The sequence below is a fragment of the Streptomyces sp. NBC_01268 genome (assembly GCF_036240795.1).
Lineage (GTDB): Bacteria > Actinomycetota > Actinomycetes > Streptomycetales > Streptomycetaceae > Streptomyces.
Map to the genome: position 1 here is coordinate 5,559,730 of NZ_CP108454.1, position 53,216 is coordinate 5,612,945.

At 71.0% G+C, this 53,216-nt stretch carries 72 protein-coding genes and 1 pseudogene (2 of these 73 only partly in view); 10 read left to right on the forward strand and 63 right to left on the reverse strand.

All coding sequences use genetic code 11. The features are described 5' to 3' along the window. Positions 1-167, forward strand: partial view of a LysR family transcriptional regulator gene (locus OG309_RS25170; RefSeq protein ID WP_329423955.1) — the final stretch only. Its footprint begins 787 nt before the window's first position; 167 of the gene's 954 nt are visible here — the last part of the coding sequence; its start codon lies off the left edge, out of view; its stop codon occupies positions 165-167. After that, a complete protein-coding gene (locus OG309_RS25175) occupies positions 164-655 on the forward strand; it encodes a GNAT family N-acetyltransferase (protein ID WP_329423957.1) in 492 nt (163 codons plus the stop codon). The genes OG309_RS25170 and OG309_RS25175 overlap by 4 nt, the downstream gene beginning before the upstream one ends. Before the next feature lie 36 nt (positions 656-691). Here OG309_RS25175 and OG309_RS25180 read toward each other — a convergent pair whose 3' ends face one another. Together OG309_RS25180 and OG309_RS25185 are read right to left on the reverse strand one after the other, a co-directional pair. After that, on the reverse strand, positions 692-826 hold the full coding sequence (locus tag OG309_RS25180; RefSeq protein ID WP_329423958.1) for a hypothetical protein: 135 nt from the start codon (positions 824-826) through the stop codon (positions 692-694). A 147-nt stretch (positions 827-973) separates the two neighbouring features. Further along, positions 974-3,883, reverse strand: a complete 2,910-nt coding sequence (locus tag OG309_RS25185) for an AfsR/SARP family transcriptional regulator (RefSeq protein WP_329423960.1) — start codon at positions 3,881-3,883, stop codon at positions 974-976. A 292-nt stretch (positions 3,884-4,175) separates the two neighbouring features. Here OG309_RS25185 and OG309_RS25190 point away from each other — a divergent pair, with 292 nt between their 5' ends. Then, the gene (locus OG309_RS25190; protein ID WP_329423961.1) at positions 4,176-6,749 is read left to right on the forward strand and encodes an ATP-binding protein; all 2,574 of its coding nucleotides are present in this window, start codon (positions 4,176-4,178) and stop codon (positions 6,747-6,749) included. Here OG309_RS25190 and OG309_RS25195 read toward each other — a convergent pair. Both OG309_RS25195 and OG309_RS25200 read right to left on the reverse strand, forming a co-directional pair. After that, positions 6,724-7,008 (reverse strand): hypothetical protein, encoded by a 285-nt coding sequence (locus OG309_RS25195; RefSeq protein WP_329423963.1) that lies wholly within the window; start codon positions 7,006-7,008, stop codon positions 6,724-6,726. The two genes, OG309_RS25190 and OG309_RS25195, sit on opposite strands and share 26 nt — an antisense overlap. Next, positions 7,005-8,183 (reverse strand): hypothetical protein, encoded by a 1,179-nt coding sequence (locus tag OG309_RS25200; RefSeq protein WP_329423965.1) that lies wholly within the window; start codon positions 8,181-8,183, stop codon positions 7,005-7,007. Before OG309_RS25200 ends, OG309_RS25195 begins: the two co-directional genes overlap by 4 nt. 613 nt (positions 8,184-8,796) lie before the next feature. Here OG309_RS25200 and OG309_RS25205 point away from each other — a divergent pair. Further along, positions 8,797-9,027 carry a helix-turn-helix domain-containing protein gene (locus OG309_RS25205; protein WP_329423966.1) on the forward strand — a complete coding sequence of 77 codons (231 nt, stop codon included), beginning with the start codon at positions 8,797-8,799 and terminating at the stop codon, positions 9,025-9,027. Between the two features lie 277 nt (positions 9,028-9,304). On the opposite strand, the gene OG309_RS25210 is transcribed toward OG309_RS25205, so the two are convergent. The 32 genes from OG309_RS25210 to OG309_RS25365 form a co-directional block, all read right to left on the reverse strand. Further along, complete coding sequence (locus OG309_RS25210) at positions 9,305-9,709, reverse strand: hypothetical protein (protein ID WP_329423968.1); 405 nt, start codon at positions 9,707-9,709, stop codon at positions 9,305-9,307. Positions 9,710-9,854: 145 nt separating this feature from the next. Beyond that, the gene (locus OG309_RS25215; protein ID WP_329423969.1) at positions 9,855-10,313 is read right to left on the reverse strand and encodes a DUF6415 family natural product biosynthesis protein; all 459 of its coding nucleotides are present in this window, start codon (positions 10,311-10,313) and stop codon (positions 9,855-9,857) included. Positions 10,314-10,421: 108 nt separating this feature from the next. Further along, positions 10,422-11,606 carry a helix-turn-helix domain-containing protein gene (locus OG309_RS25220; RefSeq protein ID WP_329423970.1) on the reverse strand — a complete coding sequence of 395 codons (1,185 nt, stop codon included), beginning with the start codon at positions 11,604-11,606 and terminating at the stop codon, positions 10,422-10,424. 707 nt (positions 11,607-12,313) lie between these two features. Continuing rightward, positions 12,314-12,610 (reverse strand): hypothetical protein, encoded by a 297-nt coding sequence (locus OG309_RS25225; RefSeq protein ID WP_329423973.1) that lies wholly within the window; start codon positions 12,608-12,610, stop codon positions 12,314-12,316. Positions 12,611-12,624: 14 nt separating this feature from the next. After that, positions 12,625-12,846, reverse strand: coding sequence for a holin (locus tag OG309_RS25230; protein WP_329423974.1), 222 nt, complete (start codon positions 12,844-12,846; stop codon positions 12,625-12,627). Positions 12,847-12,859: 13 nt separating this feature from the next. Continuing rightward, positions 12,860-13,804 carry an N-acetylmuramoyl-L-alanine amidase gene (locus OG309_RS25235; RefSeq protein ID WP_329423975.1) on the reverse strand — a complete coding sequence of 315 codons (945 nt, stop codon included), beginning with the start codon at positions 13,802-13,804 and terminating at the stop codon, positions 12,860-12,862. Between the two features lie 61 nt (positions 13,805-13,865). After that, complete coding sequence (locus OG309_RS25240; RefSeq protein WP_329423977.1) at positions 13,866-14,123, reverse strand: hypothetical protein; 258 nt, start codon at positions 14,121-14,123, stop codon at positions 13,866-13,868. 14 nt (positions 14,124-14,137) lie between these two features. Beyond that, positions 14,138-14,587: a hypothetical protein gene (locus OG309_RS25245; protein ID WP_329423979.1), complete on the reverse strand. Its 450-nt coding sequence runs from the start codon at positions 14,585-14,587 to the stop codon at positions 14,138-14,140. 9 nt (positions 14,588-14,596) lie between these two features. Further along, positions 14,597-17,311: a hypothetical protein gene (locus OG309_RS25250; protein ID WP_329423981.1), complete on the reverse strand. Its 2,715-nt coding sequence runs from the start codon at positions 17,309-17,311 to the stop codon at positions 14,597-14,599. 9 nt (positions 17,312-17,320) lie between these two features. After that, complete coding sequence (locus OG309_RS25255; protein WP_329423982.1) at positions 17,321-19,951, reverse strand: phage tail protein; 2,631 nt, start codon at positions 19,949-19,951, stop codon at positions 17,321-17,323. Between the two features lie 147 nt (positions 19,952-20,098). After that, entirely contained in the window at positions 20,099-20,551 is a 453-nt protein-coding gene (locus OG309_RS25260; protein ID WP_329423984.1) for a hypothetical protein, read from the reverse strand. Then, entirely contained in the window at positions 20,548-21,027 is a 480-nt protein-coding gene (locus OG309_RS25265) for a phage tail tube protein (protein ID WP_329423986.1), read from the reverse strand. Before OG309_RS25265 ends, OG309_RS25260 begins: the two co-directional genes overlap by 4 nt. A gap of 63 nt (positions 21,028-21,090) precedes the next feature. Next, positions 21,091-21,528: a minor capsid protein gene (locus OG309_RS25270; RefSeq protein ID WP_329423987.1), complete on the reverse strand. Its 438-nt coding sequence runs from the start codon at positions 21,526-21,528 to the stop codon at positions 21,091-21,093. Beyond that, entirely contained in the window at positions 21,518-21,877 is a 360-nt protein-coding gene (locus tag OG309_RS25275; RefSeq protein ID WP_329423989.1) for a hypothetical protein, read from the reverse strand. Before OG309_RS25275 ends, OG309_RS25270 begins: the two co-directional genes overlap by 11 nt. Further along, a complete protein-coding gene (locus OG309_RS25280) occupies positions 21,874-22,194 on the reverse strand; it encodes a hypothetical protein (protein WP_329423990.1) in 321 nt (106 codons plus the stop codon). Before OG309_RS25280 ends, OG309_RS25275 begins: the two co-directional genes overlap by 4 nt. Further along, entirely contained in the window at positions 22,188-22,607 is a 420-nt protein-coding gene (locus tag OG309_RS25285; protein ID WP_329423993.1) for a hypothetical protein, read from the reverse strand. Before OG309_RS25285 ends, OG309_RS25280 begins: the two co-directional genes overlap by 7 nt. Positions 22,608-22,621: 14 nt before the next feature. Further along, entirely contained in the window at positions 22,622-23,131 is a 510-nt protein-coding gene (locus OG309_RS25290) for a hypothetical protein (RefSeq protein ID WP_329423994.1), read from the reverse strand. Then, the gene (locus OG309_RS25295) at positions 23,115-23,408 is read right to left on the reverse strand and encodes a hypothetical protein (RefSeq protein WP_329423996.1); all 294 of its coding nucleotides are present in this window, start codon (positions 23,406-23,408) and stop codon (positions 23,115-23,117) included. The genes OG309_RS25290 and OG309_RS25295 overlap by 17 nt, the downstream gene beginning before the upstream one ends. Beyond that, positions 23,405-24,613, reverse strand: a complete 1,209-nt coding sequence (locus OG309_RS25300) for an SU10 major capsid protein (RefSeq protein WP_329423998.1) — start codon at positions 24,611-24,613, stop codon at positions 23,405-23,407. Before OG309_RS25300 ends, OG309_RS25295 begins: the two co-directional genes overlap by 4 nt. A gap of 9 nt (positions 24,614-24,622) precedes the next feature. Next, entirely contained in the window at positions 24,623-25,339 is a 717-nt protein-coding gene (locus tag OG309_RS25305; protein ID WP_329424000.1) for a hypothetical protein, read from the reverse strand. A 55-nt stretch (positions 25,340-25,394) separates the two neighbouring features. Then, positions 25,395-26,513: a phage minor capsid protein gene (locus OG309_RS25310; RefSeq protein WP_329424002.1), complete on the reverse strand. Its 1,119-nt coding sequence runs from the start codon at positions 26,511-26,513 to the stop codon at positions 25,395-25,397. Beyond that, complete coding sequence (locus OG309_RS25315; protein WP_329424004.1) at positions 26,473-28,062, reverse strand: capsid protein; 1,590 nt, start codon at positions 28,060-28,062, stop codon at positions 26,473-26,475. Before OG309_RS25315 ends, OG309_RS25310 begins: the two co-directional genes overlap by 41 nt. Then, positions 28,062-28,211 carry a hypothetical protein gene (locus tag OG309_RS25320; RefSeq protein WP_329424005.1) on the reverse strand — a complete coding sequence of 50 codons (150 nt, stop codon included), beginning with the start codon at positions 28,209-28,211 and terminating at the stop codon, positions 28,062-28,064. The genes OG309_RS25315 and OG309_RS25320 overlap by 1 nt, the downstream gene beginning before the upstream one ends. Then, positions 28,208-29,482 (reverse strand): PBSX family phage terminase large subunit, encoded by a 1,275-nt coding sequence (locus tag OG309_RS25325; RefSeq protein ID WP_329424007.1) that lies wholly within the window; start codon positions 29,480-29,482, stop codon positions 28,208-28,210. The genes OG309_RS25320 and OG309_RS25325 overlap by 4 nt, the downstream gene beginning before the upstream one ends. Further along, on the reverse strand, positions 29,469-30,011 hold the full coding sequence (locus tag OG309_RS25330; protein WP_329424008.1) for a hypothetical protein: 543 nt from the start codon (positions 30,009-30,011) through the stop codon (positions 29,469-29,471). Before OG309_RS25330 ends, OG309_RS25325 begins: the two co-directional genes overlap by 14 nt. Positions 30,012-30,021: 10 nt before the next feature. After that, positions 30,022-30,183, reverse strand: a complete 162-nt coding sequence (locus tag OG309_RS25335; protein WP_329424010.1) for a hypothetical protein — start codon at positions 30,181-30,183, stop codon at positions 30,022-30,024. A gap of 248 nt (positions 30,184-30,431) precedes the next feature. After that, a complete protein-coding gene (locus tag OG309_RS25340; RefSeq protein WP_329424011.1) occupies positions 30,432-31,067 on the reverse strand; it encodes a DUF4352 domain-containing protein in 636 nt (211 codons plus the stop codon). A 141-nt stretch (positions 31,068-31,208) separates the two neighbouring features. Then, positions 31,209-31,508: a hypothetical protein gene (locus OG309_RS25345; protein ID WP_329424013.1), complete on the reverse strand. Its 300-nt coding sequence runs from the start codon at positions 31,506-31,508 to the stop codon at positions 31,209-31,211. Positions 31,509-31,598: 90 nt separating this feature from the next. Next, positions 31,599-32,222: a hypothetical protein gene (locus OG309_RS25350; protein WP_329424015.1), complete on the reverse strand. Its 624-nt coding sequence runs from the start codon at positions 32,220-32,222 to the stop codon at positions 31,599-31,601. Further along, a complete protein-coding gene (locus tag OG309_RS25355; RefSeq protein WP_329424017.1) occupies positions 32,219-32,725 on the reverse strand; it encodes a hypothetical protein in 507 nt (168 codons plus the stop codon). The genes OG309_RS25350 and OG309_RS25355 overlap by 4 nt, the downstream gene beginning before the upstream one ends. Further along, complete coding sequence (locus OG309_RS25360; protein WP_329424019.1) at positions 32,725-33,690, reverse strand: DUF2637 domain-containing protein; 966 nt, start codon at positions 33,688-33,690, stop codon at positions 32,725-32,727. Before OG309_RS25360 ends, OG309_RS25355 begins: the two co-directional genes overlap by 1 nt. After that, positions 33,690-33,980 carry a hypothetical protein gene (locus tag OG309_RS25365; protein WP_329424021.1) on the reverse strand — a complete coding sequence of 97 codons (291 nt, stop codon included), beginning with the start codon at positions 33,978-33,980 and terminating at the stop codon, positions 33,690-33,692. Before OG309_RS25365 ends, OG309_RS25360 begins: the two co-directional genes overlap by 1 nt. Before the next feature lie 176 nt (positions 33,981-34,156). Between OG309_RS25365 and OG309_RS25370 the strand changes: the two genes are divergently transcribed. Together OG309_RS25370 and OG309_RS25375 are read left to right on the forward strand one after the other, a co-directional pair. Further along, a complete protein-coding gene (locus OG309_RS25370) occupies positions 34,157-34,369 on the forward strand; it encodes a hypothetical protein (RefSeq protein ID WP_329424022.1) in 213 nt (70 codons plus the stop codon). Positions 34,370-34,374: 5 nt separating this feature from the next. Further along, positions 34,375-34,644 (forward strand): DUF6221 family protein, encoded by a 270-nt coding sequence (locus tag OG309_RS25375; protein WP_329424024.1) that lies wholly within the window; start codon positions 34,375-34,377, stop codon positions 34,642-34,644. Between the two features lie 60 nt (positions 34,645-34,704). On the opposite strand, the gene OG309_RS25380 is transcribed toward OG309_RS25375, so the two are convergent. From OG309_RS25380 to OG309_RS25495, 24 genes and pseudogenes are all read right to left on the reverse strand, one after another. Beyond that, positions 34,705-35,346, reverse strand: coding sequence for a hypothetical protein (locus OG309_RS25380; protein WP_329424026.1), 642 nt, complete (start codon positions 35,344-35,346; stop codon positions 34,705-34,707). A 101-nt stretch (positions 35,347-35,447) separates the two neighbouring features. Then, positions 35,448-35,627: a hypothetical protein gene (locus tag OG309_RS25385; protein ID WP_329424028.1), complete on the reverse strand. Its 180-nt coding sequence runs from the start codon at positions 35,625-35,627 to the stop codon at positions 35,448-35,450. Then, entirely contained in the window at positions 35,624-36,103 is a 480-nt protein-coding gene (locus OG309_RS25390) for a hypothetical protein (RefSeq protein WP_329424030.1), read from the reverse strand. Before OG309_RS25390 ends, OG309_RS25385 begins: the two co-directional genes overlap by 4 nt. Continuing rightward, positions 36,100-36,279 (reverse strand): hypothetical protein, encoded by a 180-nt coding sequence (locus OG309_RS25395; protein WP_329424032.1) that lies wholly within the window; start codon positions 36,277-36,279, stop codon positions 36,100-36,102. The genes OG309_RS25390 and OG309_RS25395 overlap by 4 nt, the downstream gene beginning before the upstream one ends. Next, positions 36,279-36,719, reverse strand: coding sequence for a hypothetical protein (locus tag OG309_RS25400; RefSeq protein WP_329424034.1), 441 nt, complete (start codon positions 36,717-36,719; stop codon positions 36,279-36,281). Before OG309_RS25400 ends, OG309_RS25395 begins: the two co-directional genes overlap by 1 nt. A gap of 103 nt (positions 36,720-36,822) precedes the next feature. Further along, entirely contained in the window at positions 36,823-37,458 is a 636-nt protein-coding gene (locus OG309_RS25405; protein ID WP_329424035.1) for a hypothetical protein, read from the reverse strand. Positions 37,459-37,536: 78 nt separating this feature from the next. Continuing rightward, on the reverse strand, positions 37,537-37,821 hold the full coding sequence (locus OG309_RS25410) for a hypothetical protein (protein WP_329424037.1): 285 nt from the start codon (positions 37,819-37,821) through the stop codon (positions 37,537-37,539). A 36-nt stretch (positions 37,822-37,857) separates the two neighbouring features. Beyond that, positions 37,858-38,250, reverse strand: coding sequence for a hypothetical protein (locus OG309_RS25415; protein WP_329424038.1), 393 nt, complete (start codon positions 38,248-38,250; stop codon positions 37,858-37,860). 10 nt (positions 38,251-38,260) lie between these two features. Further along, on the reverse strand, positions 38,261-39,457 hold the full coding sequence (locus OG309_RS25420; RefSeq protein WP_329424039.1) for a DNA cytosine methyltransferase: 1,197 nt from the start codon (positions 39,455-39,457) through the stop codon (positions 38,261-38,263). Continuing rightward, positions 39,454-39,672: a hypothetical protein gene (locus tag OG309_RS25425; RefSeq protein ID WP_329424040.1), complete on the reverse strand. Its 219-nt coding sequence runs from the start codon at positions 39,670-39,672 to the stop codon at positions 39,454-39,456. Before OG309_RS25425 ends, OG309_RS25420 begins: the two co-directional genes overlap by 4 nt. Next, positions 39,669-39,971 (reverse strand): hypothetical protein, encoded by a 303-nt coding sequence (locus OG309_RS25430; protein WP_329424041.1) that lies wholly within the window; start codon positions 39,969-39,971, stop codon positions 39,669-39,671. The genes OG309_RS25425 and OG309_RS25430 overlap by 4 nt, the downstream gene beginning before the upstream one ends. Further along, on the reverse strand, positions 39,968-40,678 hold the full coding sequence (locus tag OG309_RS25435; protein ID WP_329424043.1) for an ATP-binding protein: 711 nt from the start codon (positions 40,676-40,678) through the stop codon (positions 39,968-39,970). The genes OG309_RS25430 and OG309_RS25435 overlap by 4 nt, the downstream gene beginning before the upstream one ends. A gap of 11 nt (positions 40,679-40,689) precedes the next feature. Further along, positions 40,690-41,529, reverse strand: a complete 840-nt coding sequence (locus tag OG309_RS25440; protein WP_329424045.1) for a hypothetical protein — start codon at positions 41,527-41,529, stop codon at positions 40,690-40,692. Between the two features lie 240 nt (positions 41,530-41,769). Further along, a pseudogene (locus OG309_RS25445) lies at positions 41,770-41,955 on the reverse strand (WhiB family transcriptional regulator); the annotation flags it as partial. 29 nt (positions 41,956-41,984) lie between these two features. Then, complete coding sequence (locus tag OG309_RS25450; RefSeq protein WP_329424046.1) at positions 41,985-42,881, reverse strand: hypothetical protein; 897 nt, start codon at positions 42,879-42,881, stop codon at positions 41,985-41,987. After that, the gene (locus OG309_RS25455) at positions 42,878-43,285 is read right to left on the reverse strand and encodes a hypothetical protein (protein WP_329424048.1); all 408 of its coding nucleotides are present in this window, start codon (positions 43,283-43,285) and stop codon (positions 42,878-42,880) included. Before OG309_RS25455 ends, OG309_RS25450 begins: the two co-directional genes overlap by 4 nt. Next, positions 43,285-44,118 carry a recombinase RecT gene (locus tag OG309_RS25460; RefSeq protein ID WP_329424049.1) on the reverse strand — a complete coding sequence of 278 codons (834 nt, stop codon included), beginning with the start codon at positions 44,116-44,118 and terminating at the stop codon, positions 43,285-43,287. The genes OG309_RS25455 and OG309_RS25460 overlap by 1 nt, the downstream gene beginning before the upstream one ends. Beyond that, positions 44,115-45,023: a YqaJ viral recombinase family nuclease gene (locus tag OG309_RS25465; protein ID WP_329424050.1), complete on the reverse strand. Its 909-nt coding sequence runs from the start codon at positions 45,021-45,023 to the stop codon at positions 44,115-44,117. The genes OG309_RS25460 and OG309_RS25465 overlap by 4 nt, the downstream gene beginning before the upstream one ends. Continuing rightward, positions 45,020-45,478 carry a hypothetical protein gene (locus OG309_RS25470; protein WP_329424052.1) on the reverse strand — a complete coding sequence of 153 codons (459 nt, stop codon included), beginning with the start codon at positions 45,476-45,478 and terminating at the stop codon, positions 45,020-45,022. Before OG309_RS25470 ends, OG309_RS25465 begins: the two co-directional genes overlap by 4 nt. 61 nt (positions 45,479-45,539) lie before the next feature. Next, entirely contained in the window at positions 45,540-45,920 is a 381-nt protein-coding gene (locus OG309_RS25475; RefSeq protein ID WP_329424053.1) for a hypothetical protein, read from the reverse strand. Between the two features lie 49 nt (positions 45,921-45,969). Further along, positions 45,970-46,788 carry a hypothetical protein gene (locus OG309_RS25480; RefSeq protein ID WP_329424055.1) on the reverse strand — a complete coding sequence of 273 codons (819 nt, stop codon included), beginning with the start codon at positions 46,786-46,788 and terminating at the stop codon, positions 45,970-45,972. Continuing rightward, the gene (locus OG309_RS25485; protein WP_329424057.1) at positions 46,785-47,096 is read right to left on the reverse strand and encodes a hypothetical protein; all 312 of its coding nucleotides are present in this window, start codon (positions 47,094-47,096) and stop codon (positions 46,785-46,787) included. Before OG309_RS25485 ends, OG309_RS25480 begins: the two co-directional genes overlap by 4 nt. 80 nt (positions 47,097-47,176) lie before the next feature. Continuing rightward, positions 47,177-47,395: a hypothetical protein gene (locus OG309_RS25490; RefSeq protein WP_329424059.1), complete on the reverse strand. Its 219-nt coding sequence runs from the start codon at positions 47,393-47,395 to the stop codon at positions 47,177-47,179. A 10-nt stretch (positions 47,396-47,405) separates the two neighbouring features. Next, positions 47,406-47,651 carry a helix-turn-helix domain-containing protein gene (locus OG309_RS25495; RefSeq protein WP_329424060.1) on the reverse strand — a complete coding sequence of 82 codons (246 nt, stop codon included), beginning with the start codon at positions 47,649-47,651 and terminating at the stop codon, positions 47,406-47,408. Between the two features lie 175 nt (positions 47,652-47,826). On the opposite strand from OG309_RS25495, the gene OG309_RS25500 reads away from it, so the two are divergent. Then, entirely contained in the window at positions 47,827-48,252 is a 426-nt protein-coding gene (locus tag OG309_RS25500) for a hypothetical protein (RefSeq protein ID WP_329424062.1), read from the forward strand. Positions 48,253-48,676: 424 nt separating this feature from the next. Further along, entirely contained in the window at positions 48,677-50,044 is a 1,368-nt protein-coding gene (locus OG309_RS25505; protein ID WP_329424063.1) for a tyrosine-type recombinase/integrase, read from the forward strand. A gap of 134 nt (positions 50,045-50,178) precedes the next feature. Here the strand turns inward: OG309_RS25505 and sodN are convergent, their stop codons facing one another. Beyond that, a complete protein-coding gene (gene sodN / locus OG309_RS25510; RefSeq protein ID WP_329424065.1) occupies positions 50,179-50,574 on the reverse strand; it encodes a superoxide dismutase, Ni in 396 nt (131 codons plus the stop codon). Positions 50,575-50,716: 142 nt separating this feature from the next. On the opposite strand from sodN, the gene sodX reads away from it, so the two are divergent. Next, complete coding sequence (sodX, locus tag OG309_RS25515; RefSeq protein WP_329424066.1) at positions 50,717-51,139, forward strand: nickel-type superoxide dismutase maturation protease; 423 nt, start codon at positions 50,717-50,719, stop codon at positions 51,137-51,139. Here the strand turns inward: sodX and OG309_RS25520 are convergent. Next, positions 51,043-51,672, reverse strand: a complete 630-nt coding sequence (locus tag OG309_RS25520) for a CGNR zinc finger domain-containing protein (RefSeq protein ID WP_329424067.1) — start codon at positions 51,670-51,672, stop codon at positions 51,043-51,045. The two genes, sodX and OG309_RS25520, sit on opposite strands and share 97 nt — an antisense overlap. A gap of 96 nt (positions 51,673-51,768) precedes the next feature. On the opposite strand from OG309_RS25520, the gene OG309_RS25525 reads away from it, so the two are divergent. Then, entirely contained in the window at positions 51,769-52,533 is a 765-nt protein-coding gene (locus tag OG309_RS25525) for a class I SAM-dependent methyltransferase (RefSeq protein WP_329424068.1), read from the forward strand. 68 nt (positions 52,534-52,601) lie between these two features. Here OG309_RS25525 and OG309_RS25530 read toward each other — a convergent pair whose 3' ends face one another. Next, positions 52,602-53,216 carry the 3' portion of an amino acid ABC transporter ATP-binding protein gene (locus OG309_RS25530; protein WP_329424070.1) on the reverse strand. 147 nt of this gene lie beyond the right edge of the window, so only the last 615 of its 762 coding nucleotides appear in the window; its start codon lies beyond the right edge, outside the window; the stop codon is at positions 52,602-52,604.

Here is a 53,216-nt window from a genome sequence, read left to right on the forward strand (position 1 = left end):
ACCCCCTGGCCGTCCGCCTCCTGCTGTACGCCGCACCGGGAGTCCCCCTCGACCGCCCGTACGCCGAACTGGCCGCCGCCTACCGGGAGGCGGCCCTGGGCGCGGCCCCGTACCGGAGCTGGCTGCGCGCGGGCGGGACGGCGGGACCGTGCATGATGTCGGCATGAGCACCGAGTACGCCCAGGAGGCCCGTTCGGCCCGTGTCCGCCACGCCCGCCCGGAGGACCTGGCCCGCGTCGCCGAACTGGCCGCCGAGCACGCCGCGTACGAGAAGGCCGCGGCCCCCGCCCCCGGCCTGGCCGACCGCCTCCACGGCCTGCTCTTCGCGACCCCGGCCCCCCGCCTGCGCTGCCTGGTCGCCGAGCTGCCCGACGCGACCCTCGCCGGGTACGCGACCTGCGCCCCCGAGCTCTCCACGTGGGACGCCGCCGAGTACCTCCACATGGACTGCCTCTACCTCGCGGAGGCGGCCCGGGGCCACGGCCTCGGCGCGCTGCTGATGGCGGCGGTCCGCGCCGAGGCGGCCGCCCTCGACCTCGCCGAGATCCAGTGGCAGACCCCGCCGTGGAACGACGGGGCGATCCGCTTCTACGACCGGCTGGGTGCGACGTCGAAGGAGAAGCGGCGGTATTCCTGGCGGGCGACCGGGGAATGAGAGAGGGCCCGGGAGGGGTGCCGGGCCCAAGGTGTTTCAGGTGCGGTCGACGACGGAGACGGCGAGGAGGGAGTCCGTTTCGGGCGTCGAGCTCGGGATGCATATGGCCACCCCGATAGCGGCGGCGGTGCCGACCAGGCAGACGACCAGGTGTGCCGTGAATTTCTTCATTTCACTCACTCGAGTTTGTGCGGAGGCGCTTCGTTGCGCTTGACGGGATTTGAGCACCCGCTCGGCCTCGCGTGCAAACCGGCAACACGGCGATGATCTTTCTGCTAAATTCACTGCCCGGCGGAGCGTGTGAATATGCCAGAGGTATTAACTCTCGCCATTCAGCTCCTCAAGTGCCCGCCGCGCCTCCCCCTCCTCGTGCGCCGCCCCGATGTCCCTTGCCGCCGTCCATGCGCCCTTGTAGTGCAGGGCGGCCTCCGTCACGCGCCCCACCGCTCGGAGGGCGTCGCCGATGCTGTGGAGCGTGGCGGCCGAATTGCGCAGGTCGCCCACTCCTCGGAAGACCGAAAGCGCCTCGCGGTACAGCGCCAGCATCTCGTCCGATTCGCTCTCGGCGATCATCGTGTTCGCCAGGTTCACTTGGGCGGACGCCCGCTCCGTATCGCTTCCGACTCTTTCGAGAAGGGCGAGCGATTCCAGGGCGACGCGGCGCGCGGTGTTCCGCTCACCGAGGTGGATGTGTAAATCCGAGAGATTGTTGAGGACGCGGGCGACTTCCCGCTCGTCGCCGCACGAACGGAATCCCTTCAAGGCGGAGTGGAATGATTCCTCGGACGCCTCGTAGTCCCCGATGAAAAGATGCGTGATCCCCATGTTGTTCCGGCAGCGGGCTATCTGCCAGGCGTCGCCGGTCCGTCTCCGCAATTCCAGCGTCGCGCTCTGGAAGGTCAGCGCGGTGCCGTGCCGGCCGAGGTGCCAGTGGATGACGCCGAGGAGGTGCCGCACCTCGGCCTCCGTCTCCGGGTCGCCGATCGCGCCGGCGAGGTCCAGGGCGCGGTGCGCGCTCGACAGGGCGCGGGAGTAGCGGCTCGCCCGGGACTGGGCGCCGGCCAGGTCGATGAGGGCGGACGCCTCTCCCCGCGCGTCGCCCACCGCGCTCCAGTGGCGTGCGGCGGGGCCGTGCATGCGCTGCGCCTCGCTCCAGTGGCCGTCCTCCTCCAGGAAGCCGGCCAGGGCCCCGGCGAGCAGCGCCGCTTCGAGCGGGCGCCCGCGTGTGCGCGCGCACTGCTCGGCGGCGACGAGACCGGCGCGCTCCTGGGAGAGCCAGTCCCGCGCCTCCTGGGCGTCCCGCCACTCGGGCAGCGCGAACGACGGACCGCCCTCGGTGGATGCCGCCGCGGGTTCGTACCGGAATCGGCGCGGATGGATCAGACGCGCGGCCCGCCGGGATGCGTGCAGATAGAAATGGATCAACCGGCCCTGTGCGAGATCACGTTCGCCGGGCGGGTCCTCCATCGAGGCGAGCATGCGGGCGTATTCACCGACGAGGTCGTGGAACTGGAATCTCTCCGGCGCAGGTTCGGACAGCAGATGATCGTCGAGGAGGGAGTCGAGCGCGCGTTCCGTCGCGTCAAGGGAAAGGCCGGTGAGAGCGGCCGCGGCATGGGGGCCGAAAGTGGCTCCGAAGTGCAGGCTCAGCAGGCGGAACGCCTTCCTTCGCTCTTCAGTCAGAGCGTGGTACGACATTTCGAATACCCGGGCGATCTCCCGGAATCCGTCCCGGATCTCCGCGAGCCTGCCGGGTGTTCTCATGAGTTTCTCCACCAGGTGGGAGGTGGTCCACGAGGGCCGGGACGCCAGGCGTCCGGCGGCCAGTTCGACCGCGAGCGGCAGGTGCCCGCAGAGCCGGACGATGCGCGCCACGTCCCCCGGGTCCCGCACCCGGTCGTCGCCGACGAGGCGCCGGAAGAGGGCGGCGGCGTCGGTGGCGGGCAGGATGTCGAGGAAGAGGGAGCGGATCCCGGGCAGTCCGGTGAGCCTCCGCCGGCTGGTGACGATCACGAGGGACGGGGAGCTGCCGGGAAGGAGCGGCCGTACCTGCTCCGCGTCGGCCGCGTCGTCGAGGACGATCACGGCGCGCCGGTTGCTGAGCAGGGTGCGCCAGAGCGCGGTGCGTTCGTCGGCGTCCGACGGGATGGAGTCCGCCGCCACCCCGAAGACCCGCAGCAGGGTGAAGAGCGCCGCCTGCGCGCTCAGGCCCTGCCGACCGGGGGCATGGGTGCGCAGATCGAGCAGGACCTGCCCGTCGGGGTAGCGGTCGGCGAGCAGGCGGGCCGCGTGCACGGCGAGGAGGGATTTCCCGACCCCCGGCATTCCGGCGATCGTCTGGAGGGCGATGACCCCTCCGCCGCCCGCCCCGGCGGGGTCCGCCGCCTCGGCGTCTCCCAGGGCGCCGACGTTCGTGATCAGCCTGAGTTCCCGTTCCCGGCCGACGAGGTCCCCGTGTCCGGGCAGGGTGTGGGGTGCGGCGGGGGAGGGCGCGGACGGCGCCGTTCGCGGCAGCAGCTCGGCGACGGGCGCGCGGTCCAGGACCAGCCGGTGGAGCCGGGACAGGGCCTCTCCGGGGTCCGTCCCCAGCTCCTCGGAGAGCCTGCGGCGGACCGAGTCGTACGTGCGCAGGGCGTCCCCCTGCCGTCCGGAGCCGTAGGCGGCCGTCATCAGCTGGGCCGCGATGGTCTCGTCCGTCGGGTGCGCGTCGAGCAGCGCCGTCAGGTCGGGGACGAGCTCGGCGTGGCGTCCGAGGCCCAGCTCGATCGCGGTCCGCGTCAGCGTGGCGGCGAGCCGCTTCTCGGTGAAGTGGGTCCGCGTCCCCTCCGCCCACAGGCCGGTGAGCCCCGCGAGCGGCTCGCCGCGCCACAGTCCGTCCGCCTCGGTGAGGCGCTCCAGCGCACCGGCGGTGTCCCCGCCGCCGGCGAGCGCGCGGGCCTCGTCGGAGAGGCGCCGGAAGCGGTGCCAGTCCACCAGGTCCGGGTCGATCTCCAGGGTGTACGCGTGCGCCCCTTGGAGCAGCTGCGCGGGGCACGCGGCGGTCCGCAGGCGGCGCCGGATGCGCGCCGCGTAGACGTGCAGGCTGGCGCGCGGCTTCCGGGGCGGCCGGTCGTCCCACACCCGGTGCACGAGGGTGTCGAGGGTGACGGGGTGTCCCGCGTCCAGGGCCAGGGCGGTGAGGGTCAGCCGTTCCTTCGGTGTTCCCGGCGTGCCGCGGGTTCCGTCCAAGCGGAATTCGACTGGCCCCAGCAGGAGTATTCCGAAGTCCACCGAGCGCCCCCTATCGCCGGTAGGCCCGCACGTGTGTGCCTGCACTCGCTTGTAGAGGCCAAAGGATGACACGATGCCAACTCGGTCAAAAGATGGCGCCACTCGATCAAATTGCTTGGCCAGAATGATCTGTTGATCTCGATTGATCAGAGCGTTCGGTCTGATTTGGGTCAATTGAGGGTAGGGGTCATGCCGTCCAAGAAGGCCAGAGTCATAGGCGCCGACGGACATACGGGGGGAGACGGAAGATATGGAACCCGTGACGGCTCCACGGCTCACCACTGCCCTGCTCCACGGGGCGGCACGCCCCGAAATGTGGCGCGTTCTGGCCGACCGGCTCAGGGATCTCGACACGGACCCGGCGGTCGCCGATCTCTTACGCGGCGGGCCGACGGCCCATCCCGCCACCCGCGCGGAACTGGCCGGGCGGCTCGCGAGCGCCGCGGCCACGGACCCGCGCCTCGCGGGCGTCCTGGGGGACTGGGCGGCCACGGTCCTGGAGGGAGGGGGGAGGGCGGACGGCTCGGGGGGAGCGGAGGGCGCGCCGTCCGGCCCGGGCGCCGGCGCAGCGGCAGTGCCCGGCGCACCGGGAGTGCCCGGCGCACCGGGAGTGCCCGGCTCACCGGGAGTGCCCGGCTCACCAGAGGCGCCCGGCACGACCCGTACGGCCAACGCCGTGACCGGTGCCGCCACCGTCCTCGGCCCGGTCGTCCAGGCCGGCGAGGTCCAGGGCGGCGTCCACATCCACGTACCGCCGGTTCCCGCCGCCCCGCCCCGAGCGGACGCACGGCAGGTGCCCCGGCAACTCCTTCCCGATCCCGAGCACTTCACCGGCCGCACGGACGCCCTCGCGCTGCTGGACGCCCTGCTTCCGCAGCTCGGCGCCCGCCCCCTCCTCACGGTCGTCAGCGGACCCGCGGGGGTCGGCAAGTCCTCGCTCGTCACCCGCTGGCTGCACGGCCTCGGCGACCGCTTCCCGGACGGGCAGCTCTACGCGGACCTGCGCGGCCACCTCCCCGACGGCGGGCCCGCCGCCCCCGGCGAGATCCTCGGACGCTTCCTCAGGGCGATCGGTGTCAAGGAGGTCCCCGCGGAACCCGCCGAGTCGGCGGCCCTGTGGCGCTCCCACACCGCGGGGCTCCGGCTCGCCGTCATGCTCGACAACGCCCTCAGCGCCGCCCAGGTCCGCCCCCTGCTGCCCTCCTCCCCGGGCAGCCTCGTCGTCGTCACGAGCCGCCGGCGGCTCACCGCCCTCGGCATCGACGGCGCCTCCTTCCAGCAGCTCGGCGTGCTGTCCGCCGCCGACGCCGTCCGGCTGCTCGCCGGGCGGATCGGCGCCGACCGGGTACGGCGCGAACCCGAGGCCGCCCAGGAGGTCGCCGCCCTCTGTGCCGGACTGCCGCTCGCCGTCTCCGTCGCCGCGGCCCGGCTGGCCGCCCGACCCCAGCAGTCCCTTTCCGCCATGGCCGGGGCGCTGGGCGGATCCGGCGCGTCCCGGCTCGCCGCGCTCAGCCTCGGCGGGGAAGCCGCGGTACGGCTCGCGCTCGACGCCTCGTACCACCAGCTCACCCCCGAACTCGCCCGTGGCTACCGCAGACTGGGCCTGCCGCCGGTCACCGTCCTCAACGGGCCCGTCGCCGCCGCGGCCTGCGCGGTCGGGCCCGACGAGGGCGACCGGCTCCTCGACGACCTCGCCGAGGTGAGCCTCCTGGAGGACCTGGGACCCGACGACACCACCGGCCTCGGGCGCTACCGCTTCCACGACCTCGTCCGCGCCCACGCCGGTCAGCTCGCCGACGCCACCGAGGAACCGGAGGCCCGCAGGGAGACCGTCCGCAGGGTCGTGGACCACTACCTGGCCGCGGCGACCGCCGCCGAGGAACTGCTCACGCCCAGCCATCGCAGCCTGCGCCGCGACTACGCCTTCCCGCCCCGGCACCGGCCGCCCTTCGACACCGCCGCCGGGGCGCTGGGCTGGCTCGACACCGAGCGCTTCCATCTGATGGCCGCGCTGCGGACCGCCGCCGAACACGGCTGGGACGCCACCGCGTGGCAGCTCGCCGACGCCATGTGGCCGCTCTTCCTGCGCCTGCGCCCGTACGACCTGTGGGTCGAGGCGCACGTGATCGGCCGCGCCGCCGCCGAGCGGGCCGGGGACCGGCGCGGGCTCAGCCGCATGCTGACCTCGGGCGGCGTCGGGCTGCGCAACGCCGGCCGCTCCGACGAGGCCGTCGCCTGGTTCACCGAGGCGGTGCACGGCGCCCGCGCGGACGCCGACCGCAAGGCCGAGGCCCAGGCCCTGCACGGCCTCGGCCAGTCGCACCTGCTGGCCGGCCGCTTCGACGAGGCCACCGCGTACCTGACCGAGGCCCTCGCCCTGCGCGAGGCCATCGGCTACCGGCGCGGCGCCGCGATGACCCGGATCTGCCTCGGGGACGCCGCTCTGGCGGCGGGCCGCCCCGGGGACGCCCTGACCCCGCTCGCCGAGGCCCGGGCCACCCTCCTGGCGGTGCCCGACCCGTACGACGCGGCCCGCGCGCTCGCGCTCCTCGGGCTGGCGCTGGCCCGCGCCGGGGCGCGCCACACCACCGGCGAGGACGCCGAGACGGTGCTCCTGCGGGCGCTCGACGAGTTCGCGGCGACGGGATCGGTCCACTGGCGGGCCAGGACCCTGGACATGCTGGGCGAGAGCGCGGCCCTGCGCGGCGACCCGGCCGCGGCCAGGGACCGGTACGAGCGGTCCCTGGCGCTCTACGAACCGGTCAGCGAATCCGACGCGGCCCGCCTCCGCACCCGCCTCACCGAGCTGGGCCCCCTCCCCTGACGACGAACAGGACGACCAGCCCGCCCGTCGCCCGCAGCCCGATGACGAACCCGCCCTCACGGCGCGCGACGACGGTCAGCAGACACCCCGGATACCGCAGCAGCACGGAGCGGGCGAGCCGTACGGCCGCCGGATGCGGGAAGGAGCCCCGGGAGCTCAGCACGTCCGCACACTGCAGCCAGGCCTCGCCGGCGCCGCTGTCGAGCTCGACACAGACCAACTCGTCGGGATGCGTGACCGCCGCCGCCGCGGTGGTCACGCGCACACCCCCGACGGACCGTCCGTCCCCGCCGGTTCGTCCCTGCCCGAGTCCAGCGCGGGCGGGTCCGGCAGCGGGGCGGTCTCCGGCGCGTACGCGGGCTCGCCGAGCCGGAGGATGCGGTACAGCAGGCGCCGCATGTTGGTGTTGAACCGCCCGGGCTCGGAGGAGATCCGGCCCGAGATCCGGGCGTACGCCTCCGCCGGGTACGTCGCCTCCGCGTAGGCCAGCTGCTCCGCCAGCGGGTGCGCGGGGGAGAGCGCCGGGGCGACCCGGGCCAGTTCGGCGCCGGGCGACACCGGGTTGACGTCCTCCTCGGGAAACCGGGCCAGCAGGATCGCCGCGCGCGTCATCGTCGCGTACAGGGTGACGGAGCCGTGGTCGCCGATCACCCAGTCCGCCGCGACCAGCAACGGCCGCCAGTCGGCACCCGGCGACACGAGCGTGATGCCCCGGCGCCGCAGGCCGGTCAGCCAGGCCCGGACCTGCCAGTCACCATGACCCGACCAGACGTTGGGGTGGACGAGCACCGCGATCCGGTACGTGCGCTCCGGCAGCTCCGCGAGCAGCCGCGGCAGCAGCGCGTCCAGCCGGTTGAACGAGGAGCCGAGCCCCCACGTCGACGAGACGACGACCAGCCGCTCCCCGGGACGCAGCCCCAGCGCGAGCCGGTAGCGCTCGCGCAGCGGCAGGCTCGCGGCGATCCGGTCGTGCACGCCGTCGCCCACGACCTCGGTGACGGGCAGGGCCTCGGGGCAGGACTCGCGCAGGATCTCCAGGTCCTCCCGATGCGCCACGGCGTAGGCGGCGGGCACGACCCGCCCGCCCCACATGAGATAGGACCGCCCCATCCCGCCCACACCCCGGGCCTCGCCGTCCTCCCGCACATCGGCGACCCGCTGCAACTTCCCGTGCCCGGCCCCGTGCGGCAGCCGCACCAGCGGCGCCCGCACCTGCTCCACTCCCTGCGAGCCGGCCGCGAGCGCGAGATCGAACTCGGTCCGCACCGCCTCCTCCCACGGCAGCACGACCCCACCGAGCCCGCGCAGCGCCCGCAGCGCCCCGCCGTTGAAGGCGTGCGGCGCGACCGTGAACGCCACCTGCACCCGCAGATCCGCCGCGAGCAACGGCAACAACTCCCGCAACCGCCTCCCGTACACCTCGGTATGCACCACCACCAGCACCCTCCGGCACCCCTGCAGGGTCACCCACTGCGCCGGATTCCTGTCCACTACGTCCATCGAAGCCCCCGTCTCCGGTTGCGCGGCCAGTCCGCCGACGAACCTTCCCGCCCACCACGTCCACCCCCTTGCGGCCGGCTTGCCGAAACCTTGCCGCCGACTTCAGGGGCGGGGACGGGACGGCGGAGGGCGGCGGCGGGACGGCGGCGGGAACGCCGAAGGGGCCCGTCCGCCAGGCGGCCGGGCCCCTTCGGGTCAGGAGTGAGGAAGGTCAGGCCTTCTTCGTCTCCCAGAAGATGCGGTCGATCTGTTGGGTCGGTTAGCCCGTGTGTCTGCGACCTGGGCATCTTCGTCTGACCTGCGGTTTCCTGTTGACGGTATCTAGCAGTATCTAGCAGGAACTCGCAGCGTTGTGCATCTACTTCCCATGATCATCTCCCATTTCGTCTCCCACTCTCCCGCACGCCGGGGCCGCTGACGTGAAGAAGGGCCGCCCGCTCGCCGGGGGTGCTCGGCGAACGGACGGCCCGCTCAGGGTGGAAGCAAGATCACAAAAAGCGTCACTGCTGACGCTGACATCGGATCACGCAGGTCACAGCGTTGTCGAGTGCCTCGCGAACAACCCTCATGGGTCCACGAACAACGGCGGACCCTTGGGCGCCGCATCCGCGACCTCCGTACGCAGAAGGGGCACACCCAGGAGGTTCTTGTGGAGATGACCGATATCGACCGCAGGACCTTCCAGCGGATCGAGGCGGGAACCAGCGACCCGCGGTACGGCGACCTCCTCCGAATCGCAGCTGCCCTTCAGGTCCCCCTCGTCGAGCTCGTGAAGTAGCCCCGGCCGGCCGTGGGGGAACGGTGTCGGCCGGGGCTGGCTTACGGGTACTACAAGGCGGGCTGGCCGCTCCCGGGGCACGTCTCGGTGCCAGTGCCGCCGCGCTGGTGCATCGCGGTGGGCTGGCCTGTCGACGCTCCTACGCCTGCGCCGCAGACGGGGCAGTTGCCCTCAACCTCGGCCGGGTCGAATCGCTTGCTCACGATCAGGTCCTCCTGGTGTAGGTGGTGCTGACGGTGGTGCGATGTGCACTCCCCGGCCAGAGGCCGGAGAGGGTCTAGAGCTGGCGCACGAAGACCCGGGCGCCGTTGTGGAAGCCGACCGTCACGCCCTGGCTGGTCGGGTTCTCGGCAGTGGACCATCGCTCGATCGTCGCGATCTCCGCACACTCGGCTGCGGCAAGGACCGCCGCGAACCACGCCTCGGGGGAGTCGGCCGCCGCCGGGTCACCCATCGCTGGGGCCGGGGTGCCGGTCACGGAGGTGTCCGCGAAGCCCTCGTGCTTCGCTCCGTCGGGCAGCTGGCCGGTGACCTGCCAGCGCGTCTCTCGACCAGTTGCCGTGATGGCCAGGCCGAACGGGTGCTTCGTGTCGCCCGCCTCGGCGAGGGTCTGTACGCGGGTCACGCCGGGTGTGTTCTTGGTGAGGTCGAGGACGTAGTCGGTGAAGCGCTGGGGTCGCATTTGTGATCATTTCCTCTCGTGGCGGCCCGCCCATCCTATGGACCGGACGGGCGCGGGGAGGGCCGTCAGATGGTGACGCCGATGACGATGTAAGCGAGCACTGCGGCTACAGCCAGGACGTACATGACCTGGCGCTGCAGATCGCTCACGGCGTGTCCGCGGCGACCGGCGGGAGCGTCTCCCGGCCGACGAACCGCGCGGTCCGGGCGGTCCGGCGGCGCTCGCGCAGCGCCTCGACCATGTCGTGTGCGGCGACCGCGAGGCCGCGAGCGTACGACCAGTTCCCCCGCGGCCCGTCCTCCGGGCCGGCCTCACGCAGCCGGGCCCACGCGGTCAACGCGGCCGTCCCGCGCTGGGGCCGCTCGGCCTCCGGGATCAGCTCGATGAACGGGGCCAAGGCGATGCAGTGCGTCAGGAGGCGGTCCGTCAGATCGGCGAGCGCGACCGAGTCGGGGCGATGGCGCAGACCCAGCGCGTACGAGACGTCCCGACGGGCGTCCTCCTCGATCTGGCACTCGACCGCGTCGGCGAGTTCGACAACGAGCGGGCCGAGGACCACCTCGGTTGTGTCGGTTGGCCTGTCGTGCTGCGGCTGCTCGTCCACGCTGCTGCTCCCTGTCGTCTCGGCGACTGCGTGCAACCAGGGTGGAGGCGCGGGAAGGCCCCGACTATCCGCCGTTTCGGATAGTCGGGGCCAACGGTTCACTCAGTGCTATGCGCCCAGCCAGGACCCGTACGACAGGAAGCTGTCCGGGAGTTGACGGCGCGCCGCCTCCAGTCCCGCGTACGTCTCGCGGACAGTCTGGTGATACCGGGCCTGCTGCGGCGCCGCCTTCCGGGCGGCCAGCAGATTCCGGAATGAACCGTCGAGATCGCCCGTCCACATCTGCGCCCGGGCCAACTCGGCGAAGTGGTGCGACTTCCGGGACGCCGGCCAGTCGTGCGGGATGCGGACATGGGTGCCCTGCACGGCGGCGGAACCGTACTCGTCTAGCTCGGCAAGCGCGCTCACGCGGTGGACGGCAACGTTCGTCGGGCCGAACGCCAGCCAGTGCACGGTGACCGCCTCGCCGGTGCCAGCGGCGATCCTGTCGGCCTCGGCCAGGTGGTCCTCAGCGACGTCGCCGTTCTTCGATCGGGCAGCCATCACCGCAGCACCAAGGTGGAGCTGACCGGTGAGAACGCTCCGCTCGCGTCCCTCGTCGGCCTGCTCCAGAGTGCACAGCCCAAGGTCGATGAGGCGTTGCCCGGTGCGGTACTCGCCGGAGCGGAGGTAGGTCAGGGCGCGCATGTACCGGTACATGCCGCCGAACACCGCGTCGCTGCCGCGATGCGCTGCCCAGTCCATGCGAGCCAGGGCGATCGTGGCGAGGTCCGCGTAACCGAGCTTCGAGGCGACGTCATAGCAGGTGCGGTACAGGCTGGCGAGGAGCAGCCAGCGTTCGCGCGACGGGGCGGCGTGTGCGGCGGTGGTGGCCTCTTCGACCAGGCCGGGGACGAGTGTGGCGACCTGCTTGATGTCGCCTGCGCGGACCGAGACGAGCAGGGCTTCGGCGTCGTCGGCGATCAGCTGGTGCGGGCGCGGGGAGATCGACGGGTCGGCGCCGAGGTCGTAGACGTCCAGAGCTTCCCGGATGGGGCGGATCAGGACGTCCAGTTGGTCCGCGCGCAGTTCGGTGACGTACGGCTGGCCGGTGACTGTGGCCACCTCCACCCGCAGTGCGCGGGCGACGCAGGCGATGACGTAGGGCGAGGCTGCCGTAACCCCTTGCTCCACCTTCGTGAGGGTGCCGTACGGGACTAGGGAGAGCTCCGACAGGGCCTTCTGAGTGAGGTGCCGTTCGAGGCGCAGACGCTTGATGCGTGCGCCGGTGTGGTCGTGCGGGAGAGCGTGCATACTGGGCTCCGTTCTGACTCGACACCAGAACAGTAGCCGGACACGGCAAAGAAGCCCCCTCCCGTCCGCCCGCATATCGCGGGGGACGGGAGGGGGCTTCGTCTATCGGGACCGGGTTCGGCTGTGCAGTGCCGACGGCGGGGCCGCGGGCGCCCGCTGGCACACCAGGATGTTCGCGTCGCCGGCCAGCGGCTGGAGCGTGTACCCGTCCGGGCAGGTCTGCCCGTCGCGGCCGTCCTTGCCGGCGGGGCCGGCGGGTCCCGGCTCGCCCTGTTGGCCGGCCGGGCCCGCGGGGCCGGTAGGTCCGGGCGGTCCGGTGGGTCCTGCCGGCCCGGACGCCCCCACGCCGTCCGTACCAGCCACCCCCGGACTCCCCGACGGGCCAGGCGGACCGCTCGGGCCCGGCTTCCCCGCAGGCCCCGACGGGCCAGGATCACCCACCGGACCCGACGGGCCCGGTGGGCCCTCCACCGTCCGGCCCGGCTGCCCACGCGACCCCGGCGGCCCAGCGATCGGCAAGCCGCCGAGCTGCTCCACCTGCGCCGCCAGCTGATCCCGCGCGGCGTTCGCCGCCCGCAGCTCCAGCTGCAGCGACCGCACTGCGACGAGAATCCCCGCCAACACCAACCCGACCGCCACAGCAGCCACAACGACGAGCATGTCCCCCCGCCGCCACCGCCGTTCCTCGGCACGCAGCTGCAAACGGGTCATGTGCTCGCCCCCTGGACGAGAAGAATGATCACGGGCATCAGGACCGCGACAAGCGGGATCACCACCGCGCCGATCAGCCAGCGACGCGTCGCCACCAGCTTCTCGGCGTCTTTCTCCCGCAACGTCTCCAACGCCGCCACCCGGGTGGCCAGCGCCTCGTGCTTCAGCTCGTAGACCTGCCGGTCCACCTTCTCGTCAAGACGCTGCCCGAGCTGATGAATGTCGTCGCGGACATCGGTGAGCCGATCCTCAAATCGGCGGACGACCTCTCCGAGAGTCGGCTCATCCGTCATGCGTAACGCTCCGATCAGCGGTTCTTCGGCACCCAGCCGACGGTCGACTGGTCACCGATCAGCGAACCCACCGCCGCCTTCAGCACCGACAGGCCGGCCGGGATCGCAGCGATCGCCGCCGCCTTCAGCGACGACAGGTTGGTGAGGTCGAAGCCGTCGGCGAGGAGGAGGCCGAGGAACGCGACGGCGTACGTGCCGACGACGCGCTCGACGGTGTCGAGGACGAGACGAGACATGGGAACTCCTAGATCAGGGGGTGATGGTGAAGCCACGGCGGGCGCCGAGCTTCTTCAGCGAGTCAGCGCCGGGGATGCCGTCGGCGTCCGCGCCCTTGTAGCCACAGCGCCGCTGCCACGCCGCATACGCCGCGACCGTGGCCGTGCCGAAGTGGCCGTCCGCGAGCGACGGCGCGAGGAGCCCCTCACGAACGAGGGCCTGCTCCACGACCTTGACTCCGTAGTACGAGATCGGCGTCCCGCGCCTCGCCGGGTCGCTCTTGGCCGCTGCGACCAGCTTCGACAGGTCCACGCTGGGCTTCGGCGGGGCCGGCTGCGAAGGCTTCGGGGCCGGCGGCTTCTGCTCCTTCACCGCGAGCCGGTCGGCGACCCGGTCCCGCATCGACGGCATCGTGAAGCCCCGGGGGTCGTTCTTGTCGTCCGACCACTCCAGGTGCCCAATGACCGACTTCGGGCCCCACTGGTGCAGACGGCACAGCGCGGCGGCGGCCTTCTCGATCGCCTCCAGCTGAGCGGCGGGCCACGGGTCCTTGCCGTCGCCAGCGTTCTCGCACTCGAAGCCGTAGAAGTGGGCGTTGCCGTCGACGCCGTCGACGTTGCCCACGTTCGGCTTCGGCGGCCGCTCGTCGTACGACTCGTCGATGACGGCCTGGAGGACGTCCGGGTCACCGCCGCCGGCGTGGTTGGTGCGGCCGTAGCCGACGAGGTGTACCTCGCCGTTGCGACGGATCACGCCGTGGCACAGCGGGCCGGGCAGTCCCTCGTATCCGTTGCGGCAGATGGGTACCGCGTTGACGTTCACGCCGGTCACGGTGTGGTGGATGAGGACGCCGTGCACTTCGCCCCAGGGGCCCTTGTGGTTGCGGTTGTGCTCCCACCAGCGGCCGACCTCGACGACAGTCAGGCCTTCGGCGCGGAGGGCCGCCAGAAAGGCGGCGGCGGTCGGTGGCGTCGCCATGGCGACCTCCAGACATGAGAAAGGCCCCGGCCAACAGGCACGGGGCGGGAAGCGGAAAGGGTCAGGCGGGGAGTTCGGCCCAGCCGTTCGCGTAGTCGGCGGCGGCCTGCTCGGTGTAGAACCCGCGCCCGGCGCCGGTCCCACCAGCGATGACCCAGCCGCCCACCAGGATCGTCCGGTTGGAGCCGATGAAGTTCACGATCAGCTGTTCGCCGTCGTCGAGGACCAGGTCGACGGAGCCGTTCAGCCAGGCCACGATCTCGTCACCGTTGGTGCCGTCGTACCGCATGGACTCGAAGCGGGGCACGATCAGCGGCATATTGGACCTCCAGGTCAGGGAGCGGGCGCGCCCTCGATGGCGATGTACCGGTAGTCGAGGGTGCCGGTGCTGGCCGAGGACACGCGGTGCTGCATGGTGACGGTGATGATCTCGCCGACCACGAGGCCGGAGAGTCGTTTCCGCAGGCTGAGGCTGTAGTTCGTCGTGTTGCCGACGATCAGGGCGGCCACGGTCGACGCGCCGTACACGGCACCGGACACGCTGCCGTCGGCCTTGAAGTGGGTGATCGTGTTCGTCAGGGCGCCCGAGTTGCGCTGCGTCGAGCGGATGCTGACCCATACGGCCCCGGAGAACGGCACCGTGACCGACGTCGAGAACACGCCCGAGGCGGCGTCGGCGAACGTGGTGGATGTGATGGTGGTCGAGACGGTGTCCTCGACCTCCGCGCTCGGCACACGCAGCCGTGCGGCCGTGACGCGCATGCCTGCCAGCCAGCTGGCCATGAGGCCTCCTTACAGGGCGAGGTAGAGGGGGGTGGCGAGTTCCACCGGGGTGCCCGCGTCGTGGCCCTTCACGATTCCGTTGACGGATCGGATGACGGTCGCGGTCTGGGTGACTCCGGTGCCGGAGATGGCGGTCACGGTCATCCGCTCGCCGCCGATGAGCACGTCGAACGGGAAGTCTCCGGGGTAGGTCGCGCTGTCGAGCCAGTGCGGGACGTCGAACGTCGTGAACGCGACTGTCGTCGTCGCTGAGTTGATCGTTGCGTCCACAACCGTGGTCCCGGTATCGGCAGCACCGAGGGCCGGGTCATCCAGAACCCCGACCGTCCACGGGCCCGCCGGCGAGCACGTCAGCGTCACGTCCCACGAAAGAGTCTTCAGGGAGTCGTCGATGCGCTGCACGATCAGGTCGACCGGCCCAGGCGGCATCCAGGCCGGAGTACCGGTGATCTGGATCCGGTCGCCGATCTCCAACGCCGCGACCTGCGGAATGAGCTGCGGGTACTTGTGCAGCATGATCCGCACCGTGGGGTAGCGGGCCTCATCCCACGAGGCGAGGTGCAGCCGCCACCCGGCATGCAGCGGGGGTTGCTCGTCGGTAGCCAGGTTGAGGGTGACGGACTCGTCGTAGACGCCGACCTCGTCGATCGACAGGGGCCCAGTGTCGAGGGTGGCTCGGCCGGATGAGCCTCCCTCGCGCGTGATCGTGACGTCGTTGCGGAGGTTCACGTCCGATTCGGTCGGCTCGAACGGCGGCGCCAACTGGGCGTACGGCACGCTGAGCCGCACAGTCTGGTTCTCCAGGCTCGTCCGAGTTCGGTAGACCAGTGCGGAGCGGGTGCTGTCCTCGTAGAGGATGCCGCCGTCGGCGTCCGCCGCTTCCTGTAGCAGGTCGGAGAGCGCCGCAGGCCGCTGCGGGCCCATCTTCTCCGTGGACCGGCTCAGGTCTCCGTCCCAGACGGTGAGGGCCACCGTGGTCGACTCCTCGGCCGCCAGCCGCAGCAGCCGGGCCCGCGCCGTCTCGCCCGCGAAGCCGATGTCCGCACTGTCGTAGGCCGCCGATGAGGCGGCATGATCCGTGAACACGGCCAGGTGCCCGACCCGCAGGTCAGAGGTCGACCCGAAGCGGGTGTCGATGCCGGAGACGATGCCGACCGTCGCCGCCGTTGAGCCCGTGAACAGCACGCCGGCCCCGCCGACCTTCGTCCACTCCAGCTCGTAGTCGACGTTGCCGCCGTTCTGCCGGGCCCGGAACTCGAAGCGCTGCCAGCCGTCGAACTGGCCCAGCCCGGTCCCCAGAGCCGAGTTCACTACCAGCGCGCCCGTAGCGTCATACGCCTGCAGGTGAGACCCTCCGGTCCCCATCGTGATGCGCCACCGCCGGTACGTTCCGGTGGTACGCCACGTCAGCCACTCCTGCTCGGAGGCGGGCGGGCTGTCCGTCCGATACAGCATCACCAGCGCCCACGACGTCGACGGATTCACCGGCGCTGGCACGACGCCGCGCATCGTGGCGCCCGCATCCACGGACGGCAGGGAGGACGATCCGGCGAGCGAGCTGTCCTGAGCGAAGCGGAAGCCGGCCACCGTCAGCGGGCCGCTCTGCCCGCTCGCGGGCGCGGCCTGGGTGGCGGACTCGCCGTCCTCCATCGGCCAGTACGCGAGCGGGTTGTACGCAGGGATACGGCGCCGCAGTGTGGACGCGAGTGGCTTCTTGCCCTGGCCGAGACGGCGCAGGATGCCCGCCGTCTGGATCGGGGCGCGCTGGTCGCCGCCGGAGACATGCCAGCTCGCGGGCCACTTCGGCACCGAGTGGACCACGCGGGTGGTGCGGTCGGAGATGGATGCCCCGTTGGCGATCGTCCATGTCTTGCCGGTGGCGTCGGCGAAGCTCGTCGTGCCCGCTGCCTGGCTGCTGAAAGTTGGGTTGGTGACGACGGTGCCGGCGATGCCGTTGCGGACCTCGGCGGCGTAGATGCGGCGCTCTGCGTTGGTGAACAGGATCGAGGCGATGTCGCCGACCTCCAGCGGCGCCGACGAGTTGAAAATCGAGGTGGTACCGCTGGTGGTGACGGTCTGCCCGAACTGTGTCCACGTGCCCGTCAGGGACTCGGCGACGTAGTAGGTGAGGGTGTAGCCGCCCAGTCCGTTGTTGACGTCGAGGGTGGCCCGTACGGCCTGCCGCTGCCGCAGGATCGGGATCTGGGGGGAGCGGTGCTCCAGGATTGTGCTGGTGCCGGTCGGCGACCAGGTGAACAGGAGTTCGCCCTCGCCTGTCACCATGAGCCGCCACGACCGCTGGTCTCCGGTTGTGACGTACTTGCCGATCAGCTCGTAGCCGTTCCCGACCCCCCACCACAGCGCCGGGGCGACGTCGACGCGGACGTCGATGTCGCCCGTGATGTCCAGCGCCGCGGTGTCAGGGGTGGACGCCCGCCCCGCCACACCGTCCGGCACGAGCAGGGACGGCGTGGCCCCCGCGGTGGAGTCCCGGATCGGTGTGTTGCGAGGCAGGTTCCCGAAGTACGGCGAGTTGGGGTTGCGGTTGGAGAACAGCCCGTTGGGCGACAGGAGGGTGAGCGCGCCGGATCCCGGGTCCACGATGCGGCCCTCGTCGGACCGGCCCCGGGACAGCTGAACGCCGGTCGACTGGACGACGTAGTCGGTCACGTCGGTCCAGGCCCCAGCGATCTGGAGCTCTACGCGGGCATCGGGACCCGGCACAGTTACCTCCTATCTCTGGCCGAAGGCCACTTGCACGTTGCCGAAGCCGCTCACCTGGACGATGTCGCTGATGACGTCCTTCAGGCCTGGGCCCCTGAGCTCGATGACGATCGGCTGCGAAGCCGCCCCGCCGGCCGCCGCGCCGCCGTAGGCGCCCACGTCCATTGCCGTGCCCGGCAGAGATGTGGTCACGGCCGCCAGCTGCCGCTGCAACAGCGGCACTTGCGCGGCGATGCCTCGCTGGAATCCCTCGATCACCGACCGGCCAGCCGGGGTGAGGATCGTTGCGTCCCTCTCTGCGGGCCCCTTCCAGTCCGGCAGCGACGCGGTGATGCCGCCGAGGGTGGACTGGAGGGGGGAGACCATGGACCGGACGCCGTTGATGAAGCCCCTGATCAGGTTCTGGCCTGCGTTGTAGAGCAGGCTGCCGAGGTCGCCGAAGGCGCGCCGGATGCGGTCCGGCATGGTCTGGAACCAGCGGACCGCTTCGCCGACCTTCTGGGACACCGAGCGGGCCAGGTTCTGGCCCATCTCGTTGGCCCGCTGGGACACCCAGTCGCGGAGCTGTACGAGCGCCGCCGTGCCGCGGTCCCGCATGCGGGTGAGGTTGGCGATGAAGTCGTCGGCGACGTTGCGGACGAGGGTCTTGACGTGCTCCCAAGCGCCGGAGAAGTCGCCGGACAGCAGCGCTCCTAGGGCCGAGACTGCGGGAATGACGTACCGGGTGATGAAGTCCGCCAGCCCTGTCAGTGCGCCGCCGGTGAGCTCTGCCATCCCCCTGATCAGGGGCTCGATGACCGGCAGGAGGTCGGTCAGCAGCGCCGTGCCGAGACTGATGACCTTGACGATCAGTGGGGTCGCCGCGACGAGGAGATCCGCGAGCGCGACACCCAGCTCGGCCAGGCTCGGCGTGAGGTCGATCAGCGCCTGCGTGAGGAGCGGGAAGACCTCCTTGCTCATGTCGGTGAACGCAGGCAACAGGGCCGGCAGCACATCCTCGGCCAGGGCCTGAAGGATCGGCATGAGCAGCTGGCCGGCCGCGTCGGCGAACGCGGCGATGAACGGCGCGATGGCCTCGACCGTGTCACCGAGGGCGGCGAACAGCGGTGTGAGCGCGGGCAGCAGCTCGACGATCAGGTCGGCGACGAGGTCGACGAGCGGGAGGGCCGCCAGCACAATCTTGCCGATCACGTCCGCGAGCTCGACGAGGACCGGCGACAGCTTGTCGGCGATCCTCAAGAGGCCGTCGCCGAGGTGGCGGACAAGTTCTCGCACCGGCGGCCCGAGCTTCTCGAAGATCCTGCCGACGGTCTTCAGCAGGGACACGAGGATCGGGCCGACGGCCTTCCCAAGCTCCGACATGACGCCGAAGATGGCCTTCAGGCCGCCCTGGATCTCGGGGGAAGCGAAAGCCTTGGCGAGCTGGCCCGAGATCTCTTTCAGGACGCCGATGAATCCGCCGCCGGACACCTCGGCTGCGCCGAAGACCGACCCGATGATCTTGAAGACGTTCCCGGCCACCGTCGCAAGGTCACCGATCAGATCGATTGCCTTCTCGATCGCCTTCTCCAGGGCACCTGACCTGAACGCGCGCGTGAACTGCTCCGAGAAGCGGTCGACCGCCTTCCCAGCTGCCTTCGTCAGACGATCGAACGCAGGCGCAGCCGCGGCGCCAATCTGCCCCAGCGCCGTCACCACACGGCCAGGCACGTGCTCCAGGTTCTGCAGACCATCGTTGGCGCCCTGGATTGCCCGGCCGAGAGCGCCGCTCGACGCCAGATCCACCGCCGCAGCCGCCGCGCCCTTGGCCATCCGGTTCAGGCTCAATGCGGCCTTCTCCAGGCCCGTCCGCACTACCGGCAAAGCCGTACGGCCCAGGCTGCGAAGGGACGCGTCCAGGCCCTCGAACAGCTTGTTCTGCACGCTCTGCTGGACCTTCCGGAGCTCCGGCGCAAGGGCCTTGATCTCCTGGGCGAAGGCGCGGGCGTTCGGCGACAGCTTGGCGAGCGCCTTCTCGAACTCGGCAGCCTTCTCCGGGTCCAGCGCCGCCGTGACCGCGTCCTCGACACCGATCATGCCGAGCTTCAGCGCTCCGGCCGCCAGGCGGACCGCGATCAGTCCCGACACGGCCACCGCTGCCGCCGGCGCCATGCCCTGCACAGCCGCCACCAGACCGGCCGCCAGCGGCACCGCGGCACCGATCGCGGCCCCGACCTTCCCGACCGACGCGGCCACCCCGAGGAACCCGGAGGCCACCTTGCCCAGCCGGTCGAAGTTCAGCCGCTGCCACGCCGCCCGCGCCTCGCCGAAGGCCTCACGGAACGAGCTGCCCAGCGATCGCGCCCCCGCCTGCACGCGGGCGAGGCGGGCCCGCAGCGTGCGCGACTGCGCGTCCGCGACGCTGCTGTAGACGGTCGTGATGCGGGTACCCTCGCGCTCCGCGTCGCTGAAGGAGTCGGCGAGGGCCCGGCCCATGATCGAGGTGTCCCGGACGAACCGGCCCCGGATGTCCCGCAGTCGGCCGTTAACGTCGACCCGGAACCCCTCCATACGCAGCTGGCTCCGGGCCAGGTTCCGCTCGAAGTCGCTGCCGTCGGCGCGGATGTAGCCGACGAGGTCGCCGATCGTGAGCGCCGACATCCGGGGCCTCCTTCACAGGTCACAGGTCTTGGAGGGCGGCCCGGATCTCGTTGGGGTCGTCGACGATGGCGATCTCCTCGCCAGCCACCTGCCGGAACACCGACTCCGGAGAGAGGCCGTTGAGGAGGACCCAGAACCGGCGGGTGCTCAGCCGCGTGATCTCGCGGGGGCCGAGGCGGTACTCGCGGGCGAAGTCCGCTTCGACCGCCCACCAGTGGCCCGTGACTGCTCTCTGCGCGCGGCTCGGTTCTGGGGCTGGACCAGGGCTTTTCCCGGATCGTCGCTCATGATCGCGGCGTAGGCGTCCTGGAAGGTGAAGTCCCGCTGCCCGCCCGCCTGAGCCATGCCCCACGTGAGGATGGTCATCAGGCCGATGGTGCCGATACCGGCCTCGATCCACTGGTCGAGCACAGTCTCACCGAACAGCGCGGTGACCAGGTCCTCCACGTCCTCCTGGGCGGAGGAAGTGGACAGGTCGGCCAGGCGCTGCTCGAACCCGAACGGCACGTCGGTCGGGACGCGGACCGTGACGCCCTCGATGGTCTCGGTGCGGTCGCCGAAGACCTCGCGCTTGAAGTCGTCCCAGGAGGAGTTGGTCACGAGATCGCCACCGACGTAGACGGGCCGGAGCGCGTCACGGTGCAGGACCACGACACCTTGTCGTTGTTGCCGCCGCCCTGGTCGCCGAGCTGGAACGTGGCCTGCGCCCACACGGTCCAGTTGGTGGCGCCGGGCCCGGCGAACCGGAAGCCGACGACGGAGTCGTTGCCGAGGCGGGCGGCCTGGAGCTCGGCCAGGCTCATGGCCGGGTCGAGGGCGCCGGTGGCCGGGTCGACGAGGCGGAAGCCCTCCAGGGTGAGGGACATGCCCTCCTGCATGTTCTGTGTCTCGGCCCGGCCGTTGCTGCCGAAGGTGGTGGTGTCGGTGGCCTCGTACTCGAAGCTGCGGGTGAAGGTGTTGATGCCGCCCTCGCCCGAGCCGTTGAGCGCCGTGCGGAACTCGGTCCACACGCCGGGGTTGAGGAAGTCCTCGATCTGGAAGCGGACGTCCCTCGCGTTGTACTTGCGGGGTGCCATGTCTCCTCCTGGGCATGACGAACAGCCCACCGCCGAGGGGCGCGGGCTGAGGGGTGGGGTGGGTTACGGGCGGTGCGCGGTCGGCAGGTAGGTCTCCATACGGAAGTTCGCTACGTGCTCGTGCCGGCCGTTGTCGTCGACGCCCATCGATGCGGGCGCGCCCTGGATGCAGACGGACAGGATCAGTTCGGTGCCATCAGGCAGCGTGACGGGCCCGAGGCCGTGGAGCTGGGACCGGATGCGTGCGCACCGGCGGCGAGAGACACGCGGGTCCGTCGTCCCGCGCACGCGGACTTGGACGCGGGGCTCGTCGTACGGGAGCAGGGAATCCGGCTCGACCCGGTCGTCGTAGACGGTGAGGACGACGGCCTCGTCCGGGCCCGACGGCATGAACTCCAGGAAGCAGGTGTCATCCACGCCGCCGCCGCTGGTGTAGGTAACCAGGCCGCGGTCCGCCAGGAAGCGGGCGAGGCCGTCGAGGAAGTCGGGCTCATCGGCCACTGATCCACCTCCGCAGGTTCACCTGCATCAGCCGTAGGACGACGTCCCGCTCCCTGTTCATGGGGATTTCCAGGTACTTGGCCATACGGCCCGGGGCGTGCTTGTAGTCGAGGCGCTCGTGTTGGACGACGGCGTACACCGTGTCGAAGGTGACAGCGCCGTTCAGGCCGTCGCGGACGACCCGGCCGGACCGTTCGAGGGTGCCCTCGTCGAGAGGGACGATCTTCCGGGCCTCGAACAGCACGTGCTCCAAGCCCTTCTGGAGCCCCTCCCCGGCGATACGGCGGCCGCGGGTGGTCCACTGGCGGCGGGCGTTCCCCGGGCGGAAGCGCGTGTACTGGGGGCTCACAGCAGCTGCACCTCCACATGGTCCGGGGTGGGCATGCCGCCGCCCGAGCGGTCGAGGCGGGCGATCACCCGGGCCACCCGACCGTCGGGCAGTGTCACGCGGGACTCCGCCGGGCACACCAGGCCCGGCCGGGCGTAGAACGTGCTGGTGGACGTGACCTCCTGGCCGGTCTGGTCCCGCACCACGCGGGTCTGCTCGTCCACGAAGCACTTCACCGTCGCCGCCGGCCCGTATCTGGGGCCCACCGACGTGCGCCCCAGGTACGGCTCGACGGTCACGGTGTGCCCGAGCATGAACGCCGGGATCGGCGTCAGCATGTGCTCACCGCCCCCACCCACAGAATGTCCGGCGTGAGGTCCGGGGCGCGGAGCGCGTCCCACACTGCCGGGGCGATCTGGCGGCCCGGAGCATCGTCGCCGGACGTCGCGGTCACGGACCGGCTGAGCTTGGCGGAGCCGATCTCCACCGAGCCCCAGCCGACCCCGGCCGCGCCGGTGACGTCGCCGACCTCGACACCCCACTCGACTTGCGCACACACCGCGTTGGCGTACGCAGCAGCCACGATCGTGTTGGAGGGGAGGCCTGCGTTGTCGACGTCGTACCGGCACAGCCGGAACACCTGCGCGTCCAGGAACGCCGAGGCGCGGCGCAGCCGAACGTCGATGTCCGTCGGCCCGGTGTCGCCGGTGTATTCCTGGTACTGGGAGGAGGTCGCGTAGACCCTGGCCACGACGACCACCTCCCTCAGGCGCTCGCGCCGACGATGATGATGTCGTAGGTGACGCTGGTGCCCGCACCGGAGTTGGCGACCTTCAGCAGGTCACCCGTACCGGCAGTGACGGGGTACGCCGTCGCATCGCCGGTCGCGCAGATCACCTTCGCCTCGCCCGGTCGGACCGCCAGAGTGTGCGTGGCCGCACCGAATGGGCCCACCCAGGTGTTGGTTGCGGCGCCGCCGACGATCACGTTGTTCGCGTTCCCTGCGGCCGCCGCCACAATCAGCAGCTTGACCCGCGCGAACGTGATGGCCTGCCCGAAAACGTCCGTGAGGACGCCCGCAAGGTCGAGATCCTCAGTTGCCGACGCGGCCAGCGTCCGCGTGTCGTGGAACCGAAGGTCGGCCTTCCCGATACCGGTACCGGTATCCAGGTGGAGACCGCGGTTCCACGACAGGGAGTCGGACGGGACAGTCAGGTCGGCTGTTCTCGTCAGCAGGCCAGATACCGAGATGCCGAAGTCACTGGTCAGAGGCATCGTTTCCACCTCCGTAGGCGCTGATCAGGTCGTCCTTCGTAGACTTCTCCGCCTCAGCCTGCTCGGCGCCCTGGCCAACTGCCCAGGCCACCCAGTCGGCCTTCGCGGCGGACTTGGCCGGCGGCCCGGCCGGCGCGGGCGGCTCCTCGGCCACCGCGCGCCAGCCGGACGCCGGGTCGGACGCCAGAGCGGCGTACGCGTCGGCCTCGGGGCTTCCCGGGACCGGGCGCACGCGCTCGGCGAAGTGCGGGCCGCTGGCCCTCACGTACTCGGTCACAGCGCGAGCCCGTTCATGACGGCGTGCGCGCGCTCGTTGCCGTACTCCAGGCCGATCTCGCCGTACAGCTGGACTTCGTCGGACGCGCCGGTCTTGGCCAGGGCCTCCTCGAAGAACACGCCCTTGCCCGGGACGTTGAGGAAGACCGGGCGGAGCTGCTCCAGGGAGCAGACGATGACCGTGTCCTGCGGGACGTGGCGGTCCATCATGATGCCGAGGCGGCCGAAGTCCGTCTCGATGGTGTCGACGGAGACACCGCCGACGTTCCGGTTCCCCTCGGTGATCATCACCGACTTGCCGTACGCGTCGGCGTACGCCTTCGTGATCGCCCGCTTCTGCGAGGAGTTCACGATCAGGGTGGCGGTGGCCTGCTGCGAGATGCCGCCGTTGTCGTAGGCGAGCTGCAGCAGGTTGTCGATGTCCGTGGTGGTGGTCGCGGTGCCGGTCGGCTTCACGTAGGAGATGCCGGTTGCCGTGCCGAGGGTGATCGCCGCGCCGCCCGAGGACGCGGACACCTTGAAGGTGTTCGCGTCGATCTGGTCGACGTAGTAGGTGCGCCCGGCGACGATGCCCGTCGCGGTGGACGTGTCCCGGAACACGATGCGGTCGCCGTCGACCAGGCCGTGGCCCGTCGAGGTGATCGTGTCGGTCGCGGAGGTGGCGCCGGTGACGGCGGCCGCCTTCGAGATCCGGTTGGTGGTGACCGCCGCGAGCAGGCCCCTCGTCTTGCGGGCGGTGGCGTTCGTGGTCGGGTTGGCGTACTGGCCGTTGACGAAGGACCAGTTCACGTCCAGGGCGATGGACTTCAGCTCCTGGGCGACCTGCCAGTCCAGCTCGGATGTCACCGGGTTGGAGCCGTCGACGCCCCGGTACGGGGCGCTGGACGGGGTGGCCAGCATGCCGTTCGCGGCCTGCTTGGTGTACGAGACCGACACCTTCGACTGGTGGATCTGGGCGACGTTCCGCACGTTCGCGCGGACACGAGCGACGCCCGTCGGGGCGGTCGCTCCCTCGACCTGGGTGTTCTGACCCGGGTCGCGCAGGTCGTAGGTCTGCCACTCGAACTCCACGCCAGACGTCATGCCGCCGCCGGTCAGACCGCCGATGGCGGAGAGCAGCGGCGTGTCCGCCGGGGTCAGCGAGAACAGCTCGTTGGCGTAGTTCGGGAGGTTGAACGTGGTGCCCATTCCGGTGATGCCGGCCATGGTGGCTCCTTAGGAACGCGCGGCCTTCTGCCGCTTGAGGGAGATCACCCGAGACCAGTCGTTGGCGGCCTGGGCTTCGGCGATCTGCTTGTCGATGGAGGGCTGGTCTCCGGATCCGCCGGAGCCGCCGAGGTCGCCGCCGGAGCGGCCGGGCCCGCGCGGGGCGAGCTTGGAGAGCTTCTTGACCGCGGCGGTGATGCCGTCGGTGTCGACCTCGCCGTCCTTCCCGACGAAGCGGGTGGTGTCGATGAGTTCGGCAGCCTCGCCGAGGTCGATGCCGGCGCGAGCGACGGCCGTCTCGAACTGGGCGGCGGCCAGCTTGGCGCCGTACTCGGCGGCGGCGGCCGTGCGGCCTGCCTTCTCCGCTGCGGCGACGGCCTTCTCCTGGTCGCTCATCTGCGAGGCCTTGAGCGTGGCGAGTTCGTCGACCGCGCTCTTGTTCTCCTTGGCGCGCTTCTCCCACTGGCGGGCGAGCGCCTTCCAGTCCGTGTCGTCCCCGTGGGCTCCGGACGGCTGTCCGCTCTGCTCGCCAGCGGGCGGCGTCGCAGGAGCGGGGGGCTGTCCGGACGGGTCCGGGTTACCGGCGGGGGGCTGTCCGGATGCGGATCCGGCGGCGCCCTCGTCGCTGCCACCCGCGATGACGTAGATCGGCTGGCCGTTGCGGCGGTGTCCGATCACGGTCCCGGCGGGGTGCGTGGCGTACGGGTGCTGGAAAGGGGTGTGCATCGTGATCTCCCGTTTCGGGTGTGCCCTGAGGCCGTGCGGCCGGTGGGGCGGGTGTTCAGCGCGCTGAGCTGATCTGCTCGCGCGCGGACTTGCGGCGCAGGGCCGAGTGCGCGTCCACGTGGGCGCTCTGGGCGGCCTGCCACTTCCGCACGAAGGCCCCGGCCCGGCGCCGTGCGGCGTCGTCCATGGCGGCGGCCTGGACGCGTTTCCAACGGCGGATGTTCCGCTCGATCTGCCGTTGCCGCTGGGTGTCCTCGTACGACGTTCCGGGGGTCGCGTGGTGCGGCGGCCGCGTCGTGATGCCGGGCAGGTACGCCCCGAGGCTGTGACGGCAATTCGGGTGGAAGAGGCCGGCGGCCCGGGCCTCAACGAGGCTGCCAGCGACGTGCACGGCGACCGTGCCCCGGCCGTCGGCGCGCGGCTCGCGGACCGTGTGCGGGCCCGACGTGCCGCCGAGAGAAAGGATCTCGCCCTCCCACGGCCGGCACAGCGGGCACTCCAACGGAGCGTCCGACACAATCACGAGGCCGACGCGGATCTCTGCGAGGGCGTCGATGTGCCCCTCGACCGCCGCGCGCGCCGTCACGCTGCGCACGGCCATCTCCGCGTAGGACGCCATGTCCCAGCGGCGCCCCGCCGAGTCTGTGAAGCCAGTGATGCCCTGGGCCGCGAACTGATCCAGCGCCCGCTGGGAGGCCTGTCGGCGGGTCATGCCGGTGAGGAGCTGGGTGCCTGAGGCGCGGCCGACGATCCGCCGGTAGATGTCGACGACGGCCCGGGTGATCCGTACGTATAGCGGCCGGGTGTCGTCGGCGAGCGAGGCGGCGAGCCGGTCGACCGCCGGGGCGTTCGGGACCCTGTCGCGGGCGACGAGCTCCCGGCCGATGTCCAGCGCCCCCAGCTCGGCCACAGCCGCCTGACGGCCCCGGTTGTACGCCTCGACCAGGGCCCGGCGTACCGCGCCGCTGGTGTCAGCCTGGAGCGCCTCGGCGACGGCCTCCACGGCGGCGCGGAGGTTGCCGATGGACGCGAGCTTCAGCTCGGCCCACCGCGGCGACTCGATGTCCGCTTCCAGGGCCGCCGCGAGACGCTCCAGGAGCGCGGCCTCGGCGTCCCGGTACAGGGCGCCTACCTCACGGGCGAGATCCTCCGCCATCGCTGGGGAAACCGGCACCAGGGGCCCCCTCTGCTCCGGTCAGGGTCGGGTCAGCAGTCGGCCCCATGGCGTTCTCACCGAGAATCGCCTCGACCTCGGCCTTGACCTGCTTGTCGTCCCAGTCGGGGTGCATGAGCCGCACCTTGGTGTCGGTCGACGCCGCAACCGCCCGGTTCAGCAGCTCTACCGTGGCGGCGAGCTCCCCACTGGACTCACTGATCGAGTCCTCGAACTCGACCTTCGGCGGCTCGCTGACGTCGAGGCCCTGGACTCCGAACCGGGGTCCTGCCTCAACTGCAAGGAGGGCGCCGGTGATGTCCGAGATGGCCGGGATTCCGTAGAGCGACTTCTTGGCCCGGGTCATCAGGGTCCGGCGCTGCCGGGCCCGAATCTCTGTGGCGGTCACCGCGCTGCCCTCGCCGGTTTCACCGAACGTGGCGGCGGAGTAGCCGGACTGGTGAGCCGCCTGCTCAACGAGCGCCGAGCACGACTCGCGGTGCTCGGCGACGCGGATCGCGAACTGGACAGGGGTGATCGGGTTGGGGTCACCCGCGCGCGGGAGCATGTTCAGGCCCGCGTAGACCTCTCGGTCCTCGTTCCATGCCGCGCCCTGGCCGGGGCCCTGGGACTGGAGGAGGGCGTCGGCGACGACGATGCGGCCCTTGCCGAGGCGGATGTCCCGCATCCACGACGACCACGCCTCGTCAAGGGCGTCGAGGATGCCCTCGATGCCCTGGAAGTCGGACTGCCCCCAGTACGCAGCGGACGGGATGTGACGCCAGCTGCGGGCCGGCCGGACGTTCGGCATGTACGAGGCGGTGAGGTGATCGGGCGCGCCGGTATCCAGGCCGCCGTTCGCGTCGACCTCGGCCGCGAGCGGAGCCGTGGCCGGGTGGTCCTGGAGCGGCCGGGCGGCGCCGAGCGACGTCGCTGAACCCTCGTAGAGGCCGTGGTAGATCCGGCCCTTCTCGTGGCGTTCCAGGTGCCGGAACACCCGGCGGCCGGTCGGGTCCTCCGGGTCTGCCAGGACGGTCCAGAAAGTGACTGCGACGAGCTTGCCGTATCGAAACTCGGGGACGGCCCGGTCGGCGGCGACGGTGTCGATCCACGGCCGGTCCGAGACCTCCTCGTCCCACACCACGCGGTAGTAGGCGCCGCCAAGGGCCGCGCACAGCTCGCCAGACTCCAGCAGCGTCGGGTGCAGGCCGTTCTCGACGAGGTCGTCGAGCCGGGCCTGGGTGGTGTCGTCGTCGCTGATCAGCTTCGGCGGCTCCGAGAACAGCAGACCGGACGAGGTCCGGGCGATGTCCCCGGCCAGCGGGATGTGCAACTTCGTACGCCGCTCTCCGGCCGGGGTCGGCGTACCCCACCAAGTGCGCGCGATCCACCCGCGGACGCCACCGGCGTACTGGGCGGGCCGGTTGGGGGTGCCGATGGCGCCGCGGTTGGTGTAGCGCTGCTCCAGGCGGTCGGGTTCGGCGGAGTACCAGGCGTCCCAGTCGGCGAGGTCGGATTGGACGATCGGGTCGATCGGCGGCCAGGTCATGTCGCTGGTGGGCAGGGGCATCAGGCGCGCTCCTTCTCCATCAGCAGATTGGCGATAGCCAGCCATGAGCAGGCGAGTTGGTCGAGGCGCTCCATGAGCGCGAGGTTGGTCTCGGTCTCGGCGGCCTGAAGCAGCCGCATGGCGTTCTGGATGGCCTCGTCGACGGTCATGCGGCCACCTCCAGGGTCGGGATGTGTGGCCGCCACAGGGCCTCGGTCGTGCGGACGCCGTAGCGAAGCGCGTCGCAGGAGTGGTCTTCGAGCTTGATCGGCTTGTCCTCGCCCTTCTCCGCCGCCTCGTCGTCCCACGAGTAGCCGGGAAGCTCCTCGATCAGGCCGGCGGCGGACTCGTGGACGTAGAGCCGGTTCGAGGCGAAGAGTGTGGAGACGGTGCGGATGCCGTCGAGGACGCTGTTGTCGGCGGGGTTGACGCCGGTGACACCGTCGCGGTGGAGCTGCTCGATGTACGAGGCGGCTGACGGGTCGACGATCGTCCACTCTGGTCGTACGCCGACCACGTTGCTGCCCGGGTGCGGCACGGCCTGCAGCCATGCCCGGCGGGCTGCGGAGTATTCGGCGTCGGTCTTCTTCCGGCGCTCCGCCCGTGAGTCCCAGCGGTACTCGGACGCCACGTATAGGTTCATGTCCGTGCCGAGCCCGATCAGCAGGTCGGCGTACGGGTTGGTCGTGCCGTAGTCGATCGCGTCGCACAACCAGCGGGACATGGGTGGCAGCGTCTTCACGATGTGCCGTGTGTCGTCGAAGGCCTCGTAGATCGCGCCCTCGGCTTGGACCCAGTGGCCGAGGATGTTCCGTCGGTAGAACAGGCCGGTGTACGTCGCCTTTAGGGCAGCGACATAGTCGGCGGGGAGGAACGGGTTGTCGTCGAGGGTGAAGTGCCAGGACCGCAGGCGGGTCGCCTCCGCACGCTTCATGTACTCGCGGCGCGCCCAGTGCCCGGGGTTGTCAGGGTTTGTGGTCGTGAAGATCTGCGCGCCTTCGACGGAGCAGCGGGCGACGAGCTGGTCGAAGAAGGTGCGGGGGAGGGTGGTCAGCTCGTCGACGTACGCGCCAGCGCAGGTCATGCCGCGGACCTTCGGTTCGGCCTTCGCGTCGTTCGCGCCGAGGATGTGCACGGCGCGGCCCATGATGATGGCCATGGGGGCGCCGTTGTTGGCGACGGTCTGGCTTGCGAGGGGCCCGAAGATGTCCGGGTTGGTGAGCGGGGCGATGACGTTGCGGTAGAGGCTGTCGCGGGTGCGGCCGACCATGACGAGTTCGCCGCCGGTGGGGGCGTTGGCGACGTAGATCAGCCAGCGGAGCAGTGACGCGATCGTCTTCCCGGACCGGACTGAGCCCTCCCACAGGTTGATGCGGGAGGTCGACTGGACGATGGACAGGATCTGCTTGCGGGACAGCGGGAGGGCGTCAAGGAGACTCACCTTCCGCCTCCCCGCTGGCGGCGTCCTCCGCCTGGATCTGCTGCGCCACCTCCGCCAGGCCCTGGAACAGCTTGCCGACCATGGAGCGGGCCTCTGCGGCGCCGCTGTCGGCGGCGGGCGGGACGAGGCGCACGGACTGGGCGGCGGCGTTGGTGGCGGCGGCCATCAGGGCGCGCTTGTCAGCGGCGAGCGGCTCGTCGATGACGGCGCTGTTGTAGGTGTGGTCCTTGCCGCCGAAGGAGTGGATCGTGGCCTCCTCCCAGACCTGCTCGGACAGGCGGAGGGCGTCGTCCATGAGGGCGTCGGCGAGGATGGCGCGCTTCTCGGCGAGCTGGGCGACCCGGTGGCGGGTGGCCTCTTCGGCCATGGTGGTGTCGAATTCGAGGCCGAGGCGCGCGGCGATGACGGACACGGTGCGCTGCCCGCGGCCGATGCGGCGCGCGATCTCGTTGCGGCCGAGGCCCTGGCCGTGGAGCTCGCGGACCTTCTCCTCGTCGGCTTCGGTGACGCGGGCGTGTTGTCCTCCCACGGTGCACCTCCTACGCGGGTTCGGGGCCGATGTTCTCCAGGCGGAGGCGCCACGGGTACAGGGTGTGGGCGTACACCTTGCCGGGGTTGGTGCCCTGGTGGGCGAGGACGACGGTGACCTTGCCGGTGCCGTCGATGTCGCCAGCGCCGACGGTGAAGAACTCGGCGCTCATGTAGGGCCTGCGGGACGGTGCCGGTCACGGTCACGGTGGGGGTGCCGTCGGGGAAGGACATGGGCACCTCCGGGCATGAGAAAGGCCCCGACACGGGGGAGGGTCGGGGCCTGCTGTCTCCGAGGGGTCTCTGCCCCGCTGAGCGGGAGGGTCCAGTTGCCTGGTCCTGACTGATCCTCGGCAGTTGGTTCCGGGCACGCCGGAAGCGCCTTCAATGTAGACGAGACGGCTCGTCTCCCGCAAGCGGTTCAGTGCACGTCGCCGCGGACGCCCTCGCCGAACAGGCCGTCGGTGTACGTCACGTACGCCGGGGTGAACTTGCCCTTCCCCGTGATGACGCCCGTGGCCTTTTCCCCGCGTGCGAGCTTCATGAGGTCCATCTGGTTCTCGTCCTCGCCGAGTTCGGCCTGGTGCTTCGCGCCGGTGCTGTCGGTGATCGTGAAGTACAGCGGGTTGGTGCTGATCGGCTTCTCGGCGCTCACGTTGGTGATGGTCACGGTGACGCTCGTGTACGCGCCGCCGTCGTGGAGGACGCTCGGCGCGAACGAGGTCTTCCTCGCCGTGACCGTGACCGGCGCCTTCTCGGCGGGCTCCTCGGCCGGCGGCGCCGCGCTGCTCTTCGTAGGCGCGGGCGCCGCGGACCGGGTGGACTTCGGACCGGCCTTGTCGTCGCTGCTGCCGCTGCTCACCATGGCGCCGACGACGCCGAGGATGACCAGCAGGCCGAAGATCGAGCCCAGGACGATCGCGACGATCGCACCAGCCCCGAGACCCTTCTTCGGCGGCGGAGGCCCGTACGGTCCGCCGGGGTAGGGCTGGGCGGACGGCGGCCCCCACTGCTGGCCGTGCTGGGGCTGCTGGGGCGGGTACGGCGGCTGCGTCACGGTGTCCTCGCTACTGCTGGTGATGCTGTGGCGGAAGCGTGAACGTATCGTGCGCGCGGCACCGCGGGGAGGGATATGCGGAATCGGGACACGCGAAAGCCCGCCGGGCGCTGTTCCGGCGGGCTTCGGTTGTGTAGCAGTTCAGCTGAGCTTGTTCTTGTGGGCGGACCAGTGGAGCACCGCGACGGTGGCGTCCTGGGGCAAGCCAGCACGCTCCTTGGCCGCCTTGAGGATCGTGACCATCAGGTCCTGGCGCGTGGTGCCCGGGATGGGGTCGATGAGCCCGTCGAAGGTGAGGGTGCGCAGGGTCTGGTCGACGGTCATCGTCACTCGGGTGGTGCCAGGTACTACGCCGACCTGGTGCCCGGTTTCCTTGCTCCATTGAATGGTCATGAGGCAGTGCATCTGCGGCAGGGGCTTGGACTTCTTCTTGTCGGTCACGGGGGCATCCTGTCGTGGTGTGTGCTGTTGAGGGAAGTCAGTGGCCGCAGTGGGGCTTGGTCCACCATGCACAGTCCTTGCAGTACTCCATCAGGCGCTCCTCGTGAGGGTCGTGGCGCGACGGCGTTGCGTCTCTGCGGGGTCGGTGACGACGATCCCTGCGTTGCCGATGTGGTCTACACGCAACCCCTCTCGGGGCCCCTCTTCCGGGGCGTTGTTGGTGTTGTTGTTGCTGGTCACGGCGCACCAACAACCGCCAGAGGGGGCGCCGCATGAGCGGGGGATGGCGGTCGCGTGCACGCCTTGCCCGACCTTCCCGCCCGTGCGAACTTCCTTGATCGGGATGCTGGCCTGCGCGAGAAGCGCCCGGAGCGGCTTCGTGTCGGGCAGGCCGGCGGCATCGGCAAGCTGCGTGAGGCGGACGTTCGCGGCGGCGTTGGGGGACAGCTCGTGGAGGAGGCCGATGATGTCGACGGTGTCCTCGTCGGCCTCGTCGTCGGCGCGTCCGCGCCGCCCGGCGACGAGCGCGCGGGCCCGCCGGAGGCCCGCTGCGGTGAGCAACCCTGCGGCGTAGTACGCGGTCTCGGGGACGGTGACGGCGATCGTCCCAGCGAACGTGATGCCGATGGCGAGCAGGCAGCCCTTCGCGGCGCGCTGGCTGGGCTCCTCCCGCGCGTCTGCGGTCTGTTCGTCGGCCTGCTGTTCGGGGGTCATCCCATGGCCGCCGTGAATGCGGCCCCGGCGGCGTTGACGGCAGAGCCGAGCGGTACGGCGGCGATACCGGCGACGGTGCCGGAGAGGGCGAGCAGCGCGCCGGAGGAGGCGCCAGCGGCCAGCTTGCCGTTGGAGACCCGCGGAGCCCACTTCCACAGGGCGATGAGGACGACGGTGAGCAGGAAGACAATCACGAAGCCGCCCTCGGTGAGGACGATGGGGTTGGCCCTGGTGGCGTTGCGGTCGGTACCGCCGACACCCCAGACGAGGCCGACGTAGCCGGCGGCGTTCCCGGCCCAGATGGTGGCCCAGGTGGCGATGCCGAGGAGGGACCAGGCGGTGTAGGTGGCGAGGGCGGCGATCATGCCGTAGAGGTGCGCGAGGACGAAGGGGAGGAGGGCGGTGAGGTCGTGCTTCTCGGTGAACCACCAGCGGATGCCGAAGCCGATGACGATGGCGCAGCCGATGACGATGCCGCCGAGGTTGATCACGGTGTACGGCATCAGACGGCCTTCCTGGGGGTGACGCGGGCGAGGGTGCGGGTGATGGTGTCGCGTCCGGTGTCCTGTCCGTGGATCTTGCGGACGTAGGACACGACCTTGTCCTTGTCGGTGATGCCGGACGCGACGGCTGTCCGGATGGTGTCCGCGATGGACTGTCCGGCGGGCGCAAGCGGGCGGACGGGTCGGACGCGGACAGGCACTGACCTGCTGTCCTTCGCGTCCGTGTCCTGGTCGAGGATGTCCTGGACGGTGTCCATGTCCGTGTCGATCCCAGCTGCGGACAGGTGGCCGACGATGTCGTCGGCGTCCGCGTCCGGGAAGGTGTCGGCGGCGGCGCGGACAGCTGCCCGGATGGTGGTGTCCGTCCGCCTGTCCGGCGCGGTGTCCGTGTCCGGGGCTGCCAGGACGGCTGTCCGCTGGACGGGGTCGAGGAGGTCGAGGCGCGTCCCGACCGCGCTGCGCAGCGTGTTCCAGGAGCGGCCGGGGTACATGACCCAGCCGAGCAGGGGGATGTGCGGGAGGCGTTCGGCGATGAGTCCGCGGGCGGCTCGCTGTTCGTCGCGGACGTCGCGGCGGTGGAGCTCGAAGAGGAGCTCTACGCCTGCGGAGAGGGAGGCGAATCCGGCGCCGGCGGGCATGCCGCCGATGTCGTGGCCGTGGTTCCAGTTGAGGATGCCGGCGACGGCAACGAAGGCGAGGAGGGAGAGGCGGGACATGCCGGCGGGGGTGCCGCGTTCGACGGCGCGGCGGGCGTAGGTGGCGCAGATGAGTCCGGCGGCGTCGAACATCACGCTCAGGGGCCAGGCGAGCCACGGGCGCATGCCCCACTGCTGCAGCTGGCCGGAGAGGGACCAGGCGGCGGCGATAAGGAGCATTCCGAGGACGACGCCCCAGGCGATGCGGATGGGCCAGGAAAGGCGCCGCCCGCTGCGGGGCGGCGCCGTCTGGTGGTACGGGGCGTGCATCAGGCGGTCGCTCCCTCGGCGATGAGGCGGAGGCGTGCGGCGTAGACGTCGCGGGTGTCGCCGGGGCGGATGGGCGGGAGGGAGTCGACGAGCTTGCGCTCGACGGTGTCGGCCCAGGCGCTGGAGCCGTACATGGCTTCGGTGACGACGAGGGCCTGTGCGAGGACGAGGGGCTCGTCGACGGCGTGGGTGGCGTGTTTCGCGGTGAGGCGGTCGGCGAGGTCGAGAAGCAACAGGTAGGTGCGGTCGGGGGTGCCGATGGTGTGGGGCTGCTGGGTACGGTGTCCCATGGCGGGTCCTCCTGGTAGGCAGGTGGATCGGCTGGCCCCGGCGGAGTTGCACCTCCGGCCGGGGCCGTCTTCGTTGTGCCGGTTCGACCGTAGCGAGAAGTGTGGACAATGTCCACACCTCGCGGGAGGATGTACCCATGCCCGTTACCCCGGAGAGTGAGGAGCCGCGGGAGACCATGACCATTCCGAAGCTCGCGGAGCGGGTGGGCCGCAGCCGCACGCTCATCCACCGGCTCGCGACGAACCCGAAGGAGGGCTGGCCGGCGCCCACGTTCCGCCCGGGCTCGTCCCGGCCGGAGTACCCGGTGAAGTGGTTCGACGAGTACTGGGCGAAGCGTCAGGCGGGCATGACGCAGGGCCGCCGCACCGACCTGAAGCCGAAGGAGTGAGCAGCGTGGATCTGGTGGAGTTCTTGCGCGCCCGCCTCGACGAGGACGAGGCCATCATCAGAGACGGGGTAGAGGCAGGCGAGTCGAACATCTCGCTGCTGGACCTCGTCGACATCGACGCCAAGCGGCGGATCGTGGCCTACCTGGTTGGCGAGCTGGAGGATTCCGGCGGGGACAACCCGTGGTGGTACGACGACAAGCTGACGCCGGTCCTGCGCCTGCTGGCCCTGCCGTATGCCGATCATCCCGACTACGACGAGGCGTGGCGCCCGTAGCCGCTCCCGCGCACAGGCCCCCGTCCGGGTGATCCGGCGGGGGCCTGCTGCCGCCTGGGGTCAGGCCGCCACCACTCCGCGCTCGGTCCACCAGGCGCCGCACGACCGGCAGCGGGCGGTGGGCTGGTCGCCGGCGCCGCCGGTGATGACGATCCGTCCGCCGCACTGGCAGGTGTGGTTGGGGGAGAGTTCGCGGGTGCCGTGGGCGAGGTCGAGGGCGGTCTCGACGCGGTGCAGTGCCTCGCGGGCGACGTGGCCGAGGTGGCGTTCCTGGGGCTCGGTGAGGGCGCGTCCGGGCCAGAACCTTCCCTCGGCCCTGGCGGACAGCCACAGGGCCGTCCAGGCGGCTCCGGGGCGGGTGCCGGTGAAGTGCCAGCGGTGCGGGTGGTTGCGGAAGGTGTCGTCAGGGTCCTGCCGGGCGGAGGCGATCTGATCGGCGGTCTCGTGCAGCGCGGCCTCGACGGCGCGCATCGTGTCCATGATCCGCAGGTTGACCGGCACAGGCCGGGTGCCGAGCTGGTCGGGGGAGCGCTCCAGGGCGCGGAGGGCGGCGGCGTCGGTGGGGTCGTGGTGGCTGAGGGCGTCGAGGTAGCTGCGGAGCTGGGGCGGGGGCCAGGCGTGCTGGGTGCGGTCGCCGAGGGCGTTGTCGAGGTCGGGCCAGAGGGTGGCGATGGTCTGGAGCTGGGTGGCGGTGGTGGTCATCGTGGCTCCTGTGGTGGGGTCGAGCGGTACGGTGGGGCCACCGTGTGGGGCGTGCCCGCAGGTGTCTTGGCGGACTGGGCACGCCCCATCGCTGTGTGCGGCTACGGCTGGGGCTTCTGGTGGGGGCAGGGCTCGGGCGTGGGGGTGATCCAGGCGCTGCTGACGGGGAGATCGGGGCCGTTGCCGAAGCGGACGTGGGTGATGTCGAGGCGGGCCCAGCTGGTGACGGTGAGGCCTTCGCAGTCGGGGCAGAGGCTGGGTTCGTCGCGGGTGTCGCTCACGGCTGGGGCTCCTTCGGGCCGGGGCAGAGGAACGGGTAGGGCGGGTTCGTGCCGGAGCAGGCGGGGCAGTCCTCGGCGTTGGCCCGGTTGCCGATGTGGGCGGGCGCCGGGCCGGGCGTCTGCTCCTGCTGCTCGTCGAGGGCGGCGATGGTCGGGCACGGGTGCGGAACGGCGTAGTTGGGGTAGTCGCGGGCCGAGCAGTGCTCGCAGTCGCCGGTGTGGGTGTTGCGGGCGTGGAGGGCGCGGACGCGTTCGATGGCGGCCTCGGCCCGGTCGGCGCGCTCCCCGTTCTCGATGGCGCGGTCGGCGTACCGGGCGGCCATGGTGGTGAGGCGGTCCAGTTCGGCCTCGGCCTTCTCGGCGCGGGCGCAGTGGTGTGCGACGCCGTCGCGGAGGCGCTGTGCTTCGTCGGGGGTGAGGCCCTTCTCGGCGCGGTCGGCGAGGTTGAGGAGCTGCTCGGCAGCGGGCTGAGTCACTGGCCGGCTCCGCTCTGGGCGGGGGTGCCCCAGTGGGTGCAGCCGTCCTTGTGCTTGCCGTCGTGGTTGGCGTCGAGCTCGCAGCGGAACCAGACCTTGCCCTGCCGGTCTCGGTCGACGGTGGGGCAGATGGTGGCCGCGTCGCGGAGGTGGCGGCGCTTGAGGGGCTGGGTCATCAGAGGTTCTCCAGGACGTCGTGGATGGGCCGCTCGTGGGGCAGGTGGGTTCGGCTGGCGGGTCGGCCGCATTCGGCGAGGGGTGTGGTGTGCGGGGCGTGGAGGTCGTGCCATGCCTGCTTGTCCGGGTCGACGAGCTGCTCGGGGTCGTCGGCGCCGCTGTCGGAGGCGTGTAGCCACCAGTCCTGGTCGGTGCCCCAGGCGTCGTCGACAGGGATCTCGGTGAGCTGGAGGTCGAGGGCGGCGGTGATGCGGTGGTGACCGTCGACGACGCGCTGCTCCTCGAAGTCCAGGCGGATGGGTGGGAAGTTGCCTGCCTGGATCTCGCGGGTAATGCGGGCCAGGCGGCGGGGGTGGTTGGCCTTGATCCAGGTGACCTCTTCGGGCCAGCTCGTCTGGTCGCCGTTGGCGTAGTCGTGGATCAGGTCAGAGAGCGGCATCAGCATGGAAGCTCCTGGTGCTTGCGGTTGCGGATGAACAGGTGCCAGAGCAGGGCGAGGACGGGTTGTGCGGCGAGCACGAGGAGGGGCCAGGCCCACCAGGTCACGACTCGGCCCCGGCGGCGAGACGACGGAGGCGGCGGGCGAATCCCTGGGCGACGTCCAGGCACTGGGCCTTGGCGTTGGGGTGGAAGTCGACGGCGGCGATCTCGTCGGCGGCGCTGTTGAGGATCGCGGCCCGGTAGGCGGCGGCGAGGCGGAGAGCTTCCTGCTTGCCGTACTGGCGCCCGATGAACGCGGCGAGGAGCGCGTCGAGGGCCTGCTGCTCGGTGTTGTGGTTGGTGGGAGCGGCCAGCCCGGCAGCGGGCGATCCGTAGGGCCAGATAGCGCACCACGGGCGGTGGTTCTTCTCGGCCGACGGATCGAAACGGCAGGTGCAGGTGCGCTCGTCGGCGGCCGGCTGTCCGGCGGCCTGGCGGGCGGCGTCCCGGACCGTGGCCGCGAGCTCCTTCGCCGCGTCCTGGTCACCGCCAGCAGCGCGGGCAGCGAGGGGCAGGTCGTTCCAGACATCGCCCAGCCACTCCATGGCCCACTCGTCGCCGCTCTTGCTGGCCCGGTCCATGTCGTCGCGGATGCGGCGGAGGGCGTCGACGAGGGGCTGCTGGAGGGCGCGGTACTCCTGGATGGAGGCCATGAGGGCGGAGATGGTCTCGGCGCGGGTGGCGTGCAGGTTGGTCATGGTCATGCTCCTGGTGGTCGGTACGGTGGTGGGAGGCCCCGCTCGATTCCCGCGAGCGGGGCAGGCTTGCGTGCGGGGTCAGATCCGGCTGGGGTGGGACGCGATGTCGGCCTCGGCCATCGCGCGGCTGCACTCGGCCTCCCAGTCCTCGGGCGACTTCCGCGCGTTCTCCTCGGCGTCGTCCTGGTCCTTGACGAACAGGCTGTGGGCGGCGAGCAGCAGCTCGACGAGCCGGTCGGTGGCGGGGTGGTCGTAGGGCACGGCCCAGGCGAGGTCGTCCACGAGATCGGCGATCTCGGTGGGGTCCATCTCGATGTGAATGCGTCGCTGGCCAGCGACGCGGTTGAGGTAGACGCGGTCCATGTGGCTGCTCCTGTCGTGCGGGCGGGTGGAACCGGATCAGACGGCGGTGATGGCTCGGGCGACGGTGAGTGCGGCGGACCAGGCGTTGTGGTCGCGGTCGTTCATGGGCCCGTCGACGGCTCCGGCGGCGAAGCCTCCGCAGTCGGCGATCTCGCGTGCGGTCTGCTCCAGCCACTGGGCGACGCCCAGGCCGACGGCGGGCGAGGCGAAGGCGGCGAGGTAGTCGTCGACCTGCTCGCGGTGCGCGGCCCAGGTCTCGATGAGGACCGTGGGGCGCTCGTGGTTGTCGACGACGACGCGGGACTTGCTTCCGAGGGTGTGTCCGACTTCCCAGCGGGTGCGGTCCTCGTGCGCGGCACCGGTGGCGAGGCTGCGCAGCTTCTTGGCGGCGGCGCGGATCTCGTCGGCGGGGGTGGTGGTCTCGGGCATGGGGTCTCCTTCAGGTGGCGGGGGTGCAGTGGGTTGCGGTGAGGACGCGTTCGGCTGCCCAGTGGGCGACGTTCACGGGGACGGCGTTGCCGATCTGGACGCGTTGAGCCGTGTCCCGGCCGGCGAGGACGTGGTGGGCGGGGAAGCCCTGAGCCCGCGCCTTCTCAGTCGTGGTGAGGGCCCGGTACTGGCAGTCGTCGACCGTCCCGGACGCGGTCGGTACGACGAGGGAGTGGTGGTTGCCGCCTTGCGCGGACAGGGTTCCGATGGGCTCGTCGAGGCTGGATGCGCTGCCGTGGTTCCGCAGGGTGATGACGAACGGCTGTCCGCCGAACCGGTTGAGGCCGGTCTCAACGCGGTGCCGGGTCGCCTTGACGTACGGGGTGTGGGTCTTGCGTCCGCGCCGGCCGTCGCCGAACCGGTGGGTGGGCGCCGTCCAGTCGATGACGGAGCCGATGCCGCGGGTGACGGGTTCGACGGGACGGTGGCCGCATCGGCGGTTGGGGCAGACGTACCGGTACTGGGCGCCGTACTCGCCGACGGTCCGGGCGCGGTAGGGGGTGCTCCACTGCTGCATGCCGTGTACGGGCCCGCAGGTCGGGCACACGGCCTCGGGCCGGGGCCGGAGGTCGGGCAGGCGCTTGATGTCCTTGCGGATCATGCACCACACGAGGCGGTCGCGAAGCTGCGGGAGTCGCTCGTATCCGTCGCCCGCGATGTGCGCCGCGTTGACCGAGGCGATCACGGGGTTGTAGCCGAGGGCGTCCCAGACGTTCAGCCATGCGGTGAACAGGGCGAAGCGGGTGGCGAACCCGGGGACGTTCTCGCCGACGTAGAACCGCGGGCGGTGGACTTCGGCGTACCGGATGGGGTCCCAGGCGGTCATGCGGGTGCGGGCCCAGTCGGCGGCCGGGGGCTGTTGCTCGTCGAGCGGGATTTCGGTCTGGGCGCGGGGGGTTGCGCGGCCGCCGGCGGGGGTGGCTTCCCAGCAGATCGGGGAGCCGACGATGCCGTCGGCTTCGGGGACGCGGCGCATGTCGAGGTTGTTGATGTCGCACTGCTGGGCGAGGAGACCGGGCCAGTTGGCGCGGGCGGTGTCTACGGCGGCCTGCATGTGGTTGGCGGCGTAGATGGGGGTGTGGCCGGCGGTGTGGAAGCCGCGGACGTCGCCGCAGCCGCCTGCGAACAGGTGGACGGTGGTGGTCACGGGTTGCTCCGGGTGGGGGTGATGGTCCAGCCGCTGCTGGCGAGGTAGGTGGCGACGCGGTGGGCGTGGTCGTGGGTGGTTTCGCCGGGTTGGGCGTCGTCGAGGGCGGCTTCGATGTCGGCGACGGCGGCCGGGGGGATGGTGAGCTGTCCGGGGACGGCCGGGGTGGGCGGCTGGTCGAGCAGGGCGCGGGTGCGGTCGAGGCTGGTGGTCATGCGACGCTCCTGGTGGTGGTGCCGCGCTGCTCGGCCTCGGCGAGGATCGCGGCTAGCCGGCGGCGGATCGGTGAGGTGTTGATGCGCCCGGTGCAGTCGGTGTCGGGGGCGAGGTAGCCGTTCCAGTTCGGGTGGCCGAGGACGGCGGCGACCTGCTCGACGAGGTCCGGGTGGTGGGCGACGAGGCGGACGCGCGCGGCGCAGCGGGCGGCGGCCTGCCGGTTTGTGTCCTGGATGAACGCCTTGAGGTCGTTCTGCTGCCGCAGGGCGGTGACGTCGGCTTCGGTGATGTCGGTCATGCGGCGTCCTGGCGGCGGCGGTCCTGGCCGGTGATGACGACGCGGTCGCACATTTCGGTGAGGCGGGAGGCGACGCGGTCGCCGAGGCGGTCGGCGAGCTGCTTGGGCAGGACGTTGCTCGTGAAGAGGGTGGGGAGCTGGTTCTCGTAGCGGTGGTTGACCAGCCTGAAGTTGATCTCTTCGGTCCACTCGGTGGCCTTGGCGGCGCCGAGGTCGTCGACGAGGAGGAGCGGGGTGTGGGCGTAGCGGCGGAACTCGGTCTCGGCGTCGATGCCGGTGCGGGGGCGGAGGGCGGCGTACAGGTCGGCGCTGGAGGTGGCGGTCCAGGTGGCGGTGATGCCGGTGACGGCGAGGGCGCGGAGGGTGCCGTAGGCCTGGTGGGTTTTGCCGACGCCGGTGGGGCCGAGGAGGAGGAGGGAGCGGCCGCGGCGGAGGACGGGGGTGATGGCGTCGCGGCGGGTCTGTTCGGCGCGGGTCTGGTGGACGAGCTCGCCAATCCAGGTGGTGGTGTCGCCGAGGGTGGGGAGGGCGTTGCGGTAGATGAACGGGGTGGTCTTGCGGGCGTGAGTGATGGCGCGGCGGATGAGGTTCATCTTGCTGAAGGGGTCGCCGTCGCGCTGGTTGATCTGTTCGGCGGTGACGCCGCGGTCGGCGAGGAGCTGGTGGAAGTTGTCGGGGGTGAGGTCGATCGGCGGCGTGATGTCCACGGGGGCGCCTTTCAGAGGGAGTCGTAGTAGCCGGACTGGTCGGCTGGGTTGGTCCAGGGCTGGTAGCCGCCGGAGACCGCGCGGAGCGGCGGCCGTGTGGCGCCGGGCTCGGGCAGCGGGGGGAGGTCTTTCCAGCCGGCGAGGAAGTACCGGGCGTAGCTGATGTCCCGGGCGGTGGCCTGCTTCTGGGCGAAGGCGGCGAGGGCGGGTACGCCGGTCCGCTTGATGAGGGCCTCGATGGTGAACCACTCGGCGGTGGAGAGGTTCCAGCGGACGAGGACGCCGGCGGTTGTGAGGGCGTCAACGAGGGGGCGGCAGTTGGCGGGGATGGGGTCGGCGAGGGGCGCGCCTTCAGGCTTGCTTTCACTCCTGGTAGGAGTGGTTTGGTTAAGGGGCCCTGATTCCGGGCCCCTAGGGGCCTCGATTCCGGGCCCCCCCGGCCCGGATTCCGGGCCCCTAGCCATTTCGCTACCGGCCCGGATTCCGGGCCCCTGCTGAGAGCCAGGGGCCTCGATTCCGGGCCCCTGCTCCGGAGCTACCGGCCCGGATTCCGGGCCCCTAGCGCCGGGGGCCGGGCGGACGTACCCCACCGCGAAAGGCAGCCGGTACAGCGCGGCCCGGCTTCCCTGCTGCGCCTCGACCAAGACGAGCTCGCCCGACTCCAGCGCCTTGTCGACCGCTTTCTGGACCACCGAGCGTGAGGTGTTGAGCCGGGCGATGAACTCGGTGGTGCCCATCCGCGTCTCGCACTGGGCGTCCAGCACCTTGTCGGCGACGGCGAGCAGCACCATGCGCGGGTTGCCCTTGGTGCGGCTGTGGTTCCACACCCAGTGCTGCGCGTCGATGGTCACAAGGCCTTCTCTCGGTCGTGGTGCGGTAGGTCAGGCGGCGGGGCGGCGCTGGGCGCGGAGTTCCCGCTGCCGGTCCCGCTTGGCGACGTTCGCCGCGTTGTTGGCCTCGCGGCACGCGTCGTCGACAGGCTCCTTGCGGCGCAGGTGCCGCTCGTACGCCGCCCTGGTGCCGCACGGCGCGAGCGCCTTCCCGCCGGTGTGCGGGCGCGAGGCCGGAGGCGGGGCAGGCCGCTTGTCGGTGCGGCGGAGCTTGTGGCGCTCACGCTCAGAGAGGCCGCCCCAGACGCCGAAGTCCTCGCCGTTGTTGAGGGCCCACTCCAGGCACTGGACGCGAATCGGGCAGGCGAGGCAGACCTTCTTCGCCTCGGTGACCGAGCCGCCCCTCTCGGGGAAGAAAGAATCCGGATCGGTCTGCGCACACAGAGCGTCGGTGGAGAACTTGGCCAGGAACCCGGTCACGCGGCCACCCCCTTCTGCCGCGCGTACGACAGCGCGCGCTCCAGGTGATTGCGGGTGATGCCGAGCCGGTGAGCGGCCTGCGCGATGGTGTAGTCCTGCGTCTCGATCAGCCACGTGGCGTCCTCGGTGATCGCCACATACCGGGCGACCTCCTCGCCGACGTCCGGTGTGGCCGCGGGGCTGTCGATGTAGTCGTCGTCCCACGCGGCCGGCGGAACCCAGCCGTTGGCCAAGGCGTGCGCGCGGGCTTCCTTCGCCCACCGCTGGCCGACACCCTGCGTGCACGGGTCGACGTTCCACAGCTGCTCGTACAGGTCGCGGATGGTTCGAGCGGTCGAGCCGCGAGCGGTTGTGGAGGCCTCGTGCAGCTGGTCGTTGATCGACATCTTGTCGATTCCGGCCCGGCGGGCCAGCTCAATCTGCGGCCAGCCGACGGCGACGAGGCCCTGCAGGCGGCGCCGGGTCCCGGTGCCGTCGACGAGCGCGGACGGGGCGACGAGGTCGATCGACGGACGGATGGCCAAGACCCTGTCGGCGGTCTCGGTACGGATCCGCCGTGACGGGCCGCGCTGGTCGCCGTGTCCGTACAGCAGCCGGCACAGGCTGCCGTTCGACATGCCGGCGAGGACACGCGTGCGCTGGACGCCAACACCGAAGCTGGAGAGCATGCGGATGTGGGCGCGGACCGGTTCGGCGTCGGCATAGGGCTGCCAGCGGCCGTAGGCGATGAGCCGGGTCCGGGCGTTGGTGTAGTCGCGGCTGACCTTGCGGCAGGCGGGGCACTTGCAGCCAAGCCCTCTGGCCCGGGAGAGGGTGCCGTGGTCGGCGCGGGGCTTGGAGCCCGCGGCCGGAGGTCGGGTCACCCCGGCCGCGGGGGTCTCGATGGAGGTCACTTCGGGTCCTCCTGGTCGAGGTCGAGGGCGGCGCGGGCCGCGGGGAGGAGCGGTTCGGCCTGGTAGCCGGTGGCGTCGAGGAGTTGATCGCTCAGGCGGCGGACCACGCGGCGCTGAACGGCGGCCTCGGCCCGGAGCTCGGCGACGGCGCGGAGGGCGCGGGCCAGCCGCATCTCGTACCGGCCGGAGTGCGTCCGGAGCATGTACGCCTTGAGGCGTTCGCGCTTGGCCTTCTCCCTGCCCAGCTCTCGGTGGGCGTTGGTCAGCGCGTACTCGGCGTCGAGGCGGGCCCCGAGCTCGGCGGTCGTCCGGTCTTCGGCCTGCTCGACCATGTGCCAGACGGCATTGGTCGCGAGGGTCACGGCCTGGTCGGCGCGGCGGCGGGAGACGAAGGGGAGTCGCATCACGCCACCTCGTCCTCAACGAACTCGCCCTCGATCACGCCGTCCTCGGCGTCCGGGTCCGTTTCGTCGAGCGGCGACGGCATCGACTCGGCCGACGTGCTCGCCAGCGCCTCGATCGGGGCAGCGTCGGCCTGCGCGCGAAGCTGCTGGGCCACGTACTCGGCCGACGTCGGCACCCACTTCGCGAGCCGGCGGGCGCCCGTCTTCAGCCACATGGACTCCTCGTTGGTGTTCCACGGGGAGTACTCGGAGTGCGCGCCGTCGGACTTGGCCTTGGCCTGCATGACCTGGTCGCGGTTGAGGACGACGACCTTCGAGGTGGCGCCGTCCTTCATGACGGCGTACGCGTACACGCCGACGAGGGGGCCGCGGTCGCCGCCGAACCAGTCGATGCCGTGAACGGGGCGCTCGTCGCGGCCGGGCACGTACTGGAAGGAGTCGTTGGCGCGGACCACCTCGACGATCACCGACGAGACGGCACCGGCCCGGTAGATGAGCTCGATGATGCCCTGGTAGCCGACGATCCCCTTGATGATCTTCTGGCCCCTGTGGGCCTTCGACTTGCGCGGGGTCAGGTAGAACTGCTCGGTGCCCGGCTCCAGACCGAGGCGGGCGGCGGTCCGCAGCTCGCGGAGGAACACGCCGATGTCGTTGCGGGCGGCCTGCTCCAGGTTCTTGTCGCCGCGGATGGCGCCGGTGGCGAGGCGGATCCACTGGTCGGCGTTGATGTGCGAGGGCATGAGGGCGGCGTAGTCGGAGCGGTACTGCTCGACCATGGCGGCCGGTCCGGTGTCGCGGACGGCGATGGCGTTGGTGACGGTCTGCTCGGTCATCGTGCGGTCCTTCGGGTGCGGGAGGGGAGGAGCTGGTAGGTGCGGCCGTCGCGGACGGTGCGGGTGGCGACGCGCTCCCGGCCGACGACCGCGCGGCGGCCAGTGCCGATCGCGTCGAGCAACTCGCCCTTGCAGGCGGTCAGCTCGTCCTCGGCCAGCCAGAACGCGTCCTGCGCGGTGTGGAACCGGGCCCGGAGCTGCTCACTGATCGGCACGTCGACGTCGTCGAGACCGTCGGGGAGCTCGCGGATCGCCTGGTAAGTGGCGGAGTGACCATCGATGTCCGGGCGGACGCCGTGCTTCAGGTCGTGCATGAACGTGGCGCCGGCGTCGCGGAGCATCTGCGCCTCCGCGGCGTCGTACTCGACGACGTACTCGCGGTACTCGCACCCGGCGATCCGTACGGCAACCCAGCAGCGGCGGGCGCCGGTGACGTCGAGGTACCAGAGGCACTGGCAGCGGTAGTGCACGGGGATCTGGCCGGTGCCGGGCTCGCCCCAGCCCTCGTCGTCGCGGGAGGTCTTCGCCTCCAGCAACTCCGTGCCGCCGACGAGCCGGTCCGGGTTCGCGATCTGCCACAACCGGTCCGCGGCGGCGTACGTCGGGGCGGGGCTGACGCGCAGCTCGGGGTGGAGCTCGGCGAACCGCTGGCAGATCCCCGGCTCGTCGACCTTGCCCCAGTACATCTGCTCGGTCTCCTCGACCGGGCCGATGAGCCCCTTCTTCCGGTGCCACAGGGAAAACCGGGACTCGTACGGGGAGAGGCCGAGGACGGCGGCGATCTCGGAGCCGCCGATCCCCTGGGCCCGGGCGGCGTGCCACTCCGGGCTACCGGGCTCGAAGATGCCGACCACGACGGGGCCGGCGGCCGGGGCCTGAGCCCCGGCCTGCGCGGTGTCGTTCACGAGGCGCCTCCCCGCATCTGCTGCGCGGAGGAGACGGCCATGTCGTAGAGGGCGTGGATGCCCTCGGCGAGGTTCCGCGCATCCTCGTCGCGTTCCTGGACGACGAGCGCGTCGAAGAGCGCGTACGCGGTCTGCGACTGGCCGTTGAGCCACGCCGCGGTGAACTGGGCGGCGAAGCGCAGGCCGGGCGCCATGGAGCGGGTGTCGGCCAGTACGTCGCCGTGGAAGGCGAGGAGACCGAAGGTGCCCCGGGCGCCGGGGTTCTGCTTCTCGGCGGCGACGCCGACCATGCTGGCGAGCGCGGCACACATCGAGACTGTGGTGGTGGGGCCGCCCTCAATGAACGGGCCCAGCAGGGTGAGGCCGAGCGCCGGATTGCCGTCCATGCCGTGCGCGACGGCCGCCATGATGGTCTCGGCCGGATCGTTGCACGGGGTGGTTGGGATCTCGGTCATCGGGCGCCTCCGGTGCACTTGCACTCCTCGAACGGCACGCGGCAGACGGGGCAGTTGCCGATCACGCGGCCTCACCGCCACGGCGCGGCGCGGGCAGGGACTTCAGGGCGCGGAGGCTCATCAGCCGGTCCGCGAGGCGCAGCACCTGCACCCCGTACACCGGCACCTTCCCGTCGTCGGCGACCTCGGTGAGGAGGTCGGCGACCCGCTCGTCCCGCTCGTGCGCGGCGTGCGAGTCCGGGCCCTGGTTCGCGGCCTGCCGGGCGCACTCGGCGATGTGGACCAGCTCGGACAGCAGGCCCTCACCGTCCTCCTCGGCCGCCGCCGCCAGGTTCAGGAGCACCGCCGTGAGGTAGTGGGACAGGTCGAGCGTGGCGCCGGTCGGCAGCGGGTCGACGTAGATACGGAACGGCCCGTCCACGGGCATACGGTCGGTACTCACAGGGCGCTCCCGGCGTCGGTGGGGGTGGGGGTGCTGGGGCTGGCGGAGATCACGGCTCGATCACCTCGCAGCGCGAGCAGACGCGCGGGTCCTCGCCGACGACAAGCGGCACAGCCTCCCGGCCCAGCTCCGTGTGCCAGCCGCAGCGGGCGTAGTGGTACGAGAAGCCGTCGTCCTCCGGGCCGGATCGGCGGAGGTGGAGCACGCCGGTGGAGGAGCGCAGGTACTGCGACGCGGGGCGATTCGCCCGCGCCAGGACGCGAGGGTCAGTGGTGCGCGGGGCGAGGGCTTCGAGAGCGTGGTCGAGCGGGTCGACGAGGTGCCGCTGCTCCGCGAGCTCGCCCGCCGTCGGGTGTGGCTTCGCGGGCTCGGCCTGCGGCGGCCAGGTCGGGACGAACGGGGCCGGACGGACAGCGCCGCGCGAGATCTTGTCCGCCATCCGCTCCAACACCTCGGCCTGCGCGGCGTGCTGGCGATTCCTTGTGGACCCGTACTCGCGGGCCTTCTTCAGCAGCCAACGGACAATCGCGTCGGTCTGCTCGGCGGCCGCGCCCTCCAGCTCGGCGATCCGGTCCCGCTGCACCCGCAACGCCTCCGCCGCGTCGGACAACGCCTCGTTCGTCGAGTGCCGCTCCGCCTCCAACTCGGACACCCGGGCCAGCAGCCGGTTGACTTCGCGGCCTCGCGCCATGGCCACCTGGTCGAGACGCCGGAGCGACGAGCGCATCTCAGCGGTCTCGGCCACCGACTCCGGCGACTGGAGCAGGCACGCCGACTCCAATGCGACCGCGACCCCAGCCGCCGTCTTCCTCGTCTTCAGCGCCGCGAGGATCACACCCTCCGCCGCAGCGATCCGCTTCGTGTTCACGCCGTCACCGCCTCAACAACCGGCACCGTCACGGCCATCGACACCGGTACGTCCCGCCACACCGTCGACAGGCGGTACGGCGACACCGTCCGGCCATCGAACACGTACGACAGGCCCGGCGTGACCTCGGCGCCCAGCACCTCGGCGTACGCCTCCAGCGCCGTCACCGACTCCTCGTGCACGAACCCGTTCAGCGAGCCGGTGACCGCGTCGAGCGACCAGCCAGCAGCGGCGAGTTCAGGGTGTTCCTTCAGCAGCTCCACGAGCGCCATCGCGGCGCCCAGCTGCACGGTACGATTCGTGCTCACGGGTTCCTCTTCTCTCTGTGGTTGAGGGATTCCGAGGGGCTGTTCCGGATGCGCGTCCGGGCGGCCCCGTTCTGCTTGGGTCAGGCGGCGCGGCGGAGGCGCTTCGGCTGCGCCGGGATTCGGTGCATCTCCGCGATCTGCGCCCGGTCCTGCGGGCTGAACATCAGCCGGCGGCCCATCCGGTGGGCGGGGAAGCCCTTGTGGTTCACGCCGTCGCGGAGGCGGCGGGCGCCGATGCCGAGCCGCCGGGCGGTCTCGGCGACGTTGGTGAAGTCCTCCACGGTCGCGATGGCGGTCATTCGGGTCACCTCATTCGGTGTCGGTCTCGCTGGGGGCGAGGAGCTGCGTGCTGTCGGGCGGCAGGCCGAGTGCTGTGCGGAGCGCCACGTACTTCGGCGGTCGCATGCGGCGACGGGCGCTGGTTTCCAGCCGCGAGAGATAGCTGGCGGTGATGCCTGAGCGACGGGCGAGGTCGGCGATCTGCAGTCCGCTGGACATGCGGAGCTTCCTGATTGCCGCCCCGTCCACCTCGTAAGTGGGTCGGGGTGCCTGCATGCAGAGAACCTAGCAGGAGTTGCTAGCAACTTCTAGCAGTACTGTGCAGTAACTAGCAGTTCCTCGCAGGATCTGCGATCAGGAACCTTATGTTCAGCTCAAGAGACTGTGAGGAGGAGGTAGAGGCTGAAATGCGTTCCTGGCGATACCTGGGAGTTCCTGGGAACATGTGGCCATGACCACCCCCAGCCCCGCCGACAGGCTGAGACTCGCCAAGCTCGTGATCCAGCGCCGCCGAGAACTCGGCTGGCACAAGGTGGACGCGGCCAAGGCCGCCGAACTCACGCACACCACGTACATGCGCGTCGAGAAGGGCGAGCCGGTGCGTGATGTCACCTACGTCAAGATCGAAGCGGCCTTCGGCTGGGCGCCTGGCGCTTGCGCGGCGATCCTTGAAGGCGCCGATGAGGCGCAACTGGCCGGCGAGGTCGTCGACGGCGTTCGGCTCGCCCCAGTGGCAGGCATGGATGAGAAGGCGCGCAAGGCGGTACAGGACGCCGTCATCGCCGTCCTCCCCGACACGCCGGCCGGAGACATGGTGAAGCTGAGCGAGAAGGTCGTCGAGTTCCTGCGCGGGCGAGGAATTGTCCCGCCTGAGTAGAAATCAACCTCCGAGTCGCACAACCTTTCTGCTGTGACGAGATCGTTACAGTGGGTTCGATTCTTGCATCTGACATATTCCTTTCGATCGCGTGTTTGGTATGCCAAGGTCGTCACATTGGGGTTCCGAAGCGCACCGAAGGGAGGCCCATGCACGAGTTCGTCACGTACGATCCTGGGCCCGGATTCGTCGGCATGTCCGGGCGGGTAGGCGAGAGAATCGTGTGCGTAGTGACGTCGAGAGTCCACACGGACGAGGCTGTTCGGCAGAAGGCTCGCCGACTGATCCGACGTCAAGGAGGTGACTGCGACACCTGCGCCTGCCTGAGCTGCCCGCTCAAGCTGACCGGGTGACGCAGTCCTTACAGGGGTGATCGACAGTCAGGGGTGCCTGTCGGCCACCGGTCGCTCGTGGAGGCGGGACTGTGGCGTACGCAGAGAAGCGCGGCAAGAGCTGGCGGGTCCGGTATCAACTTCCGGACGGCCGCTACGACTCCGAAAGCGGATTCGATACCAAGCAAGACGCCCTCGACTACGGGCGCGCCCAAGAGACCGACGTCCAGCGGAAGGTCTTCGTCAACCCGAAGGACGGCCGGCAGACCCTCGGCACCTGGGCCGACGAATGGGTCAAGGTCATGGACGTCGCCGAGACCACCGACCGCACCTACCTCAGCCGCCTGAACGCCGTCATCCTGCCCCACTGGGAGAACATCGCCCTCGGCGACATCACCGCCATGTCCTACAAGGCGTGGCGCGCCAAGCTGGCCGAACAGTTCAGCAAGAACTATGTCGAAGGCATCGAGGGCGTGATGCGCATGCTGCTCGACGATGCCGTCGAGGAACGCCTCATCCCGTTCAACCCCATGCCCAGCAAGACACGGCGCCGCCGCGGCCGGCACGTCGCCGTCGACAACGAGGACACCTATGTGTGGCCCACGCCGCGTCAGGCCCTGCTCATCGCTGAGAACGCCCGGGCGCTCCGCGGTGACCAGTGGTACGTCATGCTCCTCACCATGGCCTACACAGGCCTGCGCATGGGTGAGATCGCCGGCCTGCGCCGGGACCAGCTGCGCCTCCTCGGCCTGGAGCACGGCCGCTACCTCCGCGTGCAGTGGCAAGGGCAGTGGCTCTCAGCCCATGCCAAGCACGAGGTCGAAAAGGGGCAGACCTGCGAGTCCATCGCTGAGCTGCGCCTCGCCGATCCGAAGCGTGCCGGGGAGATCGCCAAGCTGAACGACGTCGAGGTCGGCGGGAAGCTGCGGGTCGGTCGAAAGCTGCTTCTGCCCAAGGGGTTCACGCTCGTGCCTCCGAAGTACAGCTCCTACCGGACTCTGATCCTCCCGCCGTTCCTCGCCGACCTCCTGTCCGAGCAACTTGCCGCGAAGGCCCACGACGTCCTCGTCTTCCCGTCGCAGCGTGGCCGTCCGCTCCGGGTCGACGATCAGTTCTACGGCCGGTTCTGGCATCCCGCCCTCCAGGGGCGGGATGCCGAGCCGTCCCGGCGCGGCCGGCCCGAGCAGAAGGCGCTGCCGGCCGTGAAGGGCGTGGAGGAGATGGTGCCGCACGGCACGCGTCACGGGCACAAGGTATGGCTCGACGGGCAGGGGCACCCGCGCGTGGCCGTCGAGGAGCGCATGGGGCACAAGCTGAAGGGTGTCGAGGGGACTTACTCCCACACGTCGCCGGAGATGGAGCTGGCGATCGCCCAGGGCTTGCAGAAGCTGTGGGAGGCATCGCTCGCACCGGGCGAGGAGGAGGTGGGCGCCGAGTGGGCACAGCGCCGCTCCGGATGAGGCGGGGAGACCGTGTCTCCCATTCGCCTCCCAGTTGATCTTGGAAAGCCGAACGGCCCGCACCGGATTCCCCGGGCGGGCCGCTCTATTTGCCCTCTGACCTGCAGTGCAGGAGTGAGCAAAGGGGGCCTGGATCAGGCCTTCTTCGTCTCCCAGAAGATGCGGTCGATCTCGGCGATGAGCTCCAGCGCCTTCTCGCCCGTCTTCGGGTCCGTCGAGGCCTTGGCCGCCGACAGGGCCTTCAGGGTGTCGTTGATGAGCGTGTGCAGCTCGGGGTACTTCTCGAAGTGCGGGGGCTTGAAGTAGTCGCTCCACAGCACCGAGACGTGGTGCTTGGCGAGCTCCGCGCGCTGCTCCTTGATGACCGTGGCGCGGGCCCGGAAGTGCGGGTCCTCGTTGGCCTGGAACTTCTCCTGGACGGCCTTGACCGACTCGGCCTCGATGCGGGCCTGGGCCGGGTCGTACACGCCGCAGGGCAGGTCGCAGTGGGCGCTGACCTTCACCTTGGGGGCAAACAGGCGGGAGAGCATGCTGCTGTCCTTCCTCGTGATCGTCTTCTCAGGTGGGACATTACTCGGTGAGAAGCACGTTTTCGCGAGCGCCCCCTTGGGCTTAGGACAAAAGTCCAGGGTCGGCATGGGACTCGTGGACGATGGGACGGTGAGGTGCTTGATGGTGGGATCGGGGCGGGAGCCCGGGGCCCCGTTCGGGATCGCCGAGGTCACGGGGGTGTCGATGGTGCCCACCCTGCTCCACGGCGATCAGCTGTTCGTGCAGTACGGGGCGCGGTTGCGGCCCGGCAACGTGGCCGTGCTGCGGCATCCGCTCCAGCAGGACCTGCTGATCGTGAAGCGGCTCGTCGAGCGGCGGGACGACGGCTGGTGGGTGCTGGGGGACAACCCGGACGCCGAGGGGGACAGCCGGGTCTTCGGCGTGGTGCCCGCGGCTTTGGTGCTGGGGCGGGTGCGGGCGCGGTACCGGCCCGTCACCCCCGGGCGTCAGCGGTCGATCGGCGTGGTGCTCGGCTGGCTGGTCTCGGCCGTCAGGCCTGTCAGGTCGGCGCGTTCCGCCTCCAGGCGCTTGCGGGCGCGGTAGGCGGCGACGTTGGCGCGGGTGGCGCAGCGGTCGGAGCAGTAGCGGCGGGAGCGGTTGGTCGACGTGTCGAGGTAGGCGTTGAGGCAGGGCGCGGCCTGGCACAGGCCGAGGCGGTCGGCGCCGAACTCGGTGAGGTGGAAGGCGAGGCCCATGGCCGCGATCGCGGCGTATCCCGCGGTCGCGTTCGAGGGGTGGTCGGCGAGGTGCATGTGCCACCGCGGCCGGCCCTCCTCGTCCAGGTAGTCGTGGCCCGAGATCTGCGGGCTGACCGGGAACTCCAGGAGGAGGGAGTTCAGCAGGTCCACCGCCCGGGTGTGGTCGCCCTCGTCGGCCGCCGTGAACACCGCGCGCAGCCGGGCGCGCACCGCGCGGAAGCGGGTCACGTCGGAGTCCGTCACCCGCCGGGCCATCTGGGAGGCCTCGCCGAAGAGTTCCCGGACCGCTTCGACCGAGGTCAGGGAGTCCTTGGAGCGGACCGGCTCCTCGGTGTTGACCAGGCGCACGGCGTAATCCGAGTAATAGGCCAGTTCCACTTGTAGTCCTTACGGCGGCGGTCTAGGGTCGGTGCGGAGGGAGCGTAAGTGACGCTTTTCCTTTGAGGGTATTACGTCGAGGGCGAGGGTGGAGCGATGGCGGACGCGGCGGTGACCGGAACCGACTGGGCGGCCTGGCAGCAGAGCTGGGACCGTCAGCAGGAGTGGTACATGCCGGACCGTGAGGAGCGGTTCCGCGTCATGCTCGACATGGTCGAGGCGCTGGTGGGGCCGGAGCCCCGCGTGCTCGACCTCGCCTGCGGTACGGGAAGTATTACGGACCGGCTGCTCCGTCGGTTCCCGAAGGCGACCAGCACCGGTGTCGACCTCGACCCCGCCCTGCTCGCCATCGCCGAGGGGTACTTCGCCGGCGACGAGCGGGTGAGCTTCGTGACCGCCGACCTCAAGGACCCGCAGTGGGCCGCCGCGCTGCCCCACGACACGTACGACGCCGTGCTCACCGCCACCGCTCTCCACTGGCTGCACAGCGAGCCGCTGGCCGGTCTGTACGGGCAGCTGGCGGGGCTCGTGCGGGACGGCGGGGTGTTCATGAACGCCGACCACATGATCGACCAGGACACCCCCCGGATCAACGCCGCCGAGCGGGCCCGGCGCCACGCCCGGATGGCCGAGGCCAAGGCGGCCGGCGCGGTCGACTGGGCCGACTGGTGGGCGCTCGCCGCCCAGGACCCCGTCCTCGCCGGGCCCACCGCCCGCCGCTTCGAGATCTACGGCGAGCACGCCGACGGCGACATGCCCGCACCCCGCTGGCACGCCGACACGCTGCGCGCCGCGGGCTTCGGCGAGGCCCGGGCCGTCTGGGCCTCGCCCTCCGACACGCTGCTGCTCGCCGTGCGCTGAGCGGCGGCCGGGGAGCGGGAAGGGGCGGTACGGGCTCGTGCCCGTACCGCCCCTTCCTCGATGTGCGGCTACAGCACCTTCGACAGGAACGCCTTCGTCCGGTCGTGCTGCGGGTTGGTCAGGACGTCCCTCGGGTGCCCCGACTCGACCACCACGCCGCCGTCCATGAAGACCAGGGAGTCGCCCACCTCGCGGGCGAAGCCCATCTCGTGGGTCACGACGACCATCGTCATGCCCGACTCGGCGAGGTCGCGCATGACGTCGAGGACGTCACCCACGAGCTCCGGGTCGAGCGCTGAGGTCGGCTCGTCGAAGAGCATCAGCTTCGGCTCCATCGCCAGCGCGCGGGCGATGGCCACGCGCTGCTGCTGGCCGCCGGAGAGCTGCGAGGGGTAGTTCCACGCCTTGTCGGCGAGGCCGACCTGGTCGAGCAGGCGTTCGGCTCGCTCGCGGGCGACCGCCTTGCTCTCACCCTTCACCTGGATGGGCGCCTCCATGACATTGGCGAGGGCCGTCATGTGCGGGAACAGGTTGAAGCGCTGGAAGACCATGCCGATGTCGCGCCGCTGGAGGGCGACCTCGCTGTCCTTCAGCTCGTAGAGCTTGTCGCCCTTCTGGCGGTAGCCCACGAGCTGGCCGTCGACCGACAGGCGCCCGGCGTTGATCTTCTCCAGGTGGTTGAT

Coding starts and splice junctions, on each gene's coding strand:
- OG309_RS25180 (WP_329423958.1), bottom strand. CDS start 826: ATGAAGAAATTCACGGCACACCTGGTCGTCTGCCTGGTCGGCACCGCC.
- OG309_RS25500 (WP_329424062.1), top strand. CDS start 47,827: ATGACCACCCCCAGCCCCGCCGACAGGCTGAGACTCGCCAAGCTCGTG.
- OG309_RS25225 (WP_329423973.1), bottom strand. CDS start 12,610: ATGACGGATGAGCCGACTCTCGGAGAGGTCGTCCGCCGATTTGAGGAT.
- OG309_RS25235 (WP_329423975.1), bottom strand. CDS start 13,804: ATGGCGACGCCACCGACCGCCGCCGCCTTTCTGGCGGCCCTCCGCGCC.
- OG309_RS25320 (WP_329424005.1), bottom strand. CDS start 28,211: ATGACCGTCGACGAGGCCATCCAGAACGCCATGCGGCTGCTTCAGGCC.
- OG309_RS25305 (WP_329424000.1), bottom strand. CDS start 25,339: ATGCACACCCCTTTCCAGCACCCGTACGCCACGCACCCCGCCGGGACC.
- OG309_RS25360 (WP_329424019.1), bottom strand. CDS start 33,690: ATGCACGCCCCGTACCACCAGACGGCGCCGCCCCGCAGCGGGCGGCGC.
- OG309_RS25335 (WP_329424010.1), bottom strand. CDS start 30,183: ATGAGCGCCGAGTTCTTCACCGTCGGCGCTGGCGACATCGACGGCACC.
- OG309_RS25400 (WP_329424034.1), bottom strand. CDS start 36,719: ATGCCGCTCTCTGACCTGATCCACGACTACGCCAACGGCGACCAGACG.
- OG309_RS25265 (WP_329423986.1), bottom strand. CDS start 21,027: ATGGCACCCCGCAAGTACAACGCGAGGGACGTCCGCTTCCAGATCGAG.
- OG309_RS25190 (WP_329423961.1), top strand. CDS start 4,176: ATGGAACCCGTGACGGCTCCACGGCTCACCACTGCCCTGCTCCACGGG.
- OG309_RS25255 (WP_329423982.1), bottom strand. CDS start 19,951: ATGTCGGCGCTCACGATCGGCGACCTCGTCGGCTACATCCGCGCCGAC.
- OG309_RS25455 (WP_329424048.1), bottom strand. CDS start 43,285: ATGCGACTCCCCTTCGTCTCCCGCCGCCGCGCCGACCAGGCCGTGACC.
- OG309_RS25490 (WP_329424059.1), bottom strand. CDS start 47,395: ATGACCGCCATCGCGACCGTGGAGGACTTCACCAACGTCGCCGAGACC.
- OG309_RS25290 (WP_329423994.1), bottom strand. CDS start 23,131: ATGCCTCTGACCAGTGACTTCGGCATCTCGGTATCTGGCCTGCTGACG.
- OG309_RS25300 (WP_329423998.1), bottom strand. CDS start 24,613: ATGGCCGGCATCACCGGAATGGGCACCACGTTCAACCTCCCGAACTAC.
- OG309_RS25405 (WP_329424035.1), bottom strand. CDS start 37,458: ATGACCAACCTGCACGCCACCCGCGCCGAGACCATCTCCGCCCTCATG.
- OG309_RS25365 (WP_329424021.1), bottom strand. CDS start 33,980: ATGGGACACCGTACCCAGCAGCCCCACACCATCGGCACCCCCGACCGC.
- OG309_RS25315 (WP_329424004.1), bottom strand. CDS start 28,062: ATGCCCCTGCCCACCAGCGACATGACCTGGCCGCCGATCGACCCGATC.
- OG309_RS25220 (WP_329423970.1), bottom strand. CDS start 11,606: ATGCACGCTCTCCCGCACGACCACACCGGCGCACGCATCAAGCGTCTG.
- OG309_RS25240 (WP_329423977.1), bottom strand. CDS start 14,123: ATGCCGCTGATCGTGCCCCGCTTCGAGTCCATGCGGTACGACGGCACC.
- OG309_RS25355 (WP_329424017.1), bottom strand. CDS start 32,725: ATGCCGTACACCGTGATCAACCTCGGCGGCATCGTCATCGGCTGCGCC.
- OG309_RS25460 (WP_329424049.1), bottom strand. CDS start 44,118: ATGACCGAGCAGACCGTCACCAACGCCATCGCCGTCCGCGACACCGGA.
- OG309_RS25245 (WP_329423979.1), bottom strand. CDS start 14,587: ATGGCCAGCTGGCTGGCAGGCATGCGCGTCACGGCCGCACGGCTGCGT.
- OG309_RS25370 (WP_329424022.1), top strand. CDS start 34,157: ATGACCATTCCGAAGCTCGCGGAGCGGGTGGGCCGCAGCCGCACGCTC.
- sodX (WP_329424066.1), top strand. CDS start 50,717: ATGGTGGGATCGGGGCGGGAGCCCGGGGCCCCGTTCGGGATCGCCGAG.
- sodN (WP_329424065.1), bottom strand. CDS start 50,574: ATGCTCTCCCGCCTGTTTGCCCCCAAGGTGAAGGTCAGCGCCCACTGC.
- OG309_RS25350 (WP_329424015.1), bottom strand. CDS start 32,222: ATGACCCCCGAACAGCAGGCCGACGAACAGACCGCAGACGCGCGGGAG.
- OG309_RS25430 (WP_329424041.1), bottom strand. CDS start 39,971: ATGACCGACATCACCGAAGCCGACGTCACCGCCCTGCGGCAGCAGAAC.
- OG309_RS25525 (WP_329424068.1), top strand. CDS start 51,769: ATGGCGGACGCGGCGGTGACCGGAACCGACTGGGCGGCCTGGCAGCAG.
- OG309_RS25425 (WP_329424040.1), bottom strand. CDS start 39,672: ATGACCACCAGCCTCGACCGCACCCGCGCCCTGCTCGACCAGCCGCCC.
- OG309_RS25210 (WP_329423968.1), bottom strand. CDS start 9,709: ATGCGACCCCAGCGCTTCACCGACTACGTCCTCGACCTCACCAAGAAC.
- OG309_RS25380 (WP_329424026.1), bottom strand. CDS start 35,346: ATGACCACCACCGCCACCCAGCTCCAGACCATCGCCACCCTCTGGCCC.
- OG309_RS25415 (WP_329424038.1), bottom strand. CDS start 38,250: ATGCCCGAGACCACCACCCCCGCCGACGAGATCCGCGCCGCCGCCAAG.
- OG309_RS25470 (WP_329424052.1), bottom strand. CDS start 45,478: ATGACCGAGATCCCAACCACCCCGTGCAACGATCCGGCCGAGACCATC.
- OG309_RS25495 (WP_329424060.1), bottom strand. CDS start 47,651: ATGCAGGCACCCCGACCCACTTACGAGGTGGACGGGGCGGCAATCAGG.
- OG309_RS25175 (WP_329423957.1), top strand. CDS start 164: ATGAGCACCGAGTACGCCCAGGAGGCCCGTTCGGCCCGTGTCCGCCAC.
- OG309_RS25395 (WP_329424032.1), bottom strand. CDS start 36,279: ATGACCCAGCCCCTCAAGCGCCGCCACCTCCGCGACGCGGCCACCATC.
- OG309_RS25410 (WP_329424037.1), bottom strand. CDS start 37,821: ATGGACCGCGTCTACCTCAACCGCGTCGCTGGCCAGCGACGCATTCAC.
- OG309_RS25230 (WP_329423974.1), bottom strand. CDS start 12,846: ATGTCTCGTCTCGTCCTCGACACCGTCGAGCGCGTCGTCGGCACGTAC.
- OG309_RS25280 (WP_329423990.1), bottom strand. CDS start 22,194: ATGCTGACGCCGATCCCGGCGTTCATGCTCGGGCACACCGTGACCGTC.